Annotated in this window: 41 protein-coding genes and 5 tRNA genes; 15 read left to right on the plus strand and 31 right to left on the minus strand. The window is 63.1% G+C overall.

The annotated features are described in order from the left end of the window. Nucleotides 1-81: 81 nt before the first annotated feature. Nucleotides 82-16545, minus strand: a complete 16464-nt coding sequence (locus ACODSK_RS20905; protein ID WP_489018831.1) for an autotransporter-associated beta strand repeat-containing protein — start codon at nt 16543-16545, stop codon at nt 82-84. A 439-nt stretch (nt 16546-16984) separates the two neighbouring features. Here ACODSK_RS20905 and ACODSK_RS20910 point away from each other — a divergent pair, with 439 nt between their 5' ends. From ACODSK_RS20910 to ACODSK_RS20920, 3 genes are all read left to right on the plus strand, one after another. Next, nucleotides 16985-17551, plus strand: coding sequence for a helix-turn-helix domain-containing protein (locus tag ACODSK_RS20910; protein WP_489018832.1), 567 nt, complete (start codon nt 16985-16987; stop codon nt 17549-17551). Nucleotides 17552-17633: 82 nt separating this feature from the next. After that, nucleotides 17634-18146, plus strand: coding sequence for a GNAT family N-acetyltransferase (locus ACODSK_RS20915; RefSeq protein ID WP_489018833.1), 513 nt, complete (start codon nt 17634-17636; stop codon nt 18144-18146). Between the two features lie 4 nt (nt 18147-18150). After that, entirely contained in the window at nt 18151-18576 is a 426-nt protein-coding gene (locus ACODSK_RS20920; protein ID WP_489018835.1) for a DMT family transporter, read from the plus strand. Nucleotides 18577-18895: 319 nt separating this feature from the next. Here the strand turns inward: ACODSK_RS20920 and ACODSK_RS20925 are convergent, their stop codons facing one another. After that, nucleotides 18896-19177 (minus strand): DUF3077 domain-containing protein, encoded by a 282-nt coding sequence (locus ACODSK_RS20925; protein ID WP_489018836.1) that lies wholly within the window; start codon nt 19175-19177, stop codon nt 18896-18898. Nucleotides 19178-19441: 264 nt separating this feature from the next. Here ACODSK_RS20925 and ACODSK_RS20930 point away from each other — a divergent pair, with 264 nt between their 5' ends. Then, complete coding sequence (locus tag ACODSK_RS20930; protein WP_489018837.1) at nt 19442-19771, plus strand: chorismate mutase; 330 nt, start codon at nt 19442-19444, stop codon at nt 19769-19771. 212 nt (nt 19772-19983) lie between these two features. Here ACODSK_RS20930 and ACODSK_RS20935 read toward each other — a convergent pair whose 3' ends face one another. The 6 genes from ACODSK_RS20935 to ACODSK_RS20960 all read right to left on the minus strand — a co-directional run bounded on the left by ACODSK_RS20935 (nt 19984) and on the right by ACODSK_RS20960 (nt 22594). Next, a complete protein-coding gene (locus ACODSK_RS20935) occupies nt 19984-20562 on the minus strand; it encodes an HNH endonuclease (protein WP_261218805.1) in 579 nt (192 codons plus the stop codon). A 168-nt stretch (nt 20563-20730) separates the two neighbouring features. After that, nucleotides 20731-20898, minus strand: a complete 168-nt coding sequence (gene tnpB / locus ACODSK_RS20940) for an IS66 family insertion sequence element accessory protein TnpB (RefSeq protein WP_489018838.1) — start codon at nt 20896-20898, stop codon at nt 20731-20733. A 149-nt stretch (nt 20899-21047) separates the two neighbouring features. Next, entirely contained in the window at nt 21048-21281 is a 234-nt protein-coding gene (locus tag ACODSK_RS20945) for a hypothetical protein (RefSeq protein WP_489018839.1), read from the minus strand. A 1-nt stretch (nt 21282) separates the two neighbouring features. Beyond that, nucleotides 21283-21798, minus strand: coding sequence for a hypothetical protein (locus tag ACODSK_RS20950; protein ID WP_489018840.1), 516 nt, complete (start codon nt 21796-21798; stop codon nt 21283-21285). A gap of 247 nt (nt 21799-22045) precedes the next feature. Then, nucleotides 22046-22121, minus strand: a tRNA-Thr gene (locus ACODSK_RS20955). A gap of 56 nt (nt 22122-22177) precedes the next feature. Beyond that, complete coding sequence (locus tag ACODSK_RS20960) at nt 22178-22594, minus strand: pilin (protein WP_489018841.1); 417 nt, start codon at nt 22592-22594, stop codon at nt 22178-22180. A 210-nt stretch (nt 22595-22804) separates the two neighbouring features. Between ACODSK_RS20960 and ACODSK_RS20965 the strand changes: the two genes are divergently transcribed. From ACODSK_RS20965 to yacG, 4 genes are read left to right on the plus strand one after another with little or no spacing between them, the layout of a single operon-like run. Further along, nucleotides 22805-24010, plus strand: a complete 1206-nt coding sequence (locus ACODSK_RS20965) for a type II secretion system F family protein (protein ID WP_489018842.1) — start codon at nt 22805-22807, stop codon at nt 24008-24010. A gap of 1 nt (nt 24011) precedes the next feature. After that, complete coding sequence (locus ACODSK_RS20970; protein WP_489018843.1) at nt 24012-24881, plus strand: prepilin peptidase; 870 nt, start codon at nt 24012-24014, stop codon at nt 24879-24881. Next, nucleotides 24881-25504: a dephospho-CoA kinase gene (coaE, locus tag ACODSK_RS20975; protein ID WP_489018844.1), complete on the plus strand. Its 624-nt coding sequence runs from the start codon at nt 24881-24883 to the stop codon at nt 25502-25504. Before ACODSK_RS20970 ends, coaE begins: the two co-directional genes overlap by 1 nt. Continuing rightward, on the plus strand, nt 25501-25707 hold the full coding sequence (yacG, locus tag ACODSK_RS20980) for a DNA gyrase inhibitor YacG (protein ID WP_489018845.1): 207 nt from the start codon (nt 25501-25503) through the stop codon (nt 25705-25707). Before coaE ends, yacG begins: the two co-directional genes overlap by 4 nt. Here the strand turns inward: yacG and ACODSK_RS20985 are convergent. Continuing rightward, nucleotides 25704-26387 (minus strand): energy-coupling factor ABC transporter permease, encoded by a 684-nt coding sequence (locus tag ACODSK_RS20985; RefSeq protein WP_489018846.1) that lies wholly within the window; start codon nt 26385-26387, stop codon nt 25704-25706. The genes yacG and ACODSK_RS20985 overlap by 4 nt on opposite strands. 140 nt (nt 26388-26527) lie before the next feature. Here ACODSK_RS20985 and ACODSK_RS20990 point away from each other — a divergent pair, with 140 nt between their 5' ends. The 3 genes from ACODSK_RS20990 (at nt 26528) to ACODSK_RS21000 (ending at nt 29077) form a co-directional block, all read left to right on the plus strand. Continuing rightward, complete coding sequence (locus ACODSK_RS20990) at nt 26528-27157, plus strand: DUF1780 domain-containing protein (RefSeq protein WP_489018848.1); 630 nt, start codon at nt 26528-26530, stop codon at nt 27155-27157. Between the two features lie 360 nt (nt 27158-27517). Next, nucleotides 27518-27691, plus strand: coding sequence for a DUF3094 family protein (locus ACODSK_RS20995; RefSeq protein ID WP_009403502.1), 174 nt, complete (start codon nt 27518-27520; stop codon nt 27689-27691). Nucleotides 27692-27781: 90 nt separating this feature from the next. Continuing rightward, a complete protein-coding gene (locus tag ACODSK_RS21000; RefSeq protein WP_489018850.1) occupies nt 27782-29077 on the plus strand; it encodes an NAD(P)/FAD-dependent oxidoreductase in 1296 nt (431 codons plus the stop codon). 51 nt (nt 29078-29128) lie between these two features. Here the strand turns inward: ACODSK_RS21000 and ACODSK_RS21005 are convergent, their stop codons facing one another. From ACODSK_RS21005 to rluD, 8 genes are all read right to left on the minus strand, one after another. Further along, nucleotides 29129-31153: a multicopper oxidase family protein gene (locus tag ACODSK_RS21005; protein ID WP_489018852.1), complete on the minus strand. Its 2025-nt coding sequence runs from the start codon at nt 31151-31153 to the stop codon at nt 29129-29131. A 246-nt stretch (nt 31154-31399) separates the two neighbouring features. Then, nucleotides 31400-31476 (minus strand) — tRNA-Pro (locus ACODSK_RS21010). Between the two features lie 98 nt (nt 31477-31574). After that, nucleotides 31575-31650, minus strand: a tRNA-Lys gene (locus ACODSK_RS21015). A gap of 5 nt (nt 31651-31655) precedes the next feature. After that, nucleotides 31656-31732: transfer RNA gene (locus tag ACODSK_RS21020), tRNA-Pro, on the minus strand. Nucleotides 31733-31742: 10 nt separating this feature from the next. Continuing rightward, a tRNA-Asn gene (locus tag ACODSK_RS21025) sits at nt 31743-31818 on the minus strand. Between the two features lie 298 nt (nt 31819-32116). Continuing rightward, nucleotides 32117-34681, minus strand: coding sequence for an ATP-dependent chaperone ClpB (gene clpB, locus ACODSK_RS21030; protein ID WP_489018853.1), 2565 nt, complete (start codon nt 34679-34681; stop codon nt 32117-32119). Between the two features lie 125 nt (nt 34682-34806). Continuing rightward, a complete protein-coding gene (pgeF, locus tag ACODSK_RS21035; RefSeq protein ID WP_489018854.1) occupies nt 34807-35547 on the minus strand; it encodes a peptidoglycan editing factor PgeF in 741 nt (246 codons plus the stop codon). Further along, nucleotides 35544-36506, minus strand: coding sequence for a 23S rRNA pseudouridine(1911/1915/1917) synthase RluD (gene rluD, locus ACODSK_RS21040; protein ID WP_489018855.1), 963 nt, complete (start codon nt 36504-36506; stop codon nt 35544-35546). Before rluD ends, pgeF begins: the two co-directional genes overlap by 4 nt. Before the next feature lie 151 nt (nt 36507-36657). On the opposite strand from rluD, the gene ACODSK_RS21045 reads away from it, so the two are divergent. Together ACODSK_RS21045 and ACODSK_RS21050 are read left to right on the plus strand one after the other, a co-directional pair. Then, nucleotides 36658-37674 (plus strand): outer membrane protein assembly factor BamD, encoded by a 1017-nt coding sequence (locus tag ACODSK_RS21045; protein ID WP_489018857.1) that lies wholly within the window; start codon nt 36658-36660, stop codon nt 37672-37674. Nucleotides 37675-37777: 103 nt separating this feature from the next. Next, nucleotides 37778-38011 carry a PP0621 family protein gene (locus ACODSK_RS21050; RefSeq protein WP_489018882.1) on the plus strand — a complete coding sequence of 78 codons (234 nt, stop codon included), beginning with the start codon at nt 37778-37780 and terminating at the stop codon, nt 38009-38011. A gap of 12 nt (nt 38012-38023) precedes the next feature. On the opposite strand, the gene thiO is transcribed toward ACODSK_RS21050, so the two are convergent. Genes thiO through pilV form a run of 5 tightly spaced genes read right to left on the minus strand, consistent with a single transcriptional unit; the run spans nt 38024 to nt 41009 of the window. Beyond that, nucleotides 38024-39127 (minus strand): glycine oxidase ThiO, encoded by a 1104-nt coding sequence (gene thiO / locus ACODSK_RS21055; protein WP_489018858.1) that lies wholly within the window; start codon nt 39125-39127, stop codon nt 38024-38026. 56 nt (nt 39128-39183) lie between these two features. Next, nucleotides 39184-39594, minus strand: coding sequence for a type IV pilin protein (locus ACODSK_RS21060; RefSeq protein ID WP_489018859.1), 411 nt, complete (start codon nt 39592-39594; stop codon nt 39184-39186). Next, a complete protein-coding gene (locus ACODSK_RS21065) occupies nt 39594-40028 on the minus strand; it encodes a pilus assembly PilX family protein (RefSeq protein ID WP_489018861.1) in 435 nt (144 codons plus the stop codon). The genes ACODSK_RS21060 and ACODSK_RS21065 overlap by 1 nt, the downstream gene beginning before the upstream one ends. Continuing rightward, the gene (locus ACODSK_RS21070) at nt 40018-40662 is read right to left on the minus strand and encodes a PilW family protein (RefSeq protein ID WP_489018863.1); all 645 of its coding nucleotides are present in this window, start codon (nt 40660-40662) and stop codon (nt 40018-40020) included. The genes ACODSK_RS21065 and ACODSK_RS21070 overlap by 11 nt, the downstream gene beginning before the upstream one ends. Then, complete coding sequence (gene pilV / locus ACODSK_RS21075; protein ID WP_489018865.1) at nt 40659-41009, minus strand: type IV pilus modification protein PilV; 351 nt, start codon at nt 41007-41009, stop codon at nt 40659-40661. Before pilV ends, ACODSK_RS21070 begins: the two co-directional genes overlap by 4 nt. 107 nt (nt 41010-41116) lie before the next feature. On the opposite strand from pilV, the gene ACODSK_RS21080 reads away from it, so the two are divergent. Beyond that, nucleotides 41117-41623, plus strand: coding sequence for a GspH/FimT family pseudopilin (locus tag ACODSK_RS21080; protein WP_489018866.1), 507 nt, complete (start codon nt 41117-41119; stop codon nt 41621-41623). Here ACODSK_RS21080 and ispH read toward each other — a convergent pair. From ispH to murJ, 6 genes are all read right to left on the minus strand, one after another. Beyond that, entirely contained in the window at nt 41616-42563 is a 948-nt protein-coding gene (ispH, locus tag ACODSK_RS21085) for a 4-hydroxy-3-methylbut-2-enyl diphosphate reductase (protein ID WP_489018868.1), read from the minus strand. The two genes, ACODSK_RS21080 and ispH, sit on opposite strands and share 8 nt — an antisense overlap. A gap of 14 nt (nt 42564-42577) precedes the next feature. Then, nucleotides 42578-43015 carry an FKBP-type peptidyl-prolyl cis-trans isomerase gene (gene fkpB / locus ACODSK_RS21090; protein WP_489018870.1) on the minus strand — a complete coding sequence of 146 codons (438 nt, stop codon included), beginning with the start codon at nt 43013-43015 and terminating at the stop codon, nt 42578-42580. Then, nucleotides 43008-43523 carry a signal peptidase II gene (gene lspA / locus ACODSK_RS21095; protein ID WP_489018871.1) on the minus strand — a complete coding sequence of 172 codons (516 nt, stop codon included), beginning with the start codon at nt 43521-43523 and terminating at the stop codon, nt 43008-43010. Before lspA ends, fkpB begins: the two co-directional genes overlap by 8 nt. Then, nucleotides 43516-46347 (minus strand): isoleucine--tRNA ligase, encoded by a 2832-nt coding sequence (gene ileS, locus ACODSK_RS21100; RefSeq protein WP_489018872.1) that lies wholly within the window; start codon nt 46345-46347, stop codon nt 43516-43518. The genes lspA and ileS overlap by 8 nt, the downstream gene beginning before the upstream one ends. Next, nucleotides 46344-47294 carry a bifunctional riboflavin kinase/FAD synthetase gene (gene ribF / locus ACODSK_RS21105; RefSeq protein WP_489018874.1) on the minus strand — a complete coding sequence of 317 codons (951 nt, stop codon included), beginning with the start codon at nt 47292-47294 and terminating at the stop codon, nt 46344-46346. Before ribF ends, ileS begins: the two co-directional genes overlap by 4 nt. A 118-nt stretch (nt 47295-47412) precedes the next feature. Further along, nucleotides 47413-48951, minus strand: a complete 1539-nt coding sequence (murJ, locus tag ACODSK_RS21110) for a murein biosynthesis integral membrane protein MurJ (protein ID WP_489018876.1) — start codon at nt 48949-48951, stop codon at nt 47413-47415. A 252-nt stretch (nt 48952-49203) separates the two neighbouring features. On the opposite strand from murJ, the gene rpsT reads away from it, so the two are divergent. Next, nucleotides 49204-49476 (plus strand): 30S ribosomal protein S20, encoded by a 273-nt coding sequence (gene rpsT, locus ACODSK_RS21115; RefSeq protein WP_009403531.1) that lies wholly within the window; start codon nt 49204-49206, stop codon nt 49474-49476. 113 nt (nt 49477-49589) lie between these two features. Here the strand turns inward: rpsT and ACODSK_RS21120 are convergent, their stop codons facing one another. Genes ACODSK_RS21120 through ACODSK_RS21130 form a run of 3 tightly spaced genes read right to left on the minus strand, consistent with a single transcriptional unit; the run spans nt 49590 to nt 53158 of the window. Continuing rightward, nucleotides 49590-51896, minus strand: a complete 2307-nt coding sequence (locus ACODSK_RS21120; protein WP_489018878.1) for a PqiB family protein — start codon at nt 51894-51896, stop codon at nt 49590-49592. Next, on the minus strand, nt 51889-52512 hold the full coding sequence (locus ACODSK_RS21125; RefSeq protein WP_489018880.1) for a paraquat-inducible protein A: 624 nt from the start codon (nt 52510-52512) through the stop codon (nt 51889-51891). Before ACODSK_RS21125 ends, ACODSK_RS21120 begins: the two co-directional genes overlap by 8 nt. Next, nucleotides 52499-53158: a paraquat-inducible protein A gene (locus tag ACODSK_RS21130; protein WP_489018881.1), complete on the minus strand. Its 660-nt coding sequence runs from the start codon at nt 53156-53158 to the stop codon at nt 52499-52501. The genes ACODSK_RS21125 and ACODSK_RS21130 overlap by 14 nt, the downstream gene beginning before the upstream one ends. Nucleotides 53159-53330 lie beyond the last annotated feature (172 nt).

Below are 53330 nucleotides of genomic sequence, written 5' to 3' on the forward strand. Positions count from 1 at the left end.
CTCCCACAGGTATTGCATACACCGAACCTGTGGGAGCTGGCTTGCCAGCGATGGGCCGCAGAGCGGCCCCAAATGCCTGGATCAGAACTCCAGGCTGAAGCTCACGGTCACCGCGTTGTCGCGGCTCTCGCTGGCCAGCTGGCCGGAGTAACCCAGGCCCAGCTTGCCCTTCTGGCCAACGCTCAGGTCCACGCCCGCCTCGACCACCGCGGCATCCCGTGCAATCGGCACGCCCGAGTTGCTGAACCCGGCACCGCCCTCTACGAAGCGCAAATCGGCATCCGGCTTGGTGTCGCCGAAGGCATGGCGCCAGCCGATGCTGCCGCGCGGAGTGAGGGTGGCACCGTTGTCCAGGGTGAACGACTTGCCGACCCGCAGGCCCACGGTGGAGAACACCACGTCCTGATCGGTGCTGGCTTCCAGGCGCCCTGCCCCGCCTTTTTCACGCGCCTTGTCGCTGTCGTGGTTGACGTAGGCCAGCCCGGCGAACGGTTCCAGCGCCACGCCGTTGGCGTCGATGGCGTAGCCCACTTCGCCGAACACCTGGGCAGTGCGCGCCTTGTAGCTGGACTTCAGGCGCTCGTTGTAGTCGCCAGCCTGCACATAGCGCTTGCTGTCGATGTCATGCCAGGTGTAGCCGGCGCCAAGACGGGCGGCGAAGGCGTCCATCTGGTAGCTCAGGTAGGTCGCCAGGTGGTAGCTGTCCACCGAAGCGTCCTGGCCCTTGCCCTTGGCGTTGATGCTGCTGTTGGTGTAGCCGGCAGCGATACCGGCGCGCCATTGGTCGTTGAGGTTGTTGTCGAAACCGATCAGGAAACCGGACAGGTCGCGATCGATATTGGCCGCGTTGTGGCCGCCATCGAAATCACCCCAGCCGCCCACCGCACGGATCCAGCCCACGCCCTCGCCGCTGCAACCGCGACCGGTGGTCTGCTGGTTGCTGGTCGGTGCCAGGGTGTTGCGCGGATCCTGCTCGTCACTGCAGCCGGCCTGGCGCATGCGGTCGTTGACCGCGTCGCGGATGTAGCGCGAGTCCTCGATCAGCACCGTGGCGGTGCTGGCGTAGACCTCGCCGGACAGGCTTTCGAAGGCCGCCACGGCCGTGTCGGTGCTGGAGCTGATGATGGTGTTGCGCAGGCTGGCCGGCGCCGCAGCGCTGTCCAGGGCCGTGGCCACGGCACGCTGGTTGCTGGTCTGCGCGACGCTGGCGAAGGCCGTGCCGTTGCGCGCCACATCCAGGGTCACCGCGTTGGCGCCGTAGTTCACCGTGGTGTCAAGGAACGCCAGGCTTTCCAGGTTGTTGCTGGCAAAGGTACCGCTGACGCCACCGGTGGCCGAGACCAGGGTGTACTGGGTGTCACCGCTGTACGAGCCGAGGTTGGCCACATTCAGCTCGCCACCCAGGTTCGCCGTACCACCTACGTTGAGGTAGTTGGTCAGGCTCGGTGCCAGGGCGATCACCAGGGTGCCGGCGTTGCTGAAGTTGCCCGCCACCGACAGGATGCCGCCGTTGGTGCCGGTGACCACGGTGCCGTTGTTGACCAGCGAACCGACGCTGCCGGTACCGGTCAGGGCGGTATTGGCCCCGACGGTGACCTGGGCGCCGAACACGGTACCCGGGTTGGCGGCGTTGCCGACGGTCAGGGTGCCCTGGTTCAGGGCGAAGGTGCCGTTGAACGGCTGGCTGCCGACGATCAGCAGATCCCCGCTGCCTTCCTTGGCGATGCTGCCGGTGCCGGCGAGGATGCCGCTGAATTGACCACTGGAGTCCTGATCGAAGACCAGATTGGCATTGTTGGTGATATTGCCCTGCAGGCTGGTGGTGTTGCCTTGCAAGGTACCGCCGCTGACGGTGGTGCCACCGGTGTAGGTGTTGGCACCGGTTAGCACCAGGGTGCCGGCGTCCAGTTTCTCGATGCCACCCGTCCCCACCAGTGCCGCGGAAATGGTCGCGCTGCCAGTGCCGACGCGGACCGCCGCAAGGGTGCCGTCGGTGGCATTGATCGCTGCCAGGGTGCCACCGCTCAGCTGATAACCGTCGGTGAGGAACTGCATGCCGGTGAAGGACTGCTGGCCTTGCACGGTGACAGTGCCGGCGGTGCCGCCGAATACCGCGAACTGGTTGTCCCAGGCGGCGCTGGTAGTGCCGGTGGTGTTGGTCCAGTTGGTGCTGCCCGCGCCCCAGACGCCATCGCCGCCGCTGATGGTGCCGTCGGCGGTGGTCTTGCTGCCGTTCCAGAACTGCAGGGCGGTGTCGCTGCCCACCACCAGGTTGATCTGGTTGGCGATGGAGGTCTGCAGGGTCAGGTCTGCCGGCAGCACGCCCGCTGGCAGGGTGCCGTAGACCAGGCCGTTGTCGGTGACGCTGCCGCCGTAGGTGAACAGCTGGTACACACCCAGACCGAAGCCGCCGGCATTGCTGATGTTCAGCGTACCGTCGAGGACCAGGTTGCCGTTCACCGCCACCAGGGTGGTGGAGCTGTCCGGCGCGCCGAGGGCGTAGTTCAGGATGCTGCCCGAGGACAGGTTGAGGTTGCCCACGGTCAGCGGCGCGGTCGCCGAACCCGCGTTAAGGGTCGCGCCATCGGCAATGGTGACGGTACCGCTGTAGGTACCGCTGCCACCGAGGCTGGCGCCGCTGGCAACCTGCACGTTGGCGCTGGCCAGGGTGCCGTTGTTCACCAGGCTGCCGCTGCTGACCAGGGTGTTGCCGGTAAAGCCGCTGGTGCCGGTGAGCAGCAGTTGGCCGGTACCGGACTTGGTCAGGGTGCCCGAACCGGTCAGGTTGCCGCTGTAGGTGCCATCGGCATTCTGCTGGAAGGTCAGCGCGCCGTTGTTGAGGATCGCACCCTGCAGGCTGGTGGTATCGCCGGTCACGCTGCCCGCGTTGATGGTGGTACCGCCGCTGTAGTTGTTGGCGCCGCTCAGCACCAGCGACCCGTTGCCGTTCTTGACCAGGCTGCCGCTGCCGGTGATGACGCCACTGAGGGTGGTGTCCTGGTTGCCGGCCAGGGTCAGTTGCGCTCCCAGGTTGATGCCGTTGCCCAGCAGCAGCGCGCCGGTGCTGTCCAGCAGCGCGTTGCCGCCCACGTTCAGGCCGCCGCTGCCCAGGGCGCCGTTGTTGCCCAGGGTCAGGCTGCCGCCGTTGAGCACGGTACCGCCGCCGTAGGTGTTGGCGCCGTTGAGGGTCAGGTTGGCGCTGCCATTCTTGGTCAGGCTGCCGCTGCCGCTGACCACGCCATCGAGGGTCAGGGCGTTGCTGCCGCCGATGCTCAGGCCACCGTTGAGCACGGTGTTGTTGGCCAGGGTCACCGCAGTGTTGCTGTCCAGGGTGGTGCCGGCCGCAGCGGTCAGGTCGCCGCTGCCCAGGGCCGCGTTGTTGCCGACCACCAGGGTGCCGCCGTTGAGCGCGGTACCACCGGTGTAGCCATTGCTGCCGTTGAGCACCAGGGTGCCGCCGTCGACCTTGGTCAGGGTTCCGGCGCCGTTGATGGCGACGCCCAGGGTCCCGGTGTTGCCGGTGTCGACCCGCACGGTGGTGGCTCCGGCGCTGGTCAGCAGCTCGCCGCCGACCCCGCCATTGAGGGTGTAGCCATTGCCGGCGAACTGCAGGCCGGTGATGGCGTGGCTGCCGTTGACGGTGACGGTGCCACCGTTGCCCTGGAACACCGCGAAGGTGTTGTTCCAGGCCTGGTTGAGCGAACCGTCGGCACTGCTCCAGTTGGTGTTGGTGCTGTCCCAGACACCGAAGCCGCCGTCCACCGAACCGTTGCCGGCGGTCTGGCTGCCGTCCCAGAACAGCACGGTGCTGTTACCACCGACCACCAGGTTGACCTGGTTGCTGACCGCAGTCTGCACCAGCACGTCGCTGGCATTGATGCCGCCCGGCAGGGTGTTGATGGTCAGGCCGTTGTTGGTCAGGCTGCCGCCGTAGCCGGCGAGGCGGTAGACACCGGCACCGAAGCCGCCGATATCGGTGACGTTGAGATTGCCGTCCAGAGTCAGGTCGCCGGCGACGCTGAGCAGCGCCGGATCGCCCGCCAGGGCCACGCCGAGGGACGCATTGAGGTTGGAGGTGCTGTCCAGCACCAGCGAACCGACGTTGAGGGTGTTGCCGGCCTGCACGTTCAGGTTACCGCCGTTGGCGACGGTGACCGCGCCGGCAAGATCGCCGCTGCCGCTGAGGATGGTGTTGTTGCTGACGCTGACCGTGCTGCTGGCCAGGCTGCCATCGACCACCAGGCTGCCACCGCTGACGGTGGTCGCGCCGGTGATGGTGTTGGTGCCGGTGAGGGTCAGGGTATCGGTGCCGGTCTTGTCTAGGTTGCCGCTACCGCTCAGGTCGCCGGCGAAGGTACCGCCGCCCACCGACAGGGTGTTGCCACTTTCCACTGCCACCCCGCCAGTACCGGCCAGGTTGCCGAGGGCCAGGCTGCCGCCGAGGTCGAGGTTGGCACCGTTGCTCAGGTTGATCTGCGCAGGGTTGCCCAGGGCGCCGCTGTTGGTGGTGCGGAGGGTGCCGGACAGGATGTTGAGGATACCGGCGAAGGTGTTGTTGCCGCCGAGGGTCAGGTTGTTCAAGCCGTCCTTGTTCAGGGTGCCGTTGCCGCTGAGCACGCCGTTGAGGGTCAGGTCGTTGTTGCCGGCCACCGACAGTGTGCCGCTGACATCGATGTCGTTGGCCAGGGTCAGGGCGCTGGTGCTGCTCAGTTGCGTGGCACCGGTAATGCTCAACTGGCCGCTGCCCAGTGCCAGGGCGTTGCCCACGGACAGGTCGCCGCTGTTGACGGTCAGCCCGCCGACGAAGGTGTTGACGCCATTCAAGGCCAGACGAGCGAAGCCGTTCTTGATCAGGCGACCATCACCGCTGATCACGCCGTTGAGGGTCAGGTCGTTGCTGCCGTCCAGGGTCAGTTCCGAACCCGGGAGGCTCAACAGCACGTTGTTGGCCACGGCCAGGGCACTGCTGGTATCCAGCTCGGCGGCACCGCCGACGATCAGGTTGCCGCTGCCCAACGCGCCAGCGTTGCCCAGGCGCAGCTTGCCGGCGTTGAGATTGAGGCCACCGCTGAAGGCATTGACGCCATTCAGGCTCAGGGTGCCGGTGCCGGCCTTGGTCAGGCTACCGGTGCCGTTGACCGGACCATTCAGGGTCAGGTCATTGCTGCCGACATTGAGCAGGTTGCCGTTCAGGTTGATGGTATTGGCCACGGCCACCGTGCCGAGGGTATCCAACGAAGTGCCGTTGGCGATGGTCAACGCACCAGCGCCAAGCGATGCATCGTTGCCCAGCACCAGGCGCCCGGCGTTCAGGTTGAGCCCACCGAAGAAGGTGTTGGCATTGCCCAAGGTCAGGATGCCGTTGCCCGCCTTGACCAGGCTGCCGCTGCCACTGACCACGCCGTTGAGGGTCAGGTCGTTGCTGCCGGCCAGGGTCAGCGCGCCGGCGGTGCTGACCGCGTTGCCCAGGGTCACCGCCTTGTTGCTGTCCAGCGTGGTGCCGGCGGCGGCGCTCAGTGCACCGGTACCCAGGGCGCTGTCGCTGCCGAGGACGATGGTGCCGTTGCTCAGGGTAGTGCCGCCGGTGTAGCTGTTGAGGCCGTTGAGCACCAGGGTGCCGACGTCCAGTTTGTTCAGGGTGCCGTCGCCGGTCAGTGGCAGGTCGAAGGTTGCAGTAACGCCGGCATCGGTACGCACGGCGAAGTAGGTGCCGTTGCGGTTGGTGATGTTCAGCGAGCCGTCGTTACCCGAGACCAGCTGGTAGCCGTCGGTCATGAACTGCATGCCGGTGGTGGTCTGCTCGCCATCGACGGTGACCGTGCCGGTCGCGCCCTGGAACACCGCAAACTGGTTCAGCCAGTTGTCGTTGCTGTAGCCGTCAAACTCGACCCAGTTGTTGGTGGTGCTGTTCCAGGTGCCGCTGCCACCTTCGACCAGGCCGTTGTCGCTGGTGTCGCTGCCGTCCCAGAACTGCATCAGCAGGTTCGTCGAGAACACCACCATGTTGACCTGGCCGTTGGCGGCCTGGAGGGTCAGGTTGAGGGCGGTGGCGCCATTGGGCACGTCGCCGAAGGTCACGCCCTGGTTGCTCAGGATGCCGCCGTAGTTGAACAGCCGGTAGACACCGTTGCCGAAGGTACCGGCGTCGTAGACGTTGAGCGTGCCCGCCAGGATCATGTTGCCGCTGACGTCGAACAGCGCGGTGCCGCCGGCAAGCGGCGAGCCCAGGTTGACGTCGGTGATGCTGTTAGCCGACAGCACCAGGTTGCTCATGGTCAGGACCTGCCCGGTGGTGCCCACCAGATGACCGCCATCGGCGATGGTGGTGGTGCCGTTGATGGTGCCGCTACCGGTCACGCTCGCACCCGCGGCGACGTTCAGGCCGGCACCGCCGGTTGGCCCGAGGGTACCGGTGACATTCAGGGTACCGGCGGTGACCTGGTTCAGCGCGCTGTTGGTGCTGTTGCCGGACAAGGTCAAGGTCCCGCTGCCAACCTTGTTCAGGCCGCCGTTACCGGTCACCTGGCCGTCGAACACGCTGTCGGTGTTGTCGCCACCGAGGGACAGCACGGTGTTGACGGACAGGTTGGCGATACCGGGGCCGGTCAGGCTGCCGATCGACAGGTTGCCGCCAGAGTTCAGCACGGTGCCGGACGCCAGGTAGGCGGAGGCCAGGCTGCCCAGCGCGCTGGAGTTCACCGAAGTGATATAGCCACCGAGCAGGTTCAGGTCGCCGTTGAACGAGTTGTTGCCGAGCAGCAGCAGTTCATCGTTGCCGGTCTTGTTGAGGGTGCCGCTGCCGCTGATCTGGCCGAAGCTGGTGAACGAGTTGTTGGCTGCGACGGTCAGCTCGCCGTTGATCGCGATGTCGTTGAATACGTTGCGCGACTGGTTGGCGACCAGGGTGGTCGCAGCATTGGCGGTGACGGCGCCGGTACCCAGCGCAGCGTCGTTGCCCAGCACCACCGAACCTCCATCGAGCGTGGTGCCGCCGCTGTAGGTGTTGGTGCCGTTCAGGGTCAGGGTGCCGCTGCCGGTCTTGGTCAGGCCGGAGCCGCCGCTGACAGTGCCACCCAGGGTCAGGTTGTTGGCGCCGGTAACGGTCAGGCCGCTGTTCAGGGTGATGTTATTGCCCAGGGCTACACCGTTGTTGACCGCAGTCAGGGTGGACGCACCGCCGACGGTCAGGCCGCCGGTGCCCAGCGAGCCGTTCTGGCCGACGGCCAGGGTGCCGGCATTGAGCACGGTGCCGTTGGTGTAGGCGTTGCTGCCAAGCAGGGTCAGGGTGCTCGCGCCGTTCTTGACCAGGCCGCCGCCGCTGCCACCGAGGGTGCCGGCCAGGGTCAGGTCGGCAGTGCCGCCAACGGTCAGCACGCCGAGCAGGCTGAAGTTGTTGGCCAGGGTCAGCGCAGCGTTGCTGTCGAGGCCCGCAGTGCCCGTCGTGACGCTACCAGTGCCAAATGCAGTGTTGCTGCCAACGGTGGTGTTGCCGCCGAGCAGGAAGGTATTGCCGCTGTAGGTGTTGTTGCCGGCCAGGAGCAGGTTGCCGGTGCCGGTCTTGGCCAGGTTGCCGGCGCCGTCGATCACGCCGTTGAGGGCCAGGTTCTGGGCACCGTTCAGGGTCAGGGTGCCGAGCAGGTGCACGGCGTTGTTCAGGTTGGCCGCGACCGTGTTGTTGAGCAGGCCGCCGGCTGCGGTCAGGGCGCCACTGCCCAGGCCGCTGGCAGAGGCCAGGACCAGGGTGCCGGCATTCAGGCGCACGCCACCGCTGAAGGTGTTGTTGCCACCCAGGGTCAGGTTGGCCAGGCCGCTCTTGAGCAGGCTGCCGGTGCCGGTGATGTTGCCGTTCAGGGCCAGATTGTTGCTGCCGCTCAGGGTCAGGGTGTTGCCACCCAGGGCGATCGCGTTGGCCACGGCGATGCCACTGTTGTTGGCGGCGTCGAGGAAGGTCCCCGCCCCGGTGATGTTCAGGGCGCCACTGCCCAGCGCGTCGTTGTTGCCCAGCAGCAGGGTGCCATCCGCCAGGCCGGTGCCGCCGCTGTAGTTGCTGGCGCCATTGAGGGTCAGGGTACCCGCGCCGGTTTTCAGTAGCGCGCCGCTGCCGGCGATGGTGCCGTTCAGGGTGATGTCGTTGCTGCCGTCGAGGGTCAGCAACGCAGCGAGGTTGATGGCGTTGCCCAGGTTGAAGGTGGTGGTGCCAGCCAGGGTCGAGGCGCCGCCAACATTCAGGGCACCGCTGCCGATCGCCGCATCGTTGCCGACGGTCAGAGTGCCGCTGTTGAGGTTGGTCGGGCCGGTGTAGCCGTTGACCCCGGTCAGGATCAGGTTGCCCGCGCCATTCTTGGTCAGGCCGCCCACACCACTCACCACGCCGGCCAGGGTCAGGTCGGAAGTACCGGTGAGGTTGAGGTTGCCGCTCAGGTTGAGGGCGTTGCTCAGCAGGGTCGTGCCGAGGGTGCCAAGGGTCACGCCATCGGCAGTGTTGAGGCTGCCCGTGCCCAGCGCGGTATTGCTACCGAGTACCAGGGTGCCACCGCTCAGCGTGGTATCGCCGGTGTTGGTGTTGTTGCCGCTGAGGGTCAGCACGCCCGCGCCGGTCTTGCCCAGGCCACCTGCGCCATCGAGGGTGCCGGTGAGGGTCAGGTTGTTGCTGCCGAGGACGCTCAGGCCTCCGAGCAGGGTCATGTCATTGGCCAGGCTGAGTGCAGCGCTGCTGTCCAGGGCGGTGCCATCGGCGGCAGTCAGGTGGCTGGTGCCCAGGGAGGTGTTGCTGCCCACCACCAGGGTGCCGCCAGCGAGAGTGGTCGCGCCCTGGTAGGTGTTGTTGCCGTTGAGGGCGAGCACGCCGCTGCCGGTCTTGTTCAGGCCGGCGCTGCCGCCGATCACGCCATTCAGGGTGAGGTTGGCAGTGCCCGGCAGGGTCAGGTCGGCGCCAAGGTTGATGGCATTGCCCAGGGCCACGGTGCTGCCGCTGTTCAGGCTGGAGGCGCCGGTGATGTTCAGTGCGCCGCTGCCCAGTGCCCCACCGTTGCCGAGGGTCAGGGTGCCGGCGGCCAGGGTGGTGCCGCCGCCATAGGTATTGAGACCGTTGAGGGTCAGGTTGCCTGCGCCATTCTTGACCAGGCCGCCGGCACCGCTGATCACGCCGCCGAGGGTCAGGTCGCTGGTGCCGAGCAGGGTCAGGCTGTTGCCGAGGTCGATGGCGTTGGCCAGGGTCAGCGCCGGGTTGTTGTCCAGGCTGATGCCTGCGCCAGCCACGTGCAGGGTGCCACTGCCCAGTGCGCTGTTGTTGCCCAGCACCAGGGCGCCGGCATTGATCGTGGTACCGCCGGTGTAGCCATTGGCACCGTTCAGAGTGAGGGTGCCTGCACCGTTTTTCACCAGGCTGCCGCTGCCGCTTACCTGGCCATTGAGGGTCAGGGCATTGCTGCCGGTCAGGTTGAGCACGCCGAGGGTGCCGACGTTGTTGGCCAGGGTGACGGCGGTGTTGCTGTCCAGGGTGGTGTTGGCCGCAGTGACCAGGGTGCCGCTGCCCAGCGCAGCATCATTGCCGAGCACCAGGGTGCCGCCGTTGAGCAAGGTGCCACCGGTGTAGCTGTTGACGCCGTTCAGTACCAGGGTACCGGCGTCCACTTTGTTCAGTACGCCGCTGCCGGTCAGGCCGACGTTGAGGGTCGCGGTGGCGCTCGGGTCGACACGGAAGGTCGCGTTGCCGTTGCTGTTGTTGACCAGTTGCAGGGCACCCGGGCCATTGAGGACATAACCATCGACGGTGAACTGCATACCGGTCAGGGCTTGGGTGCCATTGACCGTGACCGTGCCAGCAGGGGTCTGGAACACCGCGAAGTTGCTGCTCCAATCGCGGTTGCCGGTGCCGTCGACCGTGGTCCAGTTGGTGCTGGTGCTATCCCAGGTACCGCTGCCGCCCTGGATCACGCCGTCGCTGACGGTGCTGCTGCCGTCCCAGAACAGCACGCTGCCATTGGCGCCGCCCACCAGCAGGTTGACCTGTGCGCCGATCGCGGTTTGCAGTTGCAGGTCGCCAGGCTGGACGCTGCCTGGCACCGTGCCGATCACCAGGCCGTTGTCGGTGAGGACGCCGGTGTAGTCGATCAGGCGGTAGATACCGGCGCCGAAGCCGCCGATGTCGCTGACATTCAGGTTGCCGTCGAGGGTCAGGTTGCCGCCCACCGAGAGCAGTGCGTTGCCGCCGGTGGATGGCGAGCCGAGGCCGACGTCGAGATTGGAGTTACCGTTGAGGGTCAGCGAACCGACACTGAGCTTCGAGCCGCTGTTCAGGGCCAGATGACCGCCATCGGCGATATTCACCAGCCCGGCGATGCTGCCGCTGCCGGTCAGGGTCGCGCCAGTGTTGACCTGGACCTGGCCGCCGGCCAGGGCGCCGCTGATATTCAGCACGCCGCCGTTGACCTGGGTGTTGCCGGTGTAGGTGTTGATGCCGGCCAGTTCCAGGCTGCCGCTGCCAAGTTTGACCAGGCTGCCATTGCCCGACAGCACGCCGCTGAACAGGCCGCTGAGGTTGCCGGTGCCGACGCTCAGGCTGGTGCTGTTGCCCAGGGCGATCGAACCGCTGCCGGCCAGGGTACCGACACTGCCACTGGCACCGAGGTTGAGCAGCGCGCCACTGGCGACGTTGACGGTGGAGACATTGCCCAGGGAGCCGGTGTTCAGGGTGGTCAGGCTGCCGGCGAGGACGTCCAGCGCACCGCTGAAGGTGTTGGCACCGCTCAGGGTCAGGTCGGCGCTGCCGGTCTTGATCAGGCCGCCGGTACCGCTGATCACCCCGCCGAGGTTGAGGGCGTTGTTGCCGGCCAGGGTCAGGTCGGCGCCCAGGGCAATAGCGTTGCCCAGGGCGAAGGCCGCGCTGTTGTCCAGGGTGGCTGCGCCAGTGACGCTCAGCGCGCCGTTGCCCAGGGCATTGGCATTACCAAGGGTGAGCTTGCCGGCCGCCAGTACGGTGCCGCCGACATAGCTGTTGACGCCGTTCAGGGTCAGGTTGCCGGCACCGCTCTTGATCAGCCCGGCCGCACCGTCGATCACGCCGTTGAGGGTCAGGTCGCTATGGCCGGTCAGGTTGAGGTTGGCCCCCAGGGTGACGTTGTTGCCCAGGGCGAAGGGCGAGTTGGTGTTCAGGTTCGACGCACCGGTGACGGTCAGGCGACCGCTGCCGATGGCCCCGGCATTGCCCAGGGTCAGGGTACCGGCGTTGAGCAGGGTGCCGCCGGTGTAAGTGTTGACCCCGGTCAGGTTGAGATTGGCCTGGCCGTTGACGGTCAGGCTGCCGCCACCGCTGATCACACCGCTGAGGGTCTGTTCGGCACTGCCGCCGAGGCTCAGGGCGCCGTTGAGGAGAATGGCGTTACCCAGGTTGATTGTCGTGTTGCTGTCGATAGCGCTGGGGCCGGCGACGGTCACCGCCCCGCTTCCCAACGCAAGGCTGTTGCCCAGCAGCAGGGTGCCACCACCCAGGGTGGTGCCGCCGCTGTAGGTGTTGGCACCGTTCAGGGTGACAGTCGCACTGCCTTGCTTGATCAGGCTGCCGGTGCCCGAGATCACGCCATTCAGGCCGAAATCGGTGCTGCCACCGAGCGCCAGGTTGCCGCTGGTGTTGATCAGGTTGTTGATGCTGACGGCGGTAGCGGCCTGGAGAATGGCGCTGCCGCTGGCGTTCAGCACGCCGAGGCCGAGGGCGTTGTTGCTGCCCAGGCTGAGGGTACCGCCGCTGAGGTTGACCGGGCCCTGGAAGCTGTTGTTGCCCGACAGGGTCAGGGTGGCGCCGCCGCTCTTGGTCAGGCCACCGGCGCCGCTGATGTCGCCGCTCAGGGCGAGGTCGCGGCTGCCGAGGACGTTGAGGTTGCCGCCGAGGGTCACGGCGTTGGCCAGGCTGACCGCCTTGTTCGCGTCCAGCGAAGCGCCGGCGCTGGTGGTCAGGGTGCCGCTGCCCAGGGCGGTGTTGGAGCCGACCACCAGGGTACCGCCGAGCAGGGAGGTGCCGCCGCCGTAGGTGTTGTTGCCGTTGAGGGTCACGCTGCCGGTGCCGGACTTGGTCAGGCCGCCCGCGCCGTCGATCACGCCGTTGAGGGTCAGGTTGGTGTTGCCTGGCAGGGTCAGGCCGGCATTCAGGTGCACGGCATTGGCGAGGATCTGCGCGCCGCTGGTGGTCAGGCTGGCCGCGCCGCCGACGGTCAGGTCGCCGCTGCCCAGGGCCGCCGAGTTGCCGAGGTTCAGACTACCGGCGTTCAGCAGGGTACCGCCGGTATAGGTGCTGGTGCCGGACAGGCTCAGGGTGCCGCTGCCGTTCTTGATCAGGCTGCCGGCAGAGCCGGTGACATCACTGATCACGCCGGTCAGGCCGAGGTTGGCACTGCCGCCGATGGTCAAGGCACCGGCGAGGTTTACGGTATTGGCCAGGCTCACTGCCGTGGTGGAGTCGAGGCTGGTGCCGTCGGCTGCGATCAGGGTGCCCTGGCCTAGCGAGCTGGAGGTACCGACCACGATGCCGCCGGCGTTGAGCCGGGTACTGCCGCTGTAGTTGTTGGCTGCGCCGAGGGTCAGGGTGGCAGCGCCGTTCTTGATCAGGCCGCCGGTACCACCGATGGCCCCGGTGAGGCCCAGGTTGTTGCTGCCGCCGACGGTGAGGTCGCCATTAAGCGTGACCTGGTTGGCCAGGCTGACCGCAGCGCTGGCGTCCAGCAGTGCGGGGGCGGACACGGTCAGGGCTCCCCCGCCCAGTGACGTGTTGGTGCCCACGACCAGGCCACCGGCATTCAGCGCGGTGCCGCCCTGGTAGTTGTTGGCACCGTTCAGGGTCAGGGTGGCCGTGCCGTTCTTGGTCAGGCCACCGGCACCGGTAATCAGGCCGGTCAGAGCTAGGTTGGCACTGCCGCCGATGCCGAGGTTGCCGGCCAGGTTGAGCTGGTTGGCCAGGGACACTGCGGTGCTGGCGTCCAGTGCGGTATTGGCGGCGGTATTGAGGATGCCGCTGCCCAGCGCGGTGTTGCTGCCGACCACCAGGCTGCCGGCATTGAGGTTGACCGCGCCGAGGAAGTTGTTGTTGCCGCTCAGGGTCAGGCTGCCGGCGCCGTTCTTGTTCAGGCCGCCGCTGCCGCTGATGTTGCCGGTCAGGGCCAGCGGGTTGCTGCCGGCGATGTTCAACTGGCCGGTCACGCTGAGATTGTTGACGACGCTGAAGGCCCCCGTGGTGTCCAGGGTAGTGCCGGCTGCGGTACTCAGGGTGCCGCTGCCCAATGCAGCGGCGTCGCCCAGCACCAGGGTGCCGGCGCTGAGCACGGTGCCGCCGCCGTAGCTGTTACCAGCCCCCAGGGTCAGGGTGCCGCTGCCGGTCTTGGTCAGACTGCCGCTGCCGTCGATCACGCCATTCAGGGTGGTCGGGTTGTTGCCGGCCAGGGTCAGCCCGGCATTCAGGTGCACGGCATTGGCCAGCACCAGCGATGCAGTGCCGGTCAGGGTGGCCATGCCACCCACGGTCAGGTCGCCAGTGCTGATGGCACCCGAGTTGGTCAGGGTCAGGGTACCGCCGTTGAGAACGGTGCTGCCGAGGTAGCCGTTGGTGTTGCTGAGGGTCAGGTTGGCAGCCCCGTTCTTGATCAGGCTGCCAGCACCGTTGATCGCGCCGCTCAGGGTCAGGTCGGCAGTCCCGCCGATGTTCATCCCGCCAGTCAGGGTCATGGCGTTGGCCAGGTTGACCGCGGTATTGGCGTCCAGGGTGGTGCCGGCGGCGGCGATCAGGCCGCCCTGCCCCAGCGCGCCGGCATTGCCCACCACCAGGCGCCCGGCGTTGAGCAGGGTATCGCCCTGGTAGGTGTTGCTGCCGTTGAGGATCAGGTCGGCGGTGCCGTTCTTGGTCAGGCCGCCGGCGCCGCTGATGACGCCGTTGAGGCCGAGGGCGGAGGTGCCGCCGATGTTCAGGTTGCCGGCCAGGGTGACCGCGTTGTTCAGGCTGACCGCGGTGTTGGCATCCAGGGTGGTGTTGGCGGCGGCGATCAGTGCGCTGGAGGCGCCACCCAATGCGGTGTTGTGACCGACCACCAGGGTGCCAGCGTTCAGGCGGGTGCCGCCGGTGTAGTTGTTGCCGGAATTGAGGGTCAGGGTCGCCGAGCCCTCCTTGGTCAGGCCGCCGCTGTTGGTGACGAAGCCGTTCAGGGTCAGGTCGTTGCTGCCGGCGATAGTCAGGTTGCCGAGCAACTGGATGGTGTTGCTGATCGCCCGTGCGGCGGTGGTGTCCAGGGTGGTGTTGGCCGAGGCGCGCAAGGTGCTGCCGCCCAGCGCGGCATTGTTGTCGAGAATCAGCTTGCCGTTGGTCAGCAGGAAGTTGTTGACCAGGCTTGAGTTGTTGCCACTCAGGGTCAGGTCGCCCGCCCCGGTCTTGGTCAGCGCACCGGTGCCACTGAGGGCACCGGACAGGGTGGCGGCGGTGTCGTTGTTCAGACTCAGGTTGCGCGTGGCCAGATTGATTGCGTTGCCGACGCTCAGGCCACTGATGTCCATGCTGGAGTCGGCCGTCAGGCTCAGTGCGCCGCTGCCCAGGGCGGTGTTGTTCTGCAATATCAGGGTGCCGCCGCCGAGGGTCGAGTTGCCGGTGAAGTCGTTGGCGCCGCTCAGGGTCAGGGTGCTGCTGCCGGTCTTGTTCAGGCCGCCGGTGCCGGAGATTTTCCCCGACAGGGTCAGGTTGCTGGTGCCGGTCAGGGTCAGGTTGCCATCGAGCTGGACCAGGTTGCTCAGGGTCCGGGCGGTGGTGGTATCCAGCGCCCCCGTGCCGCCGGCACCGGCGGTGATGGTCACTGCGCCGATGTCGCCGAGGGCGCCCAGGGTCAGCTTGCCGCCGTTGAGGAACAGGCCGCCGCTGACATCGTTGGCCGCGCTCAGGGTCACGTTGCCCGCGTTGATGGTCAGGCCGCCGGCGAAACTGTTGACACCGCTGAGGGTCAGGTTGCCGCCGTTGCTGATCAGGCCGCCACCAAAGCTGTTGGCGTTGCTCAGGGTCAGGTCGTCGCCGGTGCCGGACTTGGTCAGCGAGCCGGTGCCGCTGATCAGGCCGCTGAGGGTCGTGGCGCCAATGTTGTTCACCGTGAGGTTGGCGCCGTTGAGGTTGATGGCGTTGGTCACCGTCATCGCGCCCGTGGTCGCCAGGGTGCTGGCACCGGTGACGTTGAGGCTCTGGGTGCCGAGCCCTGCGACGTTACCGAGAGTGATGGTGCCGCCCGCCAGGGTGGTGCCGCCGGTGAAGTTGTTGGCGCCGCTGAGGGTCAGGTTACCGGTGCCGGTCTTGGTCAGGGCACCACTGCCGGTGAGCACGCCGCCCAGCGACAGGGCATTGGTACCGGTGGTGACGGTCAGGCCGTTGGTGCCGAGGGTGATGCCACTGGTCACCGTCGCCCCCGCAGTCGCGGCGCCCAGGCCACCACCGTTGGCTGTGATGCTGGCGTCGGTCAGTGCGGCGCTATCGACGTTGAGCAGGCCACCGCTGAGCAGCACGGTCGGGCTGATCGCACTGACGCTGAACAACTGGTTGGTCAGCGACCAGGTACCGCCAGTGACCACCAGGTTGTTGAAGTTGAGGTAGTTGCTGCCGTTGATGCTGCCGGTATCCGGCTGGCCGGCATCGGGGTTCAGTTGCAGGTACAGGGTGTTGCCGTTGTTGAGGGTACCGCCGTTGACGAACCCGGTGGCGGCATAGGTGATGCCCAGGCTGATGATGCCCGCAAGGTCCAGGGCAACGCCGCTACCCTTGTTCACCGACGACCCGGTACCGGCGTAGAAGCTGTTGGACAGGCCGCCGGCCCCCAGGTGAACGCTACCGTTGATGGTGCCGTTGTTGGTGAAGGTGTTGCCAAGGCTGCCTATCGATACGGCCTGCATTGCCACCCGACCGGTGATGGTGCCGGTGCTGGTGTTGGTCAGGACGTTCCTGGCGCCGCCGCGCATGGCGATTACCGGCACGTCTTCGAGCGGCAGGCTGATCCCGAGCAGGACATTGCTGCCGACGGTTCCGGCGTTCTGGAAGGTCGAGCTGCCGTTGGCGCCGTTCTCGATGATCAATGCGTTGCCGGCCAGGCTGCCCAGCAGACCGCCCGGCAAGGCCAGGGTGGAGCCCATCAGCACGCCGGTTGACAGGTTGCGCACCGTCACCGTGCTGCCGGCGGCGTTGGAGACGTTGAGGCCGGTGGTGAGCACCGACAACCCGGCCAGCAGGGCCGGGTCGATCCGCCCGCTGTTGTTGACGGTGATCCCGGTGCCGGTGAGGCTGACCACCGGGGTGCCCGGCAGGGTCGGCGTGATGGTCGCGCCGGTCAGCACGTTGAAGGTCAGGTTGCTGGTTGCCGAGGCCTGGTTGCCAACAGTCGCGCCGCTGCACGTGGTGAGAATGCCGCCGGTGGTGGTGCACACCGCATAGGCATCGGAACTGAAGAAACTGGAAAGCATGCCCGTCGCCGCCAGGCTGATGGCCAGAGGCAGGGGTGCGAAACGGGTGGTAAAGGCTTTTTTGACGAATCTTCTGTCCACGTGCGACTCCTTCGTGGATCAGGCAAATCCGTCTGTAAATGCGTGTCGTAGCGAGAAGTGCTCCCCCACTGGAACTACACACACTGCATGCCGAACAGCCTGACCTTGGCGAATACAGGTTCCATATGGGGTGAAACTTGTAGCCAAAAAATTGGATCCATGCAGGAGAATTCGTACACGCGCTTAGTATTAATTCTTTAGTGATAACCCCCGGAAACACGAGGTGAAACCGAAGCGGCATGTGGGCTTGAGCCGACGGGTGGTTTGGTGGTGAAGGAAATTTCTTATCACTCAGCGGGATGAATGAAGTTATTTCTAAATGTTACAAATTTCTTTGGAATCTTCTTTCGAAGAGGTGAAAACCCGTATGGATAGCTGCTGATCCTGTCTGGCTGCTCAGGTTGAGTTGCCGACAGGCCGTCCACTATAGTGACGCCCCATGACCACCGAAAACGATCTCGATGCCCGCATTGGCGCCCGTATCCGTACCGAACGGGAAAGCCGTGGCTGGTCCCTCACCGAACTCTCGCAGCGCGCCTCCGTTTCCCGGGCCATGATCCACAAGGTCGAACGGGGCGAGAGCAGCCCCACTGCCAACTTGCTCGGCAAGCTCTCCGGCGCCTTCGGCCTGAGCATTTCCAGCCTGATCGCTCGTGCCGAAACCCAGCAGGGCCGCTTGCTTCGCGCCCAGGACCAACCCACCTGGAGCGACCCGGAAACCGGCTATCTGCGCCGACACATCTCGCCGCAGTCCGACCTGCCCGTGGACCTTCTGCAGATCACCCTTCCCGCCGGCAAGCAGGTGCCCATGCCCGCCTCCGCCTATGCCTTCCAGCGCCAGCTGATCTGGGTGCTGCAGGGTGAACTGGTATTCATCGAAGGCGATGTGCGGCATGAACTGCATCAAGGCGACTGCCTGGAACTCGGGCCGCCGGTGGATTGCGAGTTTCGCAATGACAGCGGGCTGGAGTGCGTCTACGCGATTGCTCTGTTGAAAAGCCGCTGATCTTTTTTACCGGGTGACGGCTTGCCTTGGCAATCCACTATGATGGACCATAAATCCACCATAGTTACGCACGGAGCTTGTCATGATCACCCGCGACGCGACTCCCCGGGACATCCCGGGCATCACCCTCATCTATAACGACGCGGTGGCCCACTCCACCGCGATCTGGAACGAAACCCTGGTCGACACTGCCAACCGTCTCGCCTGGCTCGCCGACCGCCAGCGCGCCGGTTACCCGGTGCTGGTGGTGGTCGATGAACAGGATGACGTCCTCGGCTATGCCTCGTTCGGCGACTGGCGCGCCTGGGATGGCTACCGGCACACGGTCGAGCACTCCGTCTACATCCGCGCCGACCAGCGCGGCAAAGGGCTTGGCGAAGGGATGATGCTTGCCCTGATCGAACGCGCCCGCGCGCTGGGCAAGCACGTCATGGTCGCCGGTATAGAAGCAGGCAATCTGGGCTCGATCCGCCTGCATGAAAAGCTCGGCTTCGACCAGGTGGGTCACCTGCGGCAAGTGGGGGCCAAGTTCGGTAGCTGGCTCGACCTGGTGTTTCTCCAGCTCACCCTCGACTCGCGTGCCACGCCGGAGTGATGGCATGACCTGGATCGTTACGCTGCTTATCGCCGCCGGGGCCGCACTGGTCATCCAGAACCTGCTGATGGTGCAGATCACCAGCGGGGTATCGACGGTGTTGATTACCTTGCTGGTCAACTCGGCGGTGGGGTTCTTCATCCTCCTCGGATTGTTGCTCGGACGCTCCGGGGTGGCCGGGCTTGGGGAAGCGTTCGGGGCGTTGCGGTACTGGAGCGTGTTGCCCGGGGTGTTGGGGTCGTTTTTCGTGTTTGCCAGTATCTGCGGGTACCAGCGGCTGGGGGCGGCGGCGACGATTTCGTTGTTGGTCGGGAGTCAGTTAGTGGTGGGGTTGGGGGTGGATGCGGTGAGGACGGGTGGGGTTGGGGTTTCGTCGGTGTTGGGGGTGGGGATGTTGGTGGGTGGGGTTTGGTTGGTGGCTGGGCGGTAAGGCGTCCTAGTGCTCGGCCGGTCTCCTTGCGCTGTGCGTAGAGAACATTTCTGTCCCTTGTGGGAGCGAGCTTGCTTGCGAAGGGGCGCGCCAGCGGTCCCAAAACCTGCTTGGCTGAAGTTTCTTAATAAAATGCTATTTACCCGGCGCGGAATCTGAAATGTCACTGGATCCGGGACCGCGCTGGGTGGTTTTGGGGCCGCCCTGCGGCCCTTCGCGACGGTTCGGCGCACCGCCAAGCTTGCTCCCACGGGTTTCGATTGGCGGACCATGAAGCGATGAAGTTTTTGGCAACGCCGCCTGCTTCGAATATCGAAGATCACCTCTGCCCTCGCCCATCCCGTAGTCCCACCGCCACATCATCGATGATCGCCTTGACCTGCTCGCCCAGGTAATGGGCTGCCCAGATGGGAGCTCCGTCGGCGGCGTCTGCACCACCGAGGAGGGTCAGGCGGTTGATGCAGTCCAGGAGGACGGAGGCCTGGGCCAGGGCATCGTCACAGGGAATACCGGGGTTTACGCGGAACAGAGAGGCGTTGAGGGTAGAGCATTTGCCGAACTCGGCGGTACCGGTGGTAGTGAAGCGCTGTTGAGAATTCATGAGGGGGTTGAATTCCTTGAGGTTCAAAGCCTGAAGAAATACACCGGGGCAGGAGTTATCCCAAATTGGGTTTCGAAGAGGTATGAGAGGTCGTGCTCGGCAGTTTCATTGAAAATCTGCCTCGGTGAGTTCGTGGTGTGAGGCGTTTTCTTGCGGAGTAAGCAGGATGAAAATCGTCAAACGCGCGGGGTTGACATGAATTTTTCAGCGTTTCACTCTTGAAGATCATACATCCATGCATCTCTATTTCTTCGGGAAGCAAACGTGACTGATGAAGCCCCCTTACCTCCCTTTCGGGAAACACTTCGCGCTTATCGCGAAGAGCTGGATGTTCTGGACGAGCAGATAGTTGCCTTGCTGGCGAAGCGGTTTTCCGTGACTCAAAAGGTCGGTGAGTTGAAGGCCATGTACGCCGCAGACGCCGTCGACAACGCGCGCGAAACAGCCCAGTTGGAACGATTCACTGAGCTGTCCCGGCAATATGGCCTACCTAGCGATACGACACGGGCAGTTTTCGAAACCGTCATTGGGCTGGTGCGTGAAAACCATCGGAATATTGCGCGGGCCAAGAGTCCGGTTTCAGGGCAAAAATAGCAGGTGTTGTATTGATAAGGCTCCAGTCACCGCCTGGGCCATCCCGCCCCCCAACAGCACAACCAGAAACCACAGAGCCGGCACTAGGAGGGCTTTGCTGGTTGTTTCGTAGACAGTCATGGACTTCTGAACACTGGGGAGACAGGAACCACACACAGAGCCTGTAACCAAGCAATACGGGATCTTTATGGGTAGGATGCGCCAGATAGCGATCATCCGTGATGGGCTTTCCTGTGACAGTTCGGACAAGCGGCGACTGAATTTTCGACCGTATCGTCTCCGCCATCAATCAGCCGTTGCTTGTGATGCACCTCTAGGTATGGCGTCTGATCCTTCCTTCTGAGAAACGGAGCCTCCCGGCCACATAGACCACAGATGCCGTTCGCCCTCGACAGTACCTCCGCGACAACGTCTGGATTGCGTTCGAACACCCGGACCTGAACAAATTTTTGTTTGGGTACTCGGGGAGCAACGGCTAGGCGAGCCATCCGCTGCTTAGGATTCTTAAGCGATTCTCGCACCTTCCTCTCGAAGTCTTGAGCTAGGTCTCTCGGCATGCGAACAACCTGAAACCCGAGCTTCGGTAGATCACTAAGCGGGTGCGATGTGTTGAAAGAGCCAGGAGGTTTTCCGATGGCTAATGCATAAATGTACTTGAGAGGGTAGAGAAGCCCACCAGGTGCCTCCAAATACCAAGCCCGTGGAGTGGTGTACTTGAAAGGCCGCTCGCCGCGTTCATAGATGGCAATAGCCTTTTTCACCGAGGCTTTAGTCAAATTGCCAGTGAGCATTCATACGTTCCTTCGAAGAATAGTGCAGATGAGAGGGTGACCCCGGGGGCCCATGAGGATAAACAATGAAAACGGGACCGGGAACCCGCGCCGTCTTGCTAGCAGCAGGCCGGTTGACGAAGGTTGACACTTGTCGAGGTTGACGCCCTCGAGGAGAAGGGTCAGTAGTCAGAAGCCGTTGCGTTCCCAATACAAGATCTTCACGCGGTTGCACGGTTTGTTGAGGAAAACGAACAGCACCGGGTCGAACACCGCCACCTTGATATCGAGTTCGACCAGCGCGGCCAGGTCATCGATGGACTTTTGAAAGTCGACGGGCTTGGGATAGAGGTACACTTTTTGACTTTGAGGTCGGGTCGCATCATCGTCGGCAAGCTCCAGAAAGAAATCGGGAGCACAGCATCGGGGATCAGGTATGCGCTTTGAATGTGGGGTTCATGGCGCGCTTACATGAAACTGGGGCATCGAAAAAATATGCGACACCTTCATTCTCTGGGCCAGGGCTTGTCCGGCTCAATATGATTAGGAATCAGGTGATCATCATTGCATTCAGTCTCCTCCTCATCCGACCAAAAATGCTCCAGCTCGTCCTCATGGCTACGAACCGAATCATCGTCATAGTCGTCCTCATGCTCATGCTCATGCTCATGCTCATGCTCATGCTCATGCTCATGCTCATGCTCATGAGGAGGCTGGGGATCCCGATCTTTGCCTGCCATCTCATCCTCCTGGGATAAAAAACGCACGTGCCGGAAACTCTGCCAATACGACTGCTTGACACTCCGACTTAACCCGACCGTGCTCCATCCTCTCCGGAGATTTATCAGCCAGCAATCTCTGCTTCTCTATGATTTTTTTGAAACGAGTCTGGTGCTCCCCGGTGTAATCTTGAGCTTGGCTGATATCTATGCGCAGGTCCTTCAAGTCGTGAAACAGTAAGCGATAGCCTGAGAACAGCTCTTCGTAAGAACGAATCCTCTTCGTGAGATTCAGCAGAGGTTTCAATACAGTGACCACAGCTGCCAATGCCAACATTGCTTTCCAGGCTGGGTTCCCAGCTTCACTGCTCCAAAAAGCCAATCCTGCAACAGCAGATGAGGAGGTCACGGCCACGACTACTTCGGAACAAAAATTAATGCGTTCATAACTGAGCAGTCGACGCCCATAGTACAACTCATTCAACCGAGCCGTTCTGAGCTGATCGTAAACATCCCAAACCGGATGACTGTCCTGCATTGCCACTCCTTGAGCACACAGAATAATCCAAGGCCAAAAAATTTACCTACAGGTCCGAAGATGATGACCCAAAACAGAGAAGACACCTTGATAACTTTCCGCCCTAGAACAAGTTCGAGCTGCAATAGTTAACTTTGAGGGGGGGGGATAAATGTCACGATATGAGAAACCTTATTCCCTAAACAGTTATCCCGTTGTCAAGCCAAACTGCGGTGAGAATGGAGTACGCCTAATCCCTTGATTTTACTGGTGCCGGAGACAGGAATCGAACCTGCGACCTTCGCGTTACGAGTGCGCTGCTCTACCGACTGAGCTACACCGGCGTGGCAGCAACGCTACCACTGCCGCGCGGGTTGCGCAATTGACTGTTTCATAACGACTATTGAGCCGTGCTGGTGCAGCCTTTGGGGGCGTGATCGGCGCTGGCGTCGGTGGTGCAGGCCCAGCCACTGGCGCTGCGGGTCAGGGTGAGGGTCTTGCCCTGGACCGGGGCCGGGGCGTCGAGCAGGGTGCAGGCGATACTGCCAGTGCCGCTGGCGGCGACGGCCGTGGCGCTGATGGTGCAGTGGGCCGTGCGTTCCTGGCCGCCGAGCTGGGTCGGGCCGCTGATGTCCTGGCCCTGGCTAAGGCGCACTTCGAAGGCGGTTTTCAAGGCGGTGATCTCCGCCAGGCCAGCGGTGGCCTTGGTGCGCGCCTGGTGGTCGGTGTAGAGCGGCATGGCAATGGTGAGCAAGAGGCCGATGATGGCGATCACTATCATCAGCTCGATCAATGTAATACCGCGTTGCATCCTCATGGACGTATTCCCCATCTTCAAATCCGCAAGTCATTTCGGCCGGCCGTGCCGACAAGCGCGCCAGTAGGCCCGAACCGACACCTTTTGTCACCTCGCTGAACAGGGTCGCTTGGCGTGGCTCGTCTACTCTAGTGCGGGCCGGGTAACGCTGCCGGATGGAGCTGTAACGGAAATTGTGTTTGGCCTAACGCAACAAGGACGTCGCACCATATGAAAACCAGAACCTACAGCTGGCAGGGGGTCGATCGTAACGGCACCCGGGTCAGCGGCCGCAGCGACGGGCAGAGCCCGGCGCTGGTCAAGGCGATGCTGCGCAAGCGCGGCATCCATACCACCCGCATCCGTCATTCGCGACGGCTCGCGACCCTGCAGTTGTCGCGGGAGATCAACGCCGCGCAGTTGACCCAGCTCAGCCGCCACCTGGCCACGCTGTTCCAGGCAGGGATTCCCTTGCTGCATGGCCTGGACATCATCGCCGACGGCAGCCGCCATCCGCGCATGATCAACCTGCTGGCCGCACTCAAGCGTGATATCAGTGCAGGCACCAGCCTGGCCGAGGCATTGCGCAAGCATCCGCGCTATTTCGATGGGCTGTACTGCAACCTGGTGGCGGTGGGCGAGGCGTCCGGGCGCCTGGATACCCTGCTCGACCAGCTGGCGACCTACCAGGAAAAACGCGCCGCCCTGCGCTCGCGCATGCGCAAGGCCATGCTGTATCCGCTGCTGGTGCTGATGGTCGGCCTGGGGGTTTCCAGCCTGCTGCTGTTGCATGTGGTGCCGCAGTTCGAGGTGCTGTTCGCCGGCATGGGCTCTGAATTGCCGCCCTTCACGCGGATGGTCATCGATCTGGCCGACTGGCTGTCCGCCCACCTGCTGGCCTTGAGCCTGGCCCTGTTGCTTGCGGGGCTCGGTGTGCGCCAGCTGTTTCGCCATCACCAGGCCTTTCATCTATGGGTACTGGGTCTCGCTCACCGCCTGCCGCTGGTGGGCACGCTGTTGCGCCATGCGGCGATGGCCCGTTTCGCCCGGACCCTGCACACCTGTTTCGCCGCCGGCATTCCATTGACGGACGCGCTGGTGCCGGTGGCCAAGGCCTGCGGCAACGCCCTGTTCGAGCGGGCGATCCGCCGCCTGCGCCAGGACCTCGGCAACGGCCTGTCGTTGAGCGCGGCCATGCGCGCCAGCCCGCTGTTTCCCCATCTTTGCGTGCAGATGTGCGGCATCGGCGAGACATCGGGCACCCTCGACGATATGCTCAATCGCATTGCCAACCACCATGAGCAGTCCATCGACCAGTTGATGGAAAACCTGACCAGCCTGCTCGAACCGGTAATCGTGCTGGTCCTCGGCCTGCTGATCGGCAGCCTGGTGATTGCCATGTACCTGCCGATCTTCCAGTTGGGTGACGTGATCTGACATGAACCTGTGGGACCTTTTCGCCAGCCAGCCGTCGATCTACCTGGGCAGCGCCTTGCTGCTGGGGTTGATCGTCGGCAGCTTCCTGAATGTACTGGTGCATCGACTGCCGTTGATGATGGAACGTCGCTGGCAGGCAGAGGCCCGTGAGGCCCTGGCCCTGCCGGAGCTCCCCGCCGGCGAGCGCTTCGACCTGTTTCTCCCCTCCTCCCATTGCCCACACTGCCAACATCGCATCCGCCCATGGGAAAACATCCCGCTGCTCGGCTACCTGCTGCTGCGCGGACGCTGCTCCGCCTGCCATACCCGGATCAGCCCGCGCTACCCGCTGGTCGAACTGGCCAGCGCCGGACTGACCGTCTTCGCTGCCTGGCATTTCGGTGTCAGCGCCAGCGCGGCAGCCTTCATGCTGTTGAGCTGGGGCCTGCTGGTGCTGAGCCTGATCGATATCGAACACCAGTTGCTGCATGACGCCCTGGTATTGCCGCTGCTATGGCTGGGCCTGATAGTCAATGCCTTCGACCTGTTCGTCCCGCTGGACCAGGCGCTGTGGGGGGCGGTCGCTGGTTACCTGATCCTGTGGTCGGTGTACTGGTTGTTTCGCCTGATCACCGGCAGGGACGGCATGGGCTACGGCGATTTCAAGCTGCTGGCGATGCTCGGCGCCTGGGGCGGCTGGCAGACGCTGCCCTTCATCCTGCTGTTCAGCTCGCTGCTGGGGGCTGTGGTGGGCCTGGTGCAGCTACGGGTGAAAGGCCGCCAGATGGCGACGCCGATCCCCTTCGGGCCCTATCTGGCACTCGCGGGCTGGATCGCACTGCTCTGGGGTGGTCAAATACCCGCTTCTTATCTGCATTTCGCTGGATCCTGATGACAACGCCCGCTTTCACCCCCTGGATTCTCGGCCTCACCGGAGGCATTGGCAGCGGCAAGAGCGCGGCTGCGCAACGTTTCGTCGAGCTGGGTGTGCACCTGGTGGACGCCGACCAGGCCGCGCGCTGGGTGGTCGAGCCTGGCCGCCCCGCCCTGGCTCGTATCGTCGAGCACTTCGGCCCCGGCGTACTGCTCGAGGATGGCCAACTCGATCGCACCGCCCTGCGCCAGCTGATCTTCGCCGACCCCGAACAGCGCCGCTGGCTCGAAGCCCTGCTGCACCCGCTGATCGGCCAGGAAATCTTCAGCTATCTGGCCAAGGCCGAATCGCCTTATGCGGTGTTCGTTTCGCCACTGATGATCGAATCCGGCCAGTACCAGCGCACCGACCGCCTGCTGGTGATCGATGCGCCACAGAACCTGCAGGTCGAGCGCACCCTGCTGCGCGACCAGACCAGCCCGGAACAGGTCCAGGCCATTCTCAAGGCCCAGGCCAGCCGGGAAGAACGTCTGCGGCATGCCGACGATGTGCTGGTCAACGACCGCGATATCGCCTGGCTGCACTCGGAGGTCGACCGCCTGCACACCTATTACCTGACTTTACGAGGAGGCCGCGAATGAGCCAGCCCGTCACCGTTGATTGCCCGACCTGCGGCGCCCCTGTCGAATGGAGCAGCGCCAGCACCTACCGTCCGTTCTGCTCCGATCGTTGCAAGCTGATCGACCTCGGCGCCTGGGCCGCCGAAGAGCACAAGATCCCGGTTGCACCGGATGCCGAGGACGAACTGTTCTCCGGCGAATTCAGCCCCCGCGAGCCGCACTAAGGCTCGCCATCTTTCCACGGGGCCTGCAGATAGCGGGTCCTGTTGAAGGTCTCCAGCCATTCCGGGCAGAACACCACCAATGCGCTGATCACCATCCCGTTGATAAAGGCCTCGGGGAACATGATCAGCCACAGGTAGCCGATAAAGTCCTCCAGCCATACCGGCATCGCGAAGCGCCCGTCCAGCCATAGCACGCCCAGGCTCGCCAGCAGGCAGAGCAGCGCCGACAAGGCTGCGGCGAAGAATCCCGAGCAGAAGATATAGACGAACAGGTTGCGCGGCTGCGCCCGTTCCACAAGGATCGCGCAGCATTCGGTGACCAGCACCGGGATGCCGATCAGCAAGACACCGTTCACCCCCATGGCGGCGAGGTCCTGGCGGCCAAGGGCTACCAGCCCGAGCTGGGCGATACAGCCACCAAGCACCGCCAGCGGCCAGTCCAGCAACAGGGTCACGGCGGTCATGCCGATAAAGTGATAGGACACGCCGGTCTCGAAATCCCGGCGTACCAGCCATAGGGCGAACAGCGCGAAGACCGTGCCGAACAACAGGTGCTGGCGCCGGCTGTCGGTAAACAGCTCGACCCAGCGGGTACGCGCCGCCGCCCATGCCAGCAGGGGCACGAAGGCCAGCCAGCCGAGGGTCAGGCTCAAATCCGAGAGCAGTTGCGCAGCAATCACGGCAGGCAGCCCTTCTTTACGGGGAATCCTCGAAGTCTACACCCGGGAAAACACCCTGCCCTGCGCTGGAGCAGGCAAACCCGACCAGAATCAGCCACTTGCTCCGCGCAAGCAGGCAATTGAGCGCTAAGCTTGTCTCCATGGACGACTCAGACTACCTGCGCCTGCTTACCATCCAGGCCGAACAAGCCAATGCGTTTCTCTCCAATGCCCGCAAATGGGAGCGCGAGCGTTGGGTCTGCCAGCGCCTGCTGCAAGGCTTGAACATTCCCTATCGCAGCGAGGATTTCACCGCCGCCGGGCAAGAGCCGCCGGATGTTTTGTTCCGCGATGCGGCGTTCGAGGTGTTTTTCGTCCTGGATGAAGGGCGTCGTCTGAACGACGAGTGGCGCGAGGAGTTGCAGCGACGGCGCAGTGCGTTTTCCCTGGCGCAACTGGTGCGACGTGAAGCCCGTCCGCGACGGATCGGCGCCCCGGAACTGCTGCAACGCCTGGCACCGACCTTGCGCAAGAAGGCGCACAACTATCGCGAACGCGGGCTGGACCTGGGAGAGCTGGATATCATCGCCTTCACTGCCCTGAAGCGCGAGACGCTGGACCTGAACAGCCACTTTCCGCCGCCTACCGAGTATCTGCGCCAGGGCTGGCGCTCGCTGTCACTGGTAGGTCCGACCTTTGCCAGGGTGATCTTTGCCCATCCGGATGCGCCGGACTTTCTGCGCAGCAATCTGGGGCGAAGCATTGTTTTCGATGTGGGGATCAGTCTTTAGGGCCCTATCGCTGCATGGGTATCTACACAACTCAATCAGGCGTAACACAGACCCTGTGGGCTGTTAGCCGCGATTGGGCGCGAAGCGGCCATAAAACCTGTGTTCTCGGTGTGTCAGACAGATCTGGGACTTAGGTTTTACGACGGCTTCGCCGCCGATCGCGGCTAACAGCCGCTCCCACAGGGTCCGCGTTGCATGGCAGTCCCCTGCCATGGCGGGATGGCATAAATCCCCCAGCGGTGATACAAAGCGCAATCATTTCGCTCCAGAGCATTTGCCGGCAGGTACGCCAGTGGCAAACGGCTACAGTGAACGCTGTAGCTTTCCCACAGTCACAAGCGTCTATTTGCCGAGGCCACCATGACCAGCCGCCTGACCCCCGAAGACCAGCGACGTGTCGATCAGTACCTGCAAGCCCCCCATCATCAAGTCGAGCGCAAGCCTTTCCGGCCATGGCTGCTCCTTGTTCTGGTGGTTGGCGTGACCGTGGGTCTGGGCCTGTTGAGCCGCCTCCTGAGTTTGTTGGTGCTATGAGCTGCCTTGCGCTCGCCCACTCCGCCCGCCTCGCGCGGCCGTCCACTCGGGGCCCGAATTCGAATTCCGCAAACCTTATGAGATATCTCCATGACACACCGCATCGTGATTGTCGGCGGCGGCGCCGGCGGCCTGGAACTGGCGACCCGCCTGGGCAAGACCCTGGGTAGGAAAGGCAGTGCCGAGATCACCCTGGTCGACGCCAACCTGACCCACATCTGGAAACCGCTGCTGCACGAAGTGGCCGCCGGTTCGCTGAACTCCTCGGAAGACGAGCTGAACTACGTGGCCCAGGCCAAGTGGAATCACTTCCAGTTCCAGCTCGGCCGCATGAGCGGCCTGGACCGCGCCACCAAGCAGATCCAGCTGGCCGCCACCCTCGACGAGGATGGCCGCGAGCTGCTGCCTGCGCGTACCCTGGGCTATGACACCCTGGTGATCGCCGTCGGCAGCAACACCAACGACTTCGGCACTCTGGGCGCGGCGCAGCACTGCCTGTTCCTCGATACCCGCAAGCAGGCCGAGCGCTTCCACCAGCAGTTGCTCAACCACTATCTGCGTGCCCATGCCGGCGACCAGGCCAAGGAAAAGATCAGCGTCGCCATCGTCGGCGCCGGTGCCACCGGGGTCGAGCTGGCTGCCGAGCTGCATCACGCGGCCCACGAACTGGCGGCCTATGGTCTGGACCGGATCAAGCCGGAAGATATGCAGATAACCATTATCGAAGCCGGTCCACGGGTGTTGCCGGCGCTGCCGGAACGGATCAGCGTGCCGGTGCACCAGACCCTGGAAAAGCTCGGGGTCAAGGTGATGACCAACGCAGCGGTCAGCGAAGTCAGCGCCGATAGCCTGAAGACCGCCAGTGGTGATGTGATCGAAGCCAGCCTGAAGGTCTGGGCCGCGGGGATTCGCGCGCCGGCCTTCCTCAAGGAAATCGACGGCCTGGAGACCAACCGGATCAATCAGTTGGTGGTACGTCCTACGCTGCAAACCACCCTGGACGACGATATCTTCGCTTTCGGCGACTGCGCCGCCTGCCCGCAACCGGGCAGCGACCGCAATGTACCGCCACGGGCCCAGGCTGCGCACCAGCAGGCATCGCTGCTGGCCAAGAGCCTCAAGGCACGCCTGGAAGGCAAACCGCTGGCGGACTACGTCTACCGTGACTATGGCTCGCTGGTATCGCTGTCGCGCTTCTCGGCGGTGGGCAACCTGATGGGCAACCTGACCGGCAGCGTCATGCTCGAAGGCTGGCTGGCGCGGATGTTCTATGTGTCGTTGTACCGCATGCACCAGATGGCCCTGTACGGCACCTTCCGCACCCTGATGCTGATGCTCGGCAGCCGGATCGGCCGGGGTACCGAGCCGCGCTTGAAACTGCACTGATCACTGCTTGATCGAAATGAAAACCGGGCCTTGCAGGCCCGGTTTTTTACATCAGTGGTGGGCGTCTCCCGCCTTCCCGTCCAGGGAAATCCGCACGTTCTGCATCATGCCCTGGTCCTCGTGATCGAGGATGTGGCAGTGCAGCACGAACTCACCGATATAGCGCTGGTAACGCGTCTTCACCTTGATCGTGTAGTACTTGCCGTTGGTGATTGGCTTGACGAACAAGGTGTCCTTCCACACCCCCTTGAGGCCGGCGTACTGGGTATCGCCATCCAGCGCGTCCTTGGCCCCCGGCTTGCTGAGGTCGGTACCATCCGGCGCAATGATTTCCTCGATCTGGAACGGGTTGACGTGGATATGGAACGGATGCCCGGCCAGTGCCGATTGCAGGCTCCAGCGCTGCGCAGTGCCCAGTTTCAGTTCGCGGTTGACCACATCCGGATCGTAAGGCACGGCATTGTCGGCCGTGGTGCCGATGGCGAAGGTGGTATTGGCGCCATTCGGGGTGATCTTGAACACCAACTGCTGCTCTTCAGCCATCAGTTCGCTGTTCTGGATATCGCTGTGGGGCACGAAACTGGCCAGCGAGAATCCGGTTTGCAGATCAGCGACCACTTTGTCGCGAACACTGCCGGCCGGCATGTTCACCTTGGCGGCCGCGACCAGTTGATCGCGGATGTAGTTGCTGCCCTGGGCGACTGCGGCCCCTTCCACATCGACGAAACCGAGCAGTTGATGCTGGCCTTGTTCCTGAGTCACCTCACCGCTAGGCGGGCCCGCGCGGTCGATCACGCAGTAATTGCCCTTCTCGGGGAAGGAAATCAGCAGATCGTTGCGATAACCCGGCTGCAAGGTCACCTGGTCTTTCTGCTGGGCTTGGGCGTAGGTCAGGCCATCGGCGGCAATGACCTGATACGGCAGTGCATCACCAACGCAGTTCTGCGCGATGAAGCCCGGTGCCTCAGCCGCCGAAACGCCTTTCTTGCTCAACGCCACCGCACTGTCCTTGAGCTTGACGAACTGCAGGTTGACGGTGTCGCGGACACCGGCGTGCACGATCCGCCAGCGCTGGACATCACTGGTGCGCGCCGAGAAGTGTGGCTGCACCAGGCCGTTGACGCTGGTGAAGCGACCAGAAGCCGCCCAACTGCCAGGACCGAACTGGTCATAGGACTCCACCACGCCAGTCTCGCCCTGGGCGCAACTCCAATCGACGACATCATTGCCCTTGCTGTCCTTCTTCTTCTTGATCGCGCCGTGCCCCGCCGCGCCGACGCAGGCGTACGGAATCTGTTGCAGCACCAGCAGGCGCTCGACGAAGTCCTGTCCCTGATAGGGCTTGAGCAAGGTGTCGATATCACCGTTGGAGGTGTCGGTCGGCAGGCGGTCACCGCGAATGATCAGGGCGCCAGCCATGCCGCTACCCACCTGCAGCGCAGTGGAGCCATGCAAGTGCGGGTGGTACCAGAAGGTGCCAGCCGGGTGATCGGACGGGATGTTGTATTCGTACTCGAATTTCTGCTGCGGATTGATCTTCAGCAGCACGTTGTCGCTGTTGCCGGTCGGGCTGACCCAGAGGCCGTGGGAGTGCAGGTTGGTACCGTTGAAGCAATGCGGCGTGTTGACCGACTTCGGCTTGGTCACGCAATCCGAGCTGCTGGGCAGTTGGTTGTCCAGGTTGATACGCACGGTATCGCCGGGCGTGACGTCAATGGTCGGCGCCACGAAGGGTGCCTGGGGATTGACGCCCGTGCCTTGATAGCTGCGCAGATAGACCGGTACTTGCTGCTGGGTGCCCGGGTCGTAGATGTAGTTGTTGGCGTACTTGATCGTCAGGTCCAGCACCCGCTCATGGCCCGCGTGAGGGTTGAGAGCCGCATTGGCCGGTGCGGTGGATTTCAGCAACAGGGTGCCGGAAACCTCTTTCAGACTCGGTGCGGTCTGCTGGATGGGCGGTGGATTGCTGAAGGATCTGGCCTGCTCGTCTGCCTGGACGGCTGCGGCGGCGGTCATCACGGCCAGTGCGGTGAGGCTGAATGGCCAAGTGTGTCTGTTGCGGTGAAGTCCTGTCATGCCGATTGCTCCTGCATCAGGTCGTCGCAAGACGACGTTGAAACGGACATGGGCCAGGCTCCCCCGCCTGCCACGGCCGTCGGTGGCGCAGGGGTAGGCACGGACCTCGGGTTTGTACCCAAGGACCATGGCCAAATGCTATCCCTGCGCGGCCAACCCTAGTAAAAACAGGGGTTGGAGCGCAACAGGAAAATATCGACACGCAAACGAAAAAGGGCACCCTTGCGGGTGCCCTTTTTCTGAATATGGTCGGGGTAAGGGGATTCGAACTCCTGACATCCTGCTCCCAAAGCAGGCGCGCTACCGGACTGCGCTATACCCCGGTAAAAAAAAGGCACCGATAAAGGCGCCTTTTTTATGACTGGGCGCTAATGGCGTTCCAGTCTTTTAAGATTCGACTCCAGCGAACCGGACTCGAAAATGGTGGGTCGTGTAGGATTCGAACCTACGACCAATTGGTTAAAAGCCAACTGCTCTACCAACTGAGCTAACGACCCAAAAATGGTCGGGGTAAGGGGATTCGAACTCCTGACATCCTGCTCCCAAAGCAGGCGCGCTACCGGACTGCGCTATACCCCGGCTTGAAATTTGGCTCCGCGACCTGGACTCGAACCAGGGACCCAATGATTAACAGTCATTTGCTCTACCGACTGAGCTATCGCGGAACTATCAATTTCATTTACATCTACTGCAATTTCGAACGCTGTATCACTACCGCTTCGAACCCTTCGACCTTGTGCATCGCTGCGTTCATGTCTCTGAGGCGCGTCATTCTACAACCTTCAAAACCTTTGTCAACCCCCAATTTGCATTCAACTTACTGATTTGCAACTTGTTTTCAGATTTCCAAAACCGCTGGAAAACCGGGATGACTTACAGCGGGGCGCACTTTACAAGCACTCGAAAGAAAATGCAAAGAAAAAAGGCCTCGAATTTCGAGGCCTTTTCTCCACCCCAGTAAAATCAGGCGAAAACGATCTCCTCGCCTTCCACTTTCGCGGTGATCGAGGTGCCCGGCAGGAAGCGACCAGCCAGGATCAGCTGGGCCAGCGGGTTCTCGATCCAGCGCTGGATCGCCCGTTTCAACGGCCGCGCACCGTAGACCGGGTCGTAACCGACAGCGATCAGCTTGTCCAAGGCTTCCGGACTCAGTTCCAGACTCAGCTCGCGCTCGGCCAGACGGCTGCGCAGGCGGCCCAGCTGGATCTGCGTAATACCGGCGATCTGCTCGCGGCCCAGCGGCTCGAACACCACCACTTCGTCGATCCGGTTGATGAACTCCGGCCGGAAGTGCGAACCCACCGCATCCATGACCGCTGCACGTTGTGCCTCACGGTCGCCAACCAGGTCCTGGATCTGTGCCGAGCCCAGGTTGGAGGTCATGACGATCACGGTATTGCGGAAATCCACCGTGCGTCCGTGGCTGTCGGTCAGGCGGCCGTCTTCAAGCACCTGGAGCAGCACGTTGAACACATCCGGATGCGCCTTCTCCACTTCGTCCAGCAGCACCACCGAGTAGGGTTTGCGCCGCACGGCCTCGGTCAGGTAACCGCCCTCTTCATAACCGACATAGCCTGGCGGGGCGCCGATCAGGCGAGCTACGGAGTGTTTCTCCATGAACTCGGACATATCGATGCGCACCATGGCCTCTTCGGTATCGAACAGGAATTCCGCCAGCGCCTTGCACAGCTCGGTCTTGCCGACGCCGGTCGGGCCGAGGAAGAGGAAGGATCCGCTCGGACGATTCGGGTCGGACAGCCCGGCGCGGGAACGCCGCACCGCGTTGGCCACGGCCACCACGGCCTCTTCCTGGCCGATCACCCGCTCGTGCAGCAGGCTTTCCATCTTCAGCAGTTTTTCCCGCTCGCCTTCGAGCATCTTCGACACCGGAATACCGGTCCACTTCGACACCACTTCGGCGATTTCTTCCTCGGTGACCTTGTTGCGCAGCAACTGGTTATCGGACTTGCCGTGCTGGTCGACCATCTGCAGGCTGCGCTCCAGATCGGGGATCACCCCGTACTGCAGCTCGGCCATGCGGCTCAGGTCGCCCTTGCGCCGGGCAGCCTCAAGCTCCTGGCGGGACTGCTCGATCTTCTGCTGGATCTGCGCCGAACCCTGCACTTCGGCTTTTTCCGAAGTCCAGACCTCTTCCAGGTCGGCGTATTCGCGCTCCAGCCGGGCGATTTCCTCGGTCAGTTTCTCCAGACGCTTGATCGCCGCTTCGTCGTCTTCCTTCTTCAGGGCCTGGGACTCGACCTTGAGCTGGATCAGACGGCGTTCCAGACGGTCGAGCACTTCCGGCTTGGAGTCGATCTCCATGCGGATGCGGCTGGCGGCTTCGTCGATCAGGTCGATGGCCTTGTCCGGCAACTGACGGTCGGTGATATAGCGGTGGCTGAGCTTGGCTGCGGCAATGATCGCACCGTCGGTGATCGCTACCTTGTGGTGCACTTCATAGCGCTCCTTGAGGCCGCGGAGGATGGCGATGGTGTCTTCCTCGCTCGGCTCCTCCACCAGGACCTTCTGGAAACGCCGCTCCAGCGCTGCGTCCTTTTCTATGTACTGGCGGTATTCGTTCAGGGTCGTGGCACCGACGCAATGCAGTTCGCCGCGTGCCAGGGCCGGCTTGAGCATGTTGCCGGCGTCCATGGAACCCTCGCCCTTGCCGGCGCCGACCATGGTGTGCAGTTCGTCGATAAACAGGATGATCTGGCCTTCCTGCTTCGACAGCTCGTTGAGCAGCGCTTTGAGGCGCTCCTCGAACTCGCCGCGGAACTTGGCGCCAGCGATCAATGCGCCCATGTCGAGGGACAGCAAGCGCTTGCCCTTGAGGCCATCCGGCACTTCGCCGTTGATGATGCGCTGGGCCAGGCCCTCGGCGATAGCGGTCTTGCCCACGCCGGGTTCGCCGATCAGCACCGGGTTGTTCTTGGTCCGGCGCTGCAGGACCTGGATGGTGCGGCGGATTTCGTCGTCACGACCGATCACCGGATCGAGCTTGCCGTCTTCGGCGCGCTTGGTCAGGTCGACGGTGTATTTGTCCAGAGCCTGGCGGGACTCTTCGGCGTTCGGATCATTCACCGCCTCGCCACCACGCAGGTTGCTGATGGCATTTTCCAGGGCTTTCTTGCTCACGCCCTGGCTCAGCAGCAGCTTGCCGAGCTTGCTGTTCTCGTCCATGGCGGCGAGCAGCACCAGTTCGCTGGAAATGAACTGGTCGCCTTTCTGCTGGGCCAGGCGGTCGGCCTGGTTGAGCAGGCGTGCCAGGTCCTGGGACATGTTTACGTCGCCGGTGGGGTTCTGGATTTTCGGCAACTGGTCGAGCTCTTTGCTCAACGCCGTGCGCAGGCCATTGACGTCGAAACCGACCTGCATCAGCAACGGGCGGATCGAACCGCCCTGCTGGTCGATCAGGGCCTGCAACAGGTGGACGGGCTCGATGGCTGGATGATCCATGCCAACGGCCAGGGATTGGGAATCGGATAAAGCCAGCTGCAACTTGCTGGTCAAACGGTCTATACGCATGAGTTACCTTCCTTTAAAGGGCAGGCCGGAGCGATGGACACACCTGATGAAGAAAAGCCTGCCTGAGATGCCTATCTAGATAGGGATGATTCTGGAAGATTCAAGCGTAGTCGGCTTGACCCAGGTCAGCGGGGCGCGAGCCAGATCAGGGAGGCGAAGCGGCCGGTGGTGGACGCTTGACGGTAGGAGAAGAAGCGCGGGTCGCTGACGGTGCAATAACCGCCGCCGTAGACGGCCGTGACGCCACGGGCAGCGAGGCGGATCCGCGCCAGCGCATAGATGTCGGCCATGAACTTGCCCGGCTGTGCTCCGGGCACAAAGGCGGCATCGGTCTGCGGATGAACCGCGACGAAGGCTTCGCGCACCTCGGCGCCGACTTCGAAGGCTTGCGGGCCGATGGCCGGGCCGAGCCAGACCAGTACGTCGGCAGGATCGACGGCAAGGGTGTCCAGCGTGGCTTCCAGCACACCACCGACCAGCCCGCGCCAGCCGGCATGGGCGGCGGCCACCCGGGTTCCGGCACGGTCGCAGAACAATGCAGGAAGGCAATCTGCGGTCATCACCGTGCAGGCGATGCCCGGGGTGTCGGTCCAACTGGCATCGGCTTCGTCGATGACCTGCGGGTCGGCATAGGCTACTGCCAGGCCGTGCACCTGCTTGAGCCAGGCCGGGCGGGCAGCGCATTCCTCGGTGAGGCGTCGACGGTTCTCGGCGACCGCGTCCGGCGCATCGCCGACATGGTCACCGAGGTTGAAGCTTTCATAAGGCGCCTGGCTGACCCCACCTTCGCGCGTGGTCACGCACGCACGGACTCCGGCTGGCGCAGGCCAGTCAGGAATCAGCAGGTTGGGTGTCAGGTCGCTCATCCGATGAAGGCCTCGCGGTCCTGCTTGAGCAGCGAGAGCAGCCAGACAAAGTCATCCGGCAGTGGCGACGACCACTTCATGCGCTGCCCGGTCACCGGGTGCTGCAATTCCAGGAAACGTGCATGCAGAGCCTGGCGCGGGAAGGTCTTGACCGCCTCGACCATGGTCGGGCTCGCCGCCGGTGGAATGCGGAAGCGACCACCGTAGACCGGGTCGCCGACCAGCGGGAAGTTGATGTGGGCCATGTGCACACGGATCTGGTGAGTCCGTCCGGTTTCCAGCTTGACCCGCACGTGGGTGTGGGAACGGAAGCGCTCCAGTACCCGGTAATGGCTGACTGCTGGCTTGCCACCGTCGGTGACCGCCATGCGCTGACGCATGCCGCCATGACGACCGATAGGCGCGTCGATCTTGCCGCCGGCAGTGACCACGCCCACCACGATGCATTCATAGATGCGGCTGACGCTGCGACTCTGCAGCTGCTCGACCAGGCTGGTCTGCGCCTGGAGGGTCTTGGCCACCACCATCAGACCAGTGGTGTCCTTGTCCAGACGATGGACGATACCGGCGCGCGGCACGTTGACGATGTCCGGCACATGGTGCAGCAGGGCGTTGAGCAAGGTGCCGTCGGCATGCCCGGCCGCCGGATGGACCACCAGCCCGGCGGGCTTGTTGATCACCAGGATCTGGTCGTCTTCGTAGACGATGTCCAGTTCGATGTCCTGGGCCACCCACTCGCCCTGGGCTTCCTGCTCGGCCTGCAGCGCCAGCATGGAGCCGCCGTGAACGATGTCACGGGGACGCATGACGTTGCCATCGACGGTCAAAAGGCCGTCCTTGATCCAGGCGGAAAGGCGCGAGCGCGAGTGCTCGGCGAACAATTGGGCGGCGACCTGGTCGAGGCGTTGACCGCCCAATTCGGACGGCACCTCTGCGCTAAGTTGAATGATCTCGGACATGCTCTGACAAGGCGACGGCACAGCCTTTGGTTTCAGCTGCGCGCTTGTGGTTAAATACGGCGTCTTTTGCCCCGGGTGTGCTCCGCGGGGTGCTCATCATAACAGGACGGCCGTGCCCAAGACAGCGGCCGTCATAGGGACGCAAGCCGCCATGCAAGTGAAACACCTGCTGCTGATCGCCATCCTCGGACTCACCGCTGCTTGTTCTTCGAAGGAAGTCGTCGACGAAAACCTGAGCGAAGCCGAGCTGTACCAGCAGGCGCAGGCCGACCTGGACAACCACAGCTACACCAGCGCCACGTCCAAGCTGAAGGCCCTGGAGTCGCGTTATCCGTTCGGCCGCTACGCTGACCAGGCGCAGCTGGAACTGATCTACGCGAACTACAAGAACGCCGAGCCGGAGGCCGCCAAGTCCGCCGCCGAGCGTTTCATCCGCCTGCACCCGCAGCACCCGAACGTCGACTACGCCTACTACCTGAAGGGCCTGACTTCGTTCGACCAGGACCGCGGCCTGCTGGCGCGCTTCCTGCCGCTGGACATGACCAAGCGTGACCCGGGTGCCGCCCGCGACTCCTACAACGAGTTCGCCCAGCTCACCAGCCGCTTCCCGAACAGCCGCTACGCCCCGGATGCCAAGCAGCGCATGATCTACCTGCGCAACCTGCTGGCTTCCTACGAAATCCACGTCGCCGACTACTACCTGACCCGTCAGGCCTATGTCGCCGCCGCCAACCGTGGTCGCTACGTGGTGGAAAACTTCCAGGAAACCCCATCGGTCGGCGACGGCCTGGCGGTGATGACCGAGGCCTACCAGCGCCTGCACCTGGACGACCTGGCTGCCACCAGCCTGGAAACCCTGAAGCTGAACTACCCTGACCACCCGAGCCTGGTCGATGGCCAGTTCGTTCCGCGTCAGGAAGAAGCCGACAACCGCGGTTGGCTGTCCAAGGCCACCTTGGGCCTGATCAACACCGCCACGCCGCTGCCACCGGGTGAAACCCGCGCCAACCAGGACGTGATCAAGCAGTACGAAGACGCCAAGGAAGCCATCCCGGAAGAACTGCTGCCCAAAGACGGTGACGCCGTACAGGAAGATCATCACGAAGCCTCGGGCAACAACGATGACCGCTCCTGGTTCAGCTACATGACCTTCGGCGTGTTTGACTGATCGCAACGAAGTACAAAAAGGGAAGCTTGGGCTTCCCTTTTTTATTGGCCGCGCCAAGCGGCTCTTCTACACTGCGGCATCTTCACTGAATAAGCTGGACACCATGGTTCGCCTACTTTTCTGGATCGCTCTGATCGCCGCTGCTTTCTGGCTCTGGCGCAAGTTCAAGGCTGGCAATGCCACCTCTTCCTCGACCCCACCTGAGCAAACCACGTTGAAGATGGTGCGTTGCGCCCATTGCGGCGTGCACCTGCCGAACGACCGTGCCCTGCACCGCGGTAACGACTGGTATTGCAGCACCGCCCACCTTGAGCAAGGCCCCAGCGACAAGCGCTGAGGCCTCCGGACGTCAGATCGCCTGCAAGCGCCCCGGCGGCGCATAGGGTGCCGGGTCGATGATCGGTTCGCGCCCGCAGAGCAGGTCGCTGAACAGCTGGCAGGACGCCGGGGCCAGCACCAGCCCGTTACGGTAGTGGCCGCAGTTCAACCACAGGCCGTCACAACCCGGAACCCTGCCGATATAAGGCACCCCCTCTGGCGACCCCGGACGCAGTCCGGCCCAGTGTCCCACCAGTTCCGCGTCGGCCAGTGCCGGCACAAGCTCGATGGCGGAAGCCCGCAGGCTTTGCAGGGCTTCGTCGGTCGGGGTCTTGTCGTAACCAGCGTGCTCCAAGGTACTGCCCACCAGGATATGGCCGTCGCGCCGAGGGATTGCATAGCGCCCCTTGGCCAGGACCATGCTCGGGAGGAAGTCTTCGGCGCATTTGAACAGGATCATCTGTCCTTTCACCGGCTCCACCGGCAACTCGAAGCCCAGCGGCCGCAACAGATCGCCACTCCAGGCCCCGGCCGTCAGTACCACCTCGTCGGCCGTAATGGCGCCTTCGCTCGTATCCACACCCGCAATGCGCTCTCCTTCGCGGATGAAGCCGGTGATCGCGCAGTGCTCTTTCAAGGTGACGTTCGGTAGCGCCTGCAGCGCGGCCTTGAGCGATTTCAACAAGCGTGGGTTGCGCACATTGGCCACTCCGGCCATATACACCGCATTGTGGAAACCCGGCCCCAATACCGGAACCGCAGCATAAGCCTCGGATACCGCGACCTTGCTCAACGGCCGCCCTTCCCTCTCGGCCCAGGCCAGCGCCTCGGCTTCATCATCCAGATCCAGCCAGTAAAGGCCGGTCACATGGACCTGCGGATCGATGCCGGTACTGACATGCAGACGCTCGCCAAGCTGGGGATAGAAGTCCTGCGACCAGTGCGCCAGGGCCGTGACCGCCGGACTGTAGCGCCATGGATACAGTGGCGAGACGATACCGCCGCCGGCCCAGGACGACTCGCCGCCCAGCCCGCCCTTGTCGCAGACGATCACCTGATCGACCTTGGCGGCCAGATTGAATGCCGTCAGCAGGCCAATCACGCCGCCCCCCACAATCACCACTTGCTTGCTCATCTGTAGATCCAGTACCCGAAATGAACCGCGACGCCACACGGGCGCCATGAATGCCTTCAACCACCCCAGCAGCCCGCGCCAGCACCTGCGCCGCTTCCCGGATTGCCGCGCACACCACGGTGATCGAGTTCGAAATCGCCACAGGCATCGAGGGCCATCGCACCACCCGGCCGCCGAATGGCGCTCAGCCGGTAGCTGTCGGCTTCACGCCGGGCCTGCAGGCGGTAATGGGCGTTTCCGTCCGGCAACGGGACAATCGACGTATTGGTGTCGAGATAGCGACCGGTACGGGAATGGTGCTGCTCCAGTTGCTGCGCGCTTTCGTACAGGATCCCGGCTATTTCCGTGCGCGCGGCCTTGCGGACCATTTCGCTGTAGCTGGGGTAGGCAATGCTCGCCAGCATGCCGACCAGCGCGACGACAATCAACACTTCCATCAGGCTCAGGCCACTCTGCATGCGCTGCATCAAGACTCCCGGGGCAACTGGCGCCAAAGGATACGTCGGGCAGCATATTCCCCGGCGGTTTCTGGCCAGGCGACCACGCTTTCCAGGATGACCCGGGCCTGACGTTCCTCGGCGATGGCAGTAACGCGGAACAGGGTGACCGCCAGGTTTGCCGGCATGCCGACAGCCTGGTTGGTCTGGCCCAGGTTCTGGATCAGATAGCGTCCCGCTCCGTCCTGTTGCCAGCCGGACGGGATCGCTGTGGGTAGAAGAGCCTCGCCTTTCAACAGAAGGTTTTCTGCCGCCTCGAATGCCTGTAGCGAACTCAGCAGGTTGCTGGCCATACGGGTTTGCTGGGTGCTGGCTTGCATCGCCAGCAGCCCGAGTACGCCGAGCAGCGCCAGGAGGATCATGACCAGTGCCAGCACCGCGCCGCGCTGTCGCTCATTGGCCATTTCGCAGTACCACCGTCAGTTCGTAGGTCTGCGCCCGAACCCGTTTACCGGGATCGTCCAGGGTCAGGCTGAGCATCATCCGGTCGTCATCCTGCCGCACGACGAAGCGGCTGATGTTGTCGATCAGTACCGCATTGCTCCCCGCACTGCCGAGCAGCAGGCGACTGCCATCGAGCCGGTAGGTCTGTTGCCGGATGGGCACGGCGAACCTGTCGGGCCCTGGCGCAGCACGCCCTTTGGCAATGACGGCGTGGGTCCGGCAATCGGTGACCAGGGTCCAGTCGGGTGCCCCACCCAACTCACCCCATTGGGCGCTGACCAGGCTGAGGCTTCGCAGTCCACCATCGCCGGCTTGATCGAGCCTGACCGGCTGCTCGAACAAGCGAGCCGTCGCCCCATCGGGAAATCCCATGGCCTCCCGGCGCAAGCAGCCGAACATGCCAGCCATGCGAATATCTCCGGCGATCCGTTGCAACACGAAACGCGCATCTTCCTGCAACCGCGCGGCGACCTCCTGCACCTTCCAACTGTGCAAGGCGCCGATAAACACCCGACTGCCCGCCAGCAACAGCAGCAAGCCCAGACTCATGGCAAGCAGTACCTCGATCAGGCTGAATCCCGCCATCGACTTCATCGCAACGCTCCGAGCTCGATGGTGCGCGGTCCAGAGCCGCCGCGTTCATCGTCCCAGCTGACCTGCACGCCACTACCGAGCAACACACCACGCCCCGAAGCGCCGGCCAAGGCTTCGATCTGTTGCTGGAATTCCAGTTGATCGCGGCCATCGGTACCCCGTGCCGAGCGCGCACGCTCCAGCATTCCGTGAGCGACGAACACTGCCTGGCCGAGCATTCGTGCGCTATCCGTTCCCTGCACCGAACGCAGTTGCAGGCCCGCAGCCCCCAACAGCCCCAATCCCACCAGCACTTGCGCCACCAGCACTTCAACCAGGCTAAGCCCCTGCTGTCGATTCCTTGCCATTCCCGCCTCCTGCGAACTTTCCCCGGCAAACTGCAAACCCGGCTGACTCGACGCCAACCGGGTCAGCGATGGAACCTAAGCGAAGCACTTCCAGGGAGAAACGCACGATGAAGCAACAGGGAGTAACACTGATCCAGATGCTGTTCGCTGTTGGCCTGTTGGCCTTGCTGACACAGCTGGGAACAGCGACCTACAGCAAAATGAGCCATGACCTTCAACAGCAGGTCACCGCGGAAAGCCTCGCACAGGCCCTCCGTGCCACACGCAGCGAGGCCTTGCTACGCAATCAGGTGGTCATGCTGCAAGCCTTGGAGGGTGACTGGAGCAACGGGTGGCAGATGCTGCGGGAACAGGGCGAGGAGGCGTTGTTGCAAGAGTATTCGGCCAAGGGCGGAATCAGGGTGGTGGGAAATCAACCAGTGGCAAAGAGAGTGCGCTTCAGTGGGCTGGGAGTGCCCTTGCGCGAGGGCGGCGCCTTCCAGGCCGGGACCCTGCTGGTATGCGGGGTGCCCGGACAGGAAAGCCTGTATCAGGTCAGGCTGTCGGCCAGCGGCCGGATCAGCCTGCGTCATGAGCGGCCTGAAAGGCCGCTGTGCGACAGGGACGTCAGCTGACGGTCCGAACCCGCAGTTCCTTGGGCATGGAGAACGTGACATTTTCTGCCCGACCGTCCAGCTCTTCCGCGCCGCTGGCACCCCAGTCACGCAGTTGCTGGATAACCCCACGCACCAGTACCTCCGGCGCCGAGGCGCCAGCGGTGATACCGATCCGCGACACACCATCGAACCAGGTGCGTTGCAGATCCTCGGCACCGTCGATCAGGTAGGCCGGGGTGGACATGCGCTCCGCCAGCTCGCGCAGGCGGTTGGAGTTGGAGCTGTTCGGGCTGCCGACCACCAGTACCACATCGCACTCGGCGGCCAGTTGCTTGACCGCATCCTGACGGTTCTGGGTGGCGTAGCAGATGTCGTCCTTGCGCGGCCCGCCAATGCTCGGGAAACGCGAGCGCAGTGCATCGATGACCCGGCTGGTGTCGTCCATCGACAGCGTCGTCTGGGTCACGAACGCCAGCTTCTCGGGGTTGCGCACCTGGAGTCGGGCAACGTCTTCCTCGTCTTCGACCAGGTAGATGGAGCCGCCGTTGCTGTCGTCGTACTGGCCCATGGTGCCTTCGACTTCCGGGTGCCCGGCGTGGCCGATAAGGATGCATTCCTTGCCGTCACGGCTGTAGCGTGCGACTTCGATATGCACCTTGGTCACCAGCGGGCAGGTGGCGTCGAATACCTTGAGGCCACGCCCCGCCGCTTCCTGGCGCACGGCCTGGGAAACGCCGTGGGCGCTGAAGATGACGATGACGTCGTCCGGCACCTGGTCCAGTTCCTCGACGAAGATGGCGCCACGGGCGCGCAGGTCTTCGACGACAAACTTGTTGTGCACCACTTCGTGACGGACGTAGATCGGCGGCCCGAAGACCTCCAGCGCCCGGTTGACGATTTCGATCGCCCGGTCCACGCCGGCGCAGAAGCCACGGGGGTTGGCGAGTTTGATCTGCATGAGGGACTCCCGGCTCAGAGGGCCTTCACCTCGAGGATCTCCACCTCGAAGTTCAGGGTCTTGCCAGCCAGAGGATGGTTGAAGTCGACGGTCACCTGGGCGTCGTCGAAGGCTTTCACCACACCTGGCAGCTCAGCGTTGGCCGCGTCGTTGAAGATGACCAGCAGGCCTTCGGACAGCTCCATGTCCTGGAACTGCGCGCGCGGCATGATCTGTACGTTCTGCGGGTTGGGCTGGCCGAAGGCATTCTCCGGGGCGACGGTGACATTGCGCTTGTCGCCGGCCTTGAAACCGAAGATCGCCGCTTCGAAACCGGGCAGCAGATTGCCATCGCCGACCTTGAATACCGCCGGAGCCTTGTCGAAGGTGCTGTCGACGGTGTCGCCGTTTTCCAGATGCAGGGCGAAGTGCAGGGTCACTTCGGTGTTCTGGCCGATACGGATGTCACTCATGGACAGGTTCTCCGGACTTTTTACTCTTGAACATATCCAGCGCCAGCATCACCGCACCAACGGTAATGGCGCTGTCGGCCAGGTTGAAGGCCGGGAAGTACCAGCGGTTCTGCCAGTGAACGAGGATGAAGTCGATCACATGGCCGAGCACGATACGGTCGTACAGGTTGCCCAGGGCGCCACCCAATACCAGCGCCAGCGCAACCGCCAGCCAGGTCTCGTCGCGCCCAAGGCGCTTGAGCCAGACCACCAGCACCGCACTGACCACCAGGGCGATCAGGGCGAACAGCCAGCGCTGCCAGCCGGAGCTGTCAGCCAGGAAGCTGAAGGCTGCACCGGTGTTGTAGGCCAGGGTCCAGCTGAAGTAGTCGGGAATGACCACGATCTGCTGGTACAGGCTCAGCGAACCTTCGAAATGGAACTTGCTGGCCTGGTCGAGGACCAGGACCAGCACGCTCAGCCAGAGCCAGGCGAGGCGTCCGAAACGCCCCGCAGCCACGTTAGGCATAGTGACGCACCTCACCTTTACCGCTGATGTTGTCGACGCAGCGACCGCAGATTTCCGGATGCTCCGGGTTCACGCCGACGTCGGCACGGAAGTGCCAGCAGCGACCGCACTTGGCGTGGCCGGACTTGACTACCTTGAGCTTGAGACCGGCCACGTCGGTGATCACCGCATCGGCAGGCGCTTCGATGAACGGTGCAACGCTGGCGGCGGAAGTGATGAGCACGAAGCGCAGTTCGTTGCCCAGCTTGGTCAGGTCGTTGCCCAGGGCCTCGTCGGCGAACAGGGTCACTTCGGCCTGCAGGTTGCCACCGATGGCCTTGGCCGAACGCTGGTTCTCCAGTTCCTTGTTGACCGCTGCCTTGACCGCCATCACGCGATCCCAGTAGGCGCGATCCAGCTCGATGCCTTCCGGCAGCTCGCTCAGGCCCTGGTACCAGGTATTGAGCATCACCGACTCGTTGCGCTCGCCCGGCAGGTACTGCCACAGCTCGTCCGCGGTGAACGACAGGATCGGCGCGATCCAGCGCACCAGCGCTTCGGCGATGTGGTACAGGGCGGTCTGGCAGGAACGCCGGGCCACGCTGTTGGCGCCGGTGGTGTACTGGCGGTCCTTGATGATGTCCAGGTAGAAGCCGCCCAGCTCCTGCACGCAGAAGTTGTGGATCTTCGAATAGACGTTCCAGAAACGGTATTCGCCGTAGTGCTCTTCCAGCTCGCGCTGCAGCAGCAGGGTACGGTCGACGGCCCAGCGGTCCAGGGCCAGCATGTCTTCGGCTGGCAGCAGGTCGCTGGCCGGGTCGAAGCCAGACAGGTTGGAAAGCAGGAAGCGCGCGGTGTTGCGGATGCGGCGATAGGCATCGGCGCTGCGCTGGAGGATCTGCTCGGAAACGGCCATTTCGCCGGAGTAGTCGGTGGCGGACACCCACAGGCGCAGGATGTCGGCACCCAGGGTGTCGTTAACCTTTTGCGGCTCGATGGTGTTGCCCAGCGACTTGGACATCTTGCGGCCGTTTTCGTCGACGGTGAAACCGTGGGTCAGCAGTTCGCGGTACGGCGCGTGGTTGTCGATGGCGCAACCGGTGAGCAGCGACGAGTGGAACCAGCCGCGGTGCTGGTCGGAACCTTCGAGGTACAGGTCGGCGCGCGGGCCGGTCTCGTGACCGATGTTGTGCGAGCCACGCAGCACGTGCCAGTGAGTGGTGCCGGAGTCGAACCAGACGTCGAGGGTGTCGGCGATCTTGTCGTACTGGCCGGCCTCGTCACCGAGCAGTTCGGCGGCGTCCATCTTGAACCAGGCTTCGATGCCTTGCTGCTCGACGCGCTTGGCCACTTCTTCCATCAGCTCGACGGTGCGCGGGTGCAACTCGCCGGTCTGCTTGTGCAGGAAGAACGGAATCGGTACGCCCCAGTTGCGCTGGCGGGAGATGCACCAGTCAGGACGGTTGGCGATCATCGAATGCAGGCGCGCCTGGCCCCAGGCCGGCACGAACTTGGTGTCTTCGATGGCTTTCAGTGCGCGCTCGCGCAGGGTGTCGCCGTTGTCTGGCTGCTTGTCCATGCCGACGAACCACTGCGCGGTGGCGCGGTAGATCAGCGGCGTCTTGTGGCGCCAGCAGTGCATGTAGCTGTGGCTGATGGTCTCGGTGAACATCAGTGCGCCGACTTCGGTCAGCTTCTCGACGATGTGCGGGTTGGCCTTCCAGATGAACTGGCCACCGAAGAACTCCAGCGAGTCGACATAGACACCGTTGCTCTGCACCGGGGTCAGGATGTCGTCGTTGACCATGCCGTAGCGCTTGCAGGTGACGAAGTCGTCTTCGCCGTAGGCCGGGGCCGAGTGGACCACGCCGGTACCAGCGCCCAGCTCGACGTAGTCGGCCAGGTAGACAGGCGACAGGCGGTCGTACAGCGGGTGGCGGAAGTTGATCAGCTCCAGTGCCGAACCCGGCGCCGTGGCGATCACCGAGCCTTCCAGGGAGAAGCGCTGCAGGGAGGATTCCACCAGCTCTTCGGCGAGGATCAGCAGCTTGTCGCCGACATCGACCAGGGCGTAGGTGAACTCGGGATGGATGTTCAGCGCCTGGTTGGCCGGGATGGTCCACGGGGTGGTGGTCCAGATCACGATGGAAGCCGGCTTGGCCAGGGACGACAGGCCGAATGCAGCGGCCAGCTTGTCTTCATCGACCACCTTGAAGGCGACGTCGATGGCCTGGGATTTTTTGTCGGCGTACTCGACTTCGGCTTCGGCCAGGGCCGAACCGCAATCGAAACACCAGTTGACCGGCTTCAGGCCCTTGAACACGAAGCCGTGCTTGACCATCTCGGCCAGGGCGCGGATTTCGCCGGCCTCGTTGGCGAAGTCCATGGTCTTGTACGGATTGTCCCAGTCGCCCAGCACGCCGAGGCGGATGAACTCGGCCTTCTGGCCTTCGATCTGCTCGGCGGCGTAGGCGCGGCACAGCTCGCGGGTCTTGTCCGCGGTCAGGTTCTTGCCGTGGGTCACTTCGACCTTGTGCTCGATCGGCAGGCCATGGCAGTCCCAGCCCGGGACATAAGGCGCATCGAAGCCCGACAGGGTCTTCGAGCGGATGATCATGTCCTTGAGGATCTTGTTGAGCGCATGACCGATGTGAATCTTGCCGTTGGCGTAGGGAGGACCGTCGTGCAGGACGAACTTCGGACGATCCTTGCCAATCTCGCGCAGCTTCCGGTACAGGCCAATACTGTCCCAGCGCTGCAGGATCTGCGGTTCGCGCTGTGGCAGGCCGGCCTTCATGGGGAAGGCGGTGTCCGGAAGGTTTAGCGTGGCTTTATAGTCGGTCATTTCAGGCTCTTCGTTAGCGGTTGAGCGTGCCAATGGGCACGTGCGGCGGCGATATCCGCATCGATCGCCGACTTGAGCGCCTCCAGGGAGGCGAAGCGCTGCTCTTCGCGCAGCTTGTAGTGGAATTCCACCGTCAGGCGCCGGCCATAGAGATCACCGGCGAAATCCAGCAAATGCACTTCCAGGTGGGCGCTGCCGTCACCGGCAACGGTCGGGCGCACGCCAATGTTGGCAACGCCCGGCCACACCTTGCCGTCGATCTCGGCGCTGACCAGGTAGACCCCGCTCAGCGGCACGCGACGGCGCTTGAGTTGTACGTTGGCAGTGGGCGTGCCCAGTTGCCGCGCCAGCTTCTGGCCGTGCAGGACCCGCCCGCCAATGCGGAAGGGCCGCCCCAGCAGGCGCTCGGCCAGGGCGAAGTCCGCAGCGGCCAGGGCGTCGCGGACCTGGGTACTGCTGACCCGCAGGCCATCCAGTTCGACGGTCTGCGCCGCTTCGACGCTGAAGCCGTGGCGCTGGCCGGCGTCCTGCAGGAAGGCGAAGTCGCCCAGGCGGTCGCAGCCGAAGCGGAAGTCGTCGCCGACTTCGAGATGCTTCACGCCGAGGCCGTCAACCAGGATGGTCTCGACGAACTCGTCGGCGCTGAGCTTGCTCAGGCGCTGGTTGAAGGCCAGGCACAGGACCCGGTCGACGCCTTCGGCCGCCAGCAGGGCGACCTTGTCGCGCAGGCGGGCCAGACGGGCCGGGGCGGTTTCCGGAGCAAAGTACTCGCGCGGCTGTGGCTCGAAAATCACCACGCAGCTGGGCACGCCCAGCTCCACCGCTCGCTCACGCAGGCGCGCCAGGATGGCCTGGTGACCGCGGTGAACTCCGTCGAAGTTGCCGATAGTAGCAACGCAGCCCCGATGCCGGGGGCGAAGGTTTTGAAGGCCTCGAACCAGCTGCATAACGCGCTTCTTGCTCATAAAGTGGTCGATTATAACCATACCCGGGCGCCGACGACAGGCGACAGCACGTCGCCAGGACGCCGATTTTGCGAAACCGACGCCTGACCCGCGCCGTCCGTCAGTGCAGCGCCTTGCGGGCAAAGTCCCGGGGGCGGAAGCCGAACAGGAACAGGCAACCGAAATAGGTCACGACGCCGGCGACGATCAGCGCGCCCAGACGCAGGAAACGCATCAACATCTGCCCTTCCGCCCAGGGCGGCATGAAGTGCATGCCGATCAGCAGTACGGCGGACATCAGCAGCACCGCTATCACCAGCTTGACCAGGAAGCCGGTCCAGCCTGGTTGCGGCTCGAACAGTCGCTGCTGGCGCAGCTTCCAATACAGCAGGCCGGCATTGAGACAGGCACCGACACTGATGGCCAGGGCCAGGCCGGCATGTTGCAACGGGCCGATAAAGGCAAGGTTGAGCAACTGCGTCGAGAACAGGGTGAACAGGGCGATCTTGACCGGAGTACGGATGTTCTGCTGGGCATAGAAACCAGGAGCCAGCACCTTGACCATGATGATGCCGAGCAGGCCGACCGAATATGCGATAAGCGCGCGCTGGGTCATCAGTGCGTCGAAAGCGCTGAACTTGCCGTACTGGAACAGGGCGACGGTCAGTGGCTCGGCAAGAATGGCAAGGGCCAGCGAGCATGGCAGGACCAGCAGGAAGCACAGGCGCAGACCCCAGTCGAGGATCTGCGAGTACTGCTGACGATCCTTGTTGGCGTAGGTCTTGGCCAGGGTCGGCAGGAGGATGGTGCCCAGGGCCACACCGAGCACACCGGAAGGCAGTTCCATCAGGCGGTCGGCGTAGTACATCCAGGACACCGAACCGGCGACCAGGAACGAGGCGAAGATGGTGTTGATGATCAGCGAGATCTGGCTGACGGAAACCCCGAGGATCGCTGGCAGCATCTGCTTCAGCACGCGCCATACGCCGGTATCGCGCAGGTTGACCCTTGGCAGCACGAGCATGCCGATCTTGCGCAGATGCGGCAGCTGATAAAGAAGCTGCAGCAAGCCACCCGCCAGAACCGCCCAGCCAAGGGCCATGACCGGTGGATCAAAGTAGGGCGTCAGGAACAGCGCGAAGAAGATCATCGCGACGTTGAGCAGGGTCGGCACGAAGGCCGGGACCGAGAAACGGTTCCAGGTATTGAGGATCGCGCCGGCCAGGGATGACAGCGAGATCAGCAATATATAAGGAAAGGTCACTCGCAGCAGGTCGGTGGTCAGCTGGAATTTTTCCGCGCTGTCGACGAAGCCGGGTGCCGTGGCCCAGACGATCCAGGGCGCTGCCAGCACGCCGAGGGCAGTAACCAGGGCCAGGACCAGGGTGAGCAAGCCAGCGACGTAGGCAATGAATGTACGTGTCGCCTCTTCCCCCTGCTGGGTCTTGTACTCGGCGAGAATCGGGACGAAGGCCTGGGAAAAGGCGCCCTCGGCAAAGATCCGGCGTAGCAGGTTGGGCAGCTTGAAGGCGATGAAAAAGGCGTCAGTGGCCACTCCAGCGCCGAATATGCGAGCCAGGATAGTGTCACGGACGAAGCCCAGCACCCGCGACACCATGGTGATGGAACTGACCGCTGCCAAGGATTTGAGGAGATTCATCGAAAGTTTTTCACGCCGTTGGATGAAGTGCAGGCCGAACGCCATTCGGATGTGCAATAATGCGCGCCGGGCAAAACAGGCAGCGCAAAAGCTCCCGAGTTTACAGGTCGTGCACCAGAAGGGAATCATCCCGATGGAGAGAATGACCGCCGAGCAGAACCCTGCTCGTGGCCTTGACAAGCAGTCAACTCATCGGCATGATTCGCGGCCTATTTTGTTTGCAATTTACCAAGTCTTTCGAGGAGCTCGACGGTGGCCAACTCACCTTCCGCCAAAAAACGTGCAAAACAGGCTGAGAAGCGTCGCAGCCACAACGCCAGCCTGCGTTCCATGGTCCGTACCTACATCAAGAATGTAGTCAAGGCCATCGACGCAAAAGACGCCGAAAAAGCGCAAGCTGCTTACATCCTGGCTGTGCCTGTAATCGACCGTATGGCCGACAAAGGCATCATCCACAAGAACAAGGCTGCTCGCCATAAAGGCCGTCTGAATGGCCACATCAAGGCGCTGAAAGCTGCTGCCTAAGCGACAAGCTTGTTAAAAAACCGACCTCAGGGTCGGTTTTTTATTGCCCGTGATTTCTTGTACAGACACCGAAAGAAGCGGGCCCGGATCATCACTCATCCGGGCCCGCTTCTTTATTTACCGATCGGAATCTTCGGCGCCCATTGCAGCCAGTCCTCCTCGGCCTTGTCGAACAGGGCGAAGGTCTGCTGGGGCAGTGCAGGTTTGCCCATTTGCTCGCCATCCGGTGTGGCAAAGGCGATACCACCCTGGATCAGGGTTTCCAGGGACTCGGTGCGAATTGTCGCCCCCTTGATCAGGCCGAACTCGAAGCCGAAACCACTGGTATTCCAGAAGCGACTGCCGCCACGAACCAGAGCGGCGTAACGCGGCTCGATCAGAATGTGGATCAGCACACGGTCAGCGGTCTGCCCCAGCTCGAAGCCCGTCACCTTGCCTACGGGAATTTCCCGATAGGTCACCGGCACGCCAGGCTTGATCGACCCACGCCGCGGCGCGCTCAACACCAAGGCCAAGCCCTCTTGCGGCCCGATGACCTCCGGCGCCTCGGGCAGCGCAGTGAAATCACGCTGCGGGCCCTGGTTTTTTGCTGCCGGCTGCACCTCCAGGTATTGCCCGGTAACCAAGGTCGCCAGGTTCTCGGTCTTGACGATCCCCAGTGCCGGCTTGACCACCCAGAACTGGGTCCCGACCCGGGCGATACGCTCCGGCACCTCGGTAATCCGCGCCTTGAGCAGAACGGACTGCAGGTCGGCACTCAAATCAACGGCCTCGACCTTGCCGACATCCAGCCCCTTGAAGCGAATGGCCGTACCGACCTTCAACCCATCTGCATCGGCGACCTTGATGGTGATCGGAATGCCCGAAAGGTTTGCGGCTTCCTGGCTTTCATGCAGACGGAAGGTCGGGATCCGGCGCTTGAGCGCTACGTTTGGCGTCGGCGTATCGAAGGAGATACCGCCCGCCATGAGGCTTTGCAGTGATTCGCTCTTGATCTGGATGCCCGACAGGCCGCCCGTAAGAGTGATGCCACTGGCATTCCAGAAGCGCGTCGAGCCATTGACCAGGCCAGCGTACTCCGGCTCGATATGCACCCCGATCAGCAAACGCTTCTGGTGCTTGCGGGAGAACTGGTAGCTCTGCACGGTACCGACCTTCACCTGGCGATAGAGAACCGGGCTGCCGACCTCCAGTGAACCGAGGTTATCGCTGAACAGCACCAGATGCAGGCCCGGCGCCTTTAGATCCAAAGGCGGGGCCTTGGCTCGGGCTTCGAACTCTCGTTGTGGCGAAGCCCCTTTGTCTCCGGGGCGCACAGCAATGTAGTTACCCTTCACCAACGCTTCCAGGCCGGTGATGCCCGCAAGGGAAATCGACGGTTTGACCACCCAGAATTGGGTGCCCTGCACCAGATAGTCCTCAGCCAATGGATCGAGTGTCAGTTCGGCCATTGCGCTGTTCAGGTCGGATTCGACCTTCAGGGTTTTCAGCGTGCCGACCTGGATACCCTTGTACATCACCGGTGTGCGCCCAGCCTGGAGTCCTTCGAAGTCGCTCAGCTTGACCTTGACCCTGATACCGGCCTGGGCGGCATCGAAGTCTTCATACAGACGAAATGGCAGGCTCGGGTCCGTGGGCGGACTGTCCTTGCGGTGCTCTGGCGTAGCGAAGGCGATACCGCCAGCGACGATACTGGCCAGCGACTCGCTGCGGATCTTCACTCCGGACAGGCTGGCATCGACACTGACGCCGCTGGCATTCCAGAAGCGCGTGTGCTTGCGCACCAGGGAAGCATAGGCAGGCTCGATGAAGACCTTGATTTCGACCGTGCCCTGGTCCTCGGCAAGCCGGTAGCTTTTTACCCGGCCAACCTGAATCTGCTTGTAGAACACAGGGCTGTCACGATTGAGGGAACCAAGACGATCGGCCTTCAGCGTCAGATGCAGGCCAGGTTCGCTGTCAGATAGGGGCGGCGCTTCGGGAAGCGCCACGAAATGCTTGGTCGGCTCGCCATCGCCAGGACTGACGGCGATGTAGTTGCCGGAAACCAGGGTTTCCAACCCCGTGATACCCGCCAAAGTCACGCTGGGCTTTACCAACCAGAAGCGGGTATTGGTCAGCAGATGCGGCTCCGCTGCGGGATTCATCTCGATAGTGGCAATCACGCCGGTTTCACTGCCCTTGGCGTCCAGCACCAGGCTTTTCACCTTGCCAACCGGCATGCCCTTGTAAACCACCTCGGTCTTGTTGGCGACGATACCTTCGCCGCTCTGGAAACGAACTTCGATGTTCACTCCCGACTCACGGTAGGCCTGCCAACCAAGCCAGCCACCGATAACCAGGGCAATCAGGGGCAAAATCCAGATAGCCGACCAGTTGGAAGCTGGGCGGGTTCTAGCCGTAGGCAAATCATCACTCATGGTCGTCGTCCGACTCCGTGTTATCCCAGATCAGTCGGGGATCGAAAGTTACTGCCGCGAGCATCGTCAGGATCACCACACTGGCAAAGGCAACAGCCCCCAGATTGGCTTCGACACTGGCAATGCGTCCGAAATTTACCACTGCCACCAGGATGGCAATGACGAAGATATCCAGCATCGACCAACGACCGATGAACTCGATAAAACGATACATCAGGATGCGCTGGCGAGCGGACAGGGGTTGATGGCGCTGCACCGAATACAACAGCAGAGCGATGCCGACCAGCTTGAAGGTCGGCACCAGGATACTGGCGATGAACACGACAGCAGCGATGGGTAGCATGCCGTGCTTCATCAGGGTGATGACGCCAGACATGATGGTGTCTGGACTTCCTTGCCCGAGGGTGCTGACGGTCATGATTGGCAGCACGTTGGCCGGGATGTAAAGAATCGCCGCGGTGATCAGCAACGCCCAGGTCCGCACCAGGCTGTTGGGCCGGCGCGCATGCACGATGGCCCCGCAACGGGTACAGATCTGCGAACGGGTATCAGGCTCCTGACGGTTGAGCTCGTGACATTCGCAGCAAATAAGGATTCCGGCATCAATCGCCCGCATGCAGGTCTTCTCCCGACAGAGCCACCCAGATCTGGTGTGGCGACATCACCACCTCCAGCCAGACCTGAATCAGCAACAGACTGATAAAACACAACAAGCCCAAGCCGAGACTCAAATCGGCCAAGTCCACCAGCTTGACGATAGCCACCAGCACACCCATGAAGTAGACCTCGAGCATGCCCCAATCGCGCAGGTGGTGGTAAATGCGATATAGCAACAGTCCGTAGCCCCTCCCGATGTTCAAGCGGATGCTCAGTAATACCGCGAGCTGGCATAGCAACTTGAGCAAGGGAATCGCCATGCTGCAGAGGAATACCACTACGGCGATCTCGCGCATTCCGGAGTCATACAGGCCGAGCACGCCGCTCCATACCGTGTCATCCGAGCTTTGCCCCAGTAGATGGAGTTGCATGATCGGCAGGAAGTTCGCTGGAACGTAAAGCATCAAGGCAGCCAGTACCAAGGCAAGGCTGCGCTCGACCACATTATGGCGGTGGGCATAAAGCTCATAGCCACAACGGGGGCAGTGCGCCTTCTCATCCCGCTTGAGCGCCGGCTTGCGCATCAGCAGGTCACATTCGTGACATGCTACAAGCTCGTCCAGCGGTAGGTTCGCAAGTCGCCGGGGGTCGACAGAGTCGGACATAGGAAAATTCTGAGTGACGGTGTCGGGCTCTATTCTAGTGCTCTTGCTCTGTTTTGTGGGAGCAGAGGCCAAAAGCAGAGAAGCAGGCAAGGAGTAAAACCAGGTTTCGAAGCAAAAACAAAACCCCTACCTGCATACGCAGATAGGGGTTTCGGAATTGAATCTTGACGAT

The sequence above is a fragment of the Pseudomonas sp. FG98 genome, assembly GCF_057808595.1.

Bases quoted from the DNA above. Each gene is read 5' to 3' on its own strand.
- lspA (WP_489018871.1), bottom strand. From the start codon at position 43,523: ATGCCTAACGTGGCTGCGGGGCGTTTCGGACGCCTCGCCTGGCTCTGG.
- ACODSK_RS20995 (WP_009403502.1), top strand. From the start codon at position 27,518: ATGACCAGCCGCCTGACCCCCGAAGACCAGCGACGTGTCGATCAGTAC.
- ACODSK_RS21060 (WP_489018859.1), bottom strand. From the start codon at position 39,594: ATGCAGCGCATGCAGAGTGGCCTGAGCCTGATGGAAGTGTTGATTGTC.
- ACODSK_RS21120 (WP_489018878.1), bottom strand. From the start codon at position 51,896: ATGAGTGATGATTTGCCTACGGCTAGAACCCGCCCAGCTTCCAACTGG.
- clpB (WP_489018853.1), bottom strand. From the start codon at position 34,681: ATGCGTATAGACCGTTTGACCAGCAAGTTGCAGCTGGCTTTATCCGAT.
- ACODSK_RS21045 (WP_489018857.1), top strand. From the start codon at position 36,658: ATGCAAGTGAAACACCTGCTGCTGATCGCCATCCTCGGACTCACCGCT.
- ACODSK_RS20970 (WP_489018843.1), top strand. From the start codon at position 24,012: ATGAACCTGTGGGACCTTTTCGCCAGCCAGCCGTCGATCTACCTGGGC.
- ACODSK_RS20960 (WP_489018841.1), bottom strand. From the start codon at position 22,594: ATGAGGATGCAACGCGGTATTACATTGATCGAGCTGATGATAGTGATC.
- thiO (WP_489018858.1), bottom strand. From the start codon at position 39,127: ATGAGCAAGCAAGTGGTGATTGTGGGGGGCGGCGTGATTGGCCTGCTG.
- yacG (WP_489018845.1), top strand. From the start codon at position 25,501: ATGAGCCAGCCCGTCACCGTTGATTGCCCGACCTGCGGCGCCCCTGTC.
- ACODSK_RS21050 (WP_489018882.1), top strand. From the start codon at position 37,778: ATGGTTCGCCTACTTTTCTGGATCGCTCTGATCGCCGCTGCTTTCTGG.
- coaE (WP_489018844.1), top strand. From the start codon at position 24,881: ATGACAACGCCCGCTTTCACCCCCTGGATTCTCGGCCTCACCGGAGGC.
- rluD (WP_489018855.1), bottom strand. From the start codon at position 36,506: ATGTCCGAGATCATTCAACTTAGCGCAGAGGTGCCGTCCGAATTGGGC.
- pilV (WP_489018865.1), bottom strand. From the start codon at position 41,009: ATGGCAAGGAATCGACAGCAGGGGCTTAGCCTGGTTGAAGTGCTGGTG.
- ACODSK_RS20920 (WP_489018835.1), top strand. From the start codon at position 18,151: ATGACCTGGATCGTTACGCTGCTTATCGCCGCCGGGGCCGCACTGGTC.
- ACODSK_RS21000 (WP_489018850.1), top strand. From the start codon at position 27,782: ATGACACACCGCATCGTGATTGTCGGCGGCGGCGCCGGCGGCCTGGAA.
- fkpB (WP_489018870.1), bottom strand. From the start codon at position 43,015: ATGAGTGACATCCGTATCGGCCAGAACACCGAAGTGACCCTGCACTTC.
- ACODSK_RS20915 (WP_489018833.1), top strand. From the start codon at position 17,634: ATGATCACCCGCGACGCGACTCCCCGGGACATCCCGGGCATCACCCTC.
- ACODSK_RS20965 (WP_489018842.1), top strand. From the start codon at position 22,805: ATGAAAACCAGAACCTACAGCTGGCAGGGGGTCGATCGTAACGGCACC.
- ACODSK_RS21005 (WP_489018852.1), bottom strand. From the start codon at position 31,153: ATGACAGGACTTCACCGCAACAGACACACTTGGCCATTCAGCCTCACC.
- ACODSK_RS21065 (WP_489018861.1), bottom strand. From the start codon at position 40,028: ATGGCCAATGAGCGACAGCGCGGCGCGGTGCTGGCACTGGTCATGATC.
- ACODSK_RS21125 (WP_489018880.1), bottom strand. From the start codon at position 52,512: ATGCGGGCGATTGATGCCGGAATCCTTATTTGCTGCGAATGTCACGAG.
- ileS (WP_489018872.1), bottom strand. From the start codon at position 46,347: ATGACCGACTATAAAGCCACGCTAAACCTTCCGGACACCGCCTTCCCC.
- ACODSK_RS20945 (WP_489018839.1), bottom strand. From the start codon at position 21,281: ATGGCAGGCAAAGATCGGGATCCCCAGCCTCCTCATGAGCATGAGCAT.
- ACODSK_RS21070 (WP_489018863.1), bottom strand. From the start codon at position 40,662: ATGAAGTCGATGGCGGGATTCAGCCTGATCGAGGTACTGCTTGCCATG.
- pgeF (WP_489018854.1), bottom strand. From the start codon at position 35,547: ATGAGCGACCTGACACCCAACCTGCTGATTCCTGACTGGCCTGCGCCA.
- ispH (WP_489018868.1), bottom strand. From the start codon at position 42,563: ATGCAGATCAAACTCGCCAACCCCCGTGGCTTCTGCGCCGGCGTGGAC.
- murJ (WP_489018876.1), bottom strand. From the start codon at position 48,951: ATGAATCTCCTCAAATCCTTGGCAGCGGTCAGTTCCATCACCATGGTG.
- ACODSK_RS21080 (WP_489018866.1), top strand. From the start codon at position 41,117: ATGAAGCAACAGGGAGTAACACTGATCCAGATGCTGTTCGCTGTTGGC.
- ribF (WP_489018874.1), bottom strand. From the start codon at position 47,294: ATGCAGCTGGTTCGAGGCCTTCAAAACCTTCGCCCCCGGCATCGGGGC.
- ACODSK_RS20950 (WP_489018840.1), bottom strand. From the start codon at position 21,798: ATGCAGGACAGTCATCCGGTTTGGGATGTTTACGATCAGCTCAGAACG.
- ACODSK_RS20935 (WP_261218805.1), bottom strand. From the start codon at position 20,562: ATGCTCACTGGCAATTTGACTAAAGCCTCGGTGAAAAAGGCTATTGCC.
- ACODSK_RS21130 (WP_489018881.1), bottom strand. From the start codon at position 53,158: ATGTCCGACTCTGTCGACCCCCGGCGACTTGCGAACCTACCGCTGGAC.
- ACODSK_RS20910 (WP_489018832.1), top strand. From the start codon at position 16,985: ATGACCACCGAAAACGATCTCGATGCCCGCATTGGCGCCCGTATCCGT.
- ACODSK_RS20925 (WP_489018836.1), bottom strand. From the start codon at position 19,177: ATGAATTCTCAACAGCGCTTCACTACCACCGGTACCGCCGAGTTCGGC.
- ACODSK_RS20990 (WP_489018848.1), top strand. From the start codon at position 26,528: ATGGACGACTCAGACTACCTGCGCCTGCTTACCATCCAGGCCGAACAA.